Raw genomic sequence first — 57,510 nt, 5'->3', positions numbered from 1 at the left:
GTAGGCGCCACCGACCGCGGGCGCACCCCGCCCCTGGGCGAGCGCGGGACGATTGCGGGGGCGCGCCAGGACGGGGGTCAGGGGAACCGGGGGTATCCCGACGCACCCCTGCGACCGCTCGGCAACCGCCAAGGCCGCAGGTCAGGCGGACATTTTGTTCGCCGTGCACCGAATGTAGCAGATCACACCGGATTAGCGAACACTTTCCTGATGTAATTGTGTCGGAATGGTCACGGCCCGAACGTCACCGGCCTCCACGGGCATCCAGCAGTACACCCACCCGGCCACCGATGGTCGACGCACCACCCATGCCGCCCTCCCCGGCGCCTTTACGGAGTGCAACAAGCCGTCATCTGTCGACGAACCTTCAGATGTCAATAATCTGGCTTCGCCTCGGTACCCCCGGGGCCTGTCCCCCAAGCGGTCCACAAATAGAGACCGACCACCGATCGTGGCCAGGCAAATAGAAGCGTTTTCAACGTTCGGCCAAATAGCGTTTGCGATTGTAACTCCCCGAGGTGGGCTTCACGCCCACAACGGCTTTGCGGAGGTATCGGGATTCTGAAAGGCTAATTCTGGTCGGTCGCCTTGGGGAAGGAGATCGACCGGCGCGTCGGGGGGACGGGTCAGCCTTTCTCAGGGGAGTTTCTCATGCCGATCTTTTTTGTCATGCCTATGAGTACTATTTCCGTCGCGGAATCGGCACAGTCGTTTCTGCAGAGCGGAAGTCGTGTCTTACTCATGATCGCCATGGCGCTGTTCCTGGCCTATCTGCTGTTCATGCTGAGTGCGGTGACGATTTCCGGCGCCATCACCAAGGTGAATGCGTTGCGTCGTCCCCTCACCACCGAGCCCAGGGCTACTGTGACGTCCCTTCCGCTGCCTCTCGATGACGGCTGGGGAAACCGACTGGTTCCGGGCCCCGATGAGCGCGCCATGAGCGCCTGAGCTTTCCGACATGATCATGCTCTTCGGAGAGCGGATCGACTTGATCCTGGCTCTCGCCGTCCTGTTGGTCTCACTCAGCGTGCTGTACGGCATGACGCTTCTCGTACTTTCCCGTTTTGAACCCCGGCACGCGCGGGCACGCCGACGTCAGGTGTCGAACATGCGGGACGACAAGACCGTCGTGTTCGTCGTTCCGTGCCTGAACGAGGATCGCGTTCTCGGGGCCAGCCTCGACCGTCTCGCGAGTCTCGAGCATCCGCGTGTGCACATTCTGGTGATCGACGACGGCTCCGACGACGACACAGCCGCCATCGTCCAATCACATCCTGACCCGCGGGTACACCTCTTCCAGCGAACCTTGCCCGAGGCACGCCAAGGCAAGGGGGAGGCCTTGAACGCCGCGATCCAACATCTGCGGACCAGCGATCTGATCGCCGGCACACCGCACTCGGACGTGGTCGTCTGCGTCATGGACGCAGACGGGCGACTAGATTCCCATGCTCTTCGTGACGTGATGCCGCTCTTCTTGGACGACCGGCTCGGTGCGGCCCAGATCGGCGTCCGTATCAACAACCGGCACCAAAGCCTGTTGGCTCGTATGCAGGATCTGGAGTTCGTGCTCTACACACACGTCTTCCAGCGTGGGCGACGTCATCTCAAGAGCGTCGGACTCGGTGGCAACGGTCAATTCGTCCGACTCTCCGCCCTCAACGGGCTGGGAGAGTCACCGTGGTCGCGCAGCCTCACGGAAGACCTCGACCTGGGTGTGCGGCTCCTCATCGATGGATGGGAGACGGAGTTCTGTTCGACGTCGTCGGTGCACCAGCAAGGACTCGTGGACATCAAACGATGGGTGAAGCAGCGGACGCGCTGGTTCCAGGGACACCTGCAGTCCTGGGGCCTGGTCCCCTGGGTGCTCCGCGACCTCACCGGCACACGGCGGGCCGACCTGGTGTACCACCTGACCAGTCCGTTTCTCCTGCTGATCACGTCATTCCTCAGTGTGGCCTTCGCCCTGTGGGCATTCGACGTCATCCTCGGGATCGTGGTGGGCGACGCCGTCGTCTCACAGTGGTGGATCTCGGCCTATCTCGTCGCATTCGGGCCGGCCCTCCTGTTCGGTCTCGTGTACTGGTCCCAAGAACGGCACCACGGCCTGCGAGCGCCGACTGCCGTGCTCCTGATGCACGCGTACGTGCTCTACGCGACGCTGTGGTATCTCGCAGGATGGAAGGCGGCCTACAGAGCGGCGCGTGGGCACAACGGTTGGTCGAAGACTGAACGTATCGTCGAGAACAAAGCCCAGGTCGACTCGTCGGCGAAGGAGCTCACCACCGAGGTGCGCGCATGAGGAAACCCGTACGAATCGTTCTAGCACTCGGGATACTTGCTCTGGTCGCCGTGGCGGGGGTCAACAACATGTGGCGTATACAACCGTGGTCCGACGGCGAGACCCATGGCCAGTGGGCCGCTCTCTACACCGGCTACGGACGTGTTGTGGGCTCGGACAAGCAGGTGGTCCTGGAACCGAACGCCGCTGCATCACCTGACATCACCCATGGATCGTTGGTGCACACCACGCGGGCCTATGAGGACGCTGATTTCGCCATCACGATGAAGACGGAGGAACAACTCCGGCAGGGCGACCCGAATGTGTGGGAAGTGGGCTGGGTTCTCTGGAACTTCAAGGACAACGACCACTTCTATGCCGTCGCGCTCAAGCCCAACGGGTGGGAGATCTCGAAACAGGACCCGGCCTATCCCGGGAGTCAGCGATTCCTCGCAACCGGTGACGACCGGACCTTCCCTGTCGGTCAGGCGTACCGGGTCGAGGTCGAGCAGGACTGGCCGCGCATGACCGTGCGCGTCGACGGCCGAGAACTGACCACCATCGTCGATGACGAGCGGCCGTACCGCGGCGGCGCCATCGGCCTGTACACCGAGGACGCCCGCGTCCGATTCCAGGACCTGGAAGTCAACGACAGCACGAACGCGTGATATCCGCTGCATCAGCGCGGACCCATTGATGGATCAGGAGCAACCATGTCCAGTACGTCCCCCAGCAAGCCCATCACCATCATGGCGATCTATGGCACTCGTCCAGAGGGCATCAAGATGGCCCCTCTCGTCCTCGCGCTCCGCGACGATCCGCGCTTCGAAGTGCGCGTAGTCGTCACGGGACAGCACAGGGAGATGCTCGACCAGGTGAACCAGAGCTTCGGCATCGTCCCCGACAGCGACCTCGACATCCATGCGCCTGGGCAGAGCCTGACGCAGATCAGCAATCGCACGCTGGAAGGCCTCACAGAGGTTCTGAAAAAGGACCGCCCCGATGCCGTTCTCGTACAAGGAGACACTTCTACCACCTTCGTAGGCGCCTTGGCCGCCTTCTACGCGGAGATCCCCGTGGTCCACACGGAGGCAGGACTGCGGACGGGCAACAAGTACTCCCCGTTTCCCGAAGAGATCAACCGCCGGCTGACCGGGCAGATCGCCAGCCTGCACCTGGCTCCGACGGCGGCGAGCCGAGAGAACCTCCTGAAGGAGAACATCGATGCGTCGACCATCGTGGTCACCGGCAACTCTGTCATCGATGCTCTGCTCATCACCGTGGCTTCACTGCCCCGGATTGAGGACCCGGCTCTGGCGGAGCGCCTCGCAGAGGGACGACCCATGGTCCTCGTGACCGCGCATCGGCGCGAGTCGTGGGGTAAGCCTCTCGAGGCTGTCGGCAGAGCGATAGCAGCACTGGCTCGACGGCATCCCGATCACGACTTCGTCTTCCCCGCGCACCGTAATCCTCTGGTTCGCGATGCAATCCGGCCGGCCGTTCAAGATGTGAAGAACGTCCTGATGACGGAGCCTCTTCCCTACGCACAGTTCTGCGCCCTGCTCGAACGGGCGTCCATCATCCTCACCGACAGCGGAGGCGTCCAGGAGGAGGGCCCGTCCCTCGGCAAGCCGGTTCTCGTCATGAGGGAGACCACTGAGCGTCCGGAAGCCGTTGTTGCCGGGGCCGTCAAGCTCGTGGGCACCGACGAAGAGGTGATCGTGCGAGAGGTCTCGACACTCATCACGGATCAGGACGAGTACAGCCGCATGGCCAGGGCTCTCAATCCCTACGGTGACGGACGCGCTGCGGAGCGCACCGTGCGCGCCCTGGCTCGACACTTTGGGTTCGACGATCTCGTAGAGGAGTTCACCTACGAACCCCAGTTCGCTGCGTCAACCACCAGCTGATCCATATCAGATACTGCACGCCGAGCTCCCCGGGCCGTTCCACTGGGGTCCCGGGGAGCCTCGCTGAGGAGATTTCATGAGCAAGCCCTTCCAGCTGACGAGACGCGGGCGAGTCGAGTGGTTCGTCGGTCTGGCCGCCCTGCTGGCCGTGTCCGTCGGAACTGTCTTCGGTCTCACCGACGACACCCTGGTTGAGGGGGAAGGCTCTCCTCTGGCGCAGCAGTATGCAGCCGAGGCGAAGGAGGGCCCAGATGCTCGTGCTGGGGAAGCGGTATTCGATCGTCGATTCGGGCAGACCGGAAAGATGTCCACCTTGGTCCTCTACGACAACACCGGTGAGACGTCCGACGACGCTGAAATGTATGCCGTGGCAACGGCCAATCTGGCGACGCACTTCGGTGAAGCAGAGATCCAGCCGGTGGCTGACTATGCAGCGAACACGATGGAGTCATTCGACGCCGTCATCTACATCGGGACCGACTTCGCGGCCTCCCCTCCTCGAGGTTTCCTCGACGATGTCCGTGAAGGCGGGATACCGGTGATGTGGGTCGACCAGAACATCGACGACCTCGCAGGGTGGGAGGCTGGCAGTTCGGCCGCGTTCGTCGATCAGTACGGTTGGGACCCGCACAAGTCCCTCACGGTGGACAGCGGTCTGGTGAGGACAGTCGTGTACAAGGACCGTGAGGTGTCCCGCACAGCCGAGGGCGTTGCGGAACTCGCGGCCCCGGTCATCGAGGCTGACGAGGCCGTGGAGGTTCTCGCGACCTCCCAGTGCCGGAACGACGACGGAGCGACGCAGTGCAGTCCGGAGCAGCGTGTGCCGTCCAGTGAAGCCCCGTGGGCGATTCGCTCCGGAAACCTCACCTATGTCGCGGAGATTCCTCTGGACTACATCGACGTGAACGATGTCTACCTCATCTACTCCGACTTGTTCTACGACCTTCTGGCCCCGGAGACGCCTGAAGTGAAGCAGGCCGCAGTGCGGCTCGAGGATGTCGGCCCGGAGGCGGACCCGCAGGACCTCCGTGCCGTGGCCGATTATCTGCACGGGGTCGGCGTGCCTTTCCAGGTTGCAGTGATGCCGATCCACGTCGCACGAACGCCGGATGGAGACGACTGGTACGGGCTGAGCCTGCTGGATCGTCCTGAGGTGGTGGACGCCCTCAAATACATGCAGGAGCGGGGAGGGACGTTGATTCAGCACGGAACGACCCATCAGTTCGGGGCGGCCGACAACCCTTACAGCGGGCGCACCGGCGAGGACTACGAGTTCTATCGATACGGCTGCAGCACGACGGCACAAGAACCGTATGAATTCGGCAAGTGCAAGAACGACTCCTACATCCGCCAGATCGGACCCGTGGCCGAGGACAGCGTGGAGCAGCATGTCGCCCGGATTGAGCAGGGTCGTCAGGTCATGAAGGATGCTGGTCTGGGTGAACCGGTGATCTTCGAAACTCCGCACTACGCCGCCTCAGTCAACGCATACGCCGCCATATCCGAGGTCTACGATGCCCGCTACGAGCAGTCGGACTACTTCGCGGGCATACTGTCGCAGAAGCCCAGCGAGCCCGGGAAGGCCTACAGCCAGCATTTCCCCTACACCGTCCATGACATCTACGGGGCCAAGGTCTACCCCGAGAACTTGGGGAACATCACCGAGACCGAGCAGAACAACCACGCCGTCCGTGATCCGAAGTTCCTCGTCTCCCGTGCCGAAGCGAACCTGGTGGTGCGCGAGTCAACGGCCAGCTTCTTCTTCCACCCCTATCTCGATCTGGAGTACTTGAAGAAGACGGTGCAGGGCCTCAAGGACCTCGGATTCGAGTTCGTGCAGGTGTCCGAACTCAAGTGAGCCAGCTCAAGGCGTCGTTGGATCGCCGGTAGGCTGGGCGCGACCCGCCCGCCCTGTCGAAAGGCCGCCCGTGACCACCCCCCAGCTCGCCTTCTACGTCGACCACACGCTGCTCAAGCCGGAGGCGTCCCGCGAGCAGATTGCCACCCTGTGCGCGGAGGCGAGGCAGTACGGCTTCGCCTCGGTGTGCACCAACCCGCTGTGGACGCCGTTCGTGCGGGAGCAGCTCGCGGGCAGCGACGTGCTGACCTGCGCCGTGGTCGGCTTCCCGCTGGGCGCGTCCGCAACGGAGGTCAAGGCCTTCGAGACCGCGACGGCCGTGGCCGCCGGGGCCGACGAGATCGACGTGGTCATCGACATCGCCGCCGCCCGCGCCGGCGAGCGCGAACGGGTCGAGGCCGATGTGCGCGCGGTCGCCGAGGCCGCCCACCAGGGCGGGGCCCGGCTCAAGGTGATCATCGAGACGTGCCTGCTGACCGACGAGCAGAAGGTCCTCGCCTGCGAGGCCGCCGTGGCCGCCGGCGCGGACTACGTGAAGACCTCCACGGGCTTCTCGACCGCCGGGGCCACCGTGGCGGACGTCCGGCTGATGCGCGCCACCGTGGGCCCGGACATCGGGGTCAAGGCCTCCGGGGGGATTCGCACCCGCGAGGATGCCCTGGCGATGATCGAGGCCGGCGCCTCCCGGATCGGCGCCAGCAGCGGTCCCGCCCTCCTCGGCTGAGTGCACCGCCCACTGGTCGACGGAGCGCGCCCGGTCCTCCCCGGCGGAGCGCTCCAGGCGCCGCCCGGCCGCAGCGACCGGGCTTTATCGCGTCCTCATCGGGGCCCGCCGCGCCCTCCGCCGCGGGCCGCGCCCGAGCGACTAGACTGGCCCCGAACGCCCCGCGGCCGCCGTGGCCGGCCGCTCCCATCGTCAGAAGGATTGGATCCATGGCCAACCGAGCCCAGTCGTCCACCAGCACCGCGGCGGACGCGACGCCCAGCGGCCGCAGCGGCGGCGCCACCGTCCGCTCCCACTCGGGCCAGGGACGCACGGTCAACAACCTGATCTTCCTCGTCCTGTGCATGGCGATCATGATCGGCAGCTTCATCGCCTTCGCCAGCTACCCGAACAGCCCGCTGATCTGGTTCATCGGCCTGGGCCTATACGCCCTGGCGCTGCTGATCCCCGTGAGCCTCCTCCAGAACAGCACCGCGAAGAAGGCCGAGGGCGGGCGCACCATCCTCATGCACGTCCCGCCGAGCACGGAGGTCGCCGGCGAGCCGACCACCGCGGCGGCCTTCCCGGACCCGCCCCGCAACATCGGCACCCGGGACGCCGAGGTCCGCGCCGAGCACAAGAACGACGCCCTGGGCAAGGCGACCCAGTAGCCCGCCCCGCACGACGACGCACGGCCCCCTCCCGCACCCGCAGGAGGGGGCCGTTGGCATTGCGGACGAGGCGGTCGCGCGGAGCATCTGGGCGTCGGTCGGTGCGACTAGACTGGCCGGGAATGCTTCGCGGCCGCCCGTGACCGGCCGCCTCCCACCGCCAGAAGGGTTAGATCCATGGCCAACAGAGCCCAGTCCTCCACCAGCGCCTCGGCGGACGCGTCGACCGGCCGCAGCGGCGACGCCACCGTGCGCTCGCACTCCGGCCAAGGACGCACGGTCAACAACCTCGTGTTCCTCGCGCTGTGCATGGCCATCATGATCGGCAGCTTCATCGCTTTCGCCAGCTACCCCAACAGCCCGCTGATCTGGATCCTCGGCCTGGGTCTCTACGCCCTGGCCCTGCTCATCCCGGTGGGTATCCTGCAGAACAGCACCGCCAAGAAGGCCTTCGGCGGCCGCACGGTCCTCATGGACGTCCCCTCCTCGACCGAGGTCCCCGCCATGGGCCAGGGCCGCACCGCCGCCGCGTTCGACGACGGCCCCCGCGACGCCCGCGAGCGCGACGCCAGGACCGCGGCCGTCCACCACGGCGACAAGTACGGCAAGAACGTCGAGTAGGGCCGCGCCGGGTCCGACGACGACCTGACGACCGCTCGCACCGCAAAGGTCCCCTCCCACTGCGGGAGGGGACCTTTTCCGTGCCCGGTGGACCGGACGGCGGCCGCCGCGCCGACGGATCAGGCCGTGGCCGGCTCCTTCGCGAAGACCGCCTCGACCACGCCGCGGGCCCAGGCGAGCACCGCGCCGTCCACGAGGTCCTTGCCGCCGATCCGCTCGGTCTTGGGCTTGGGGATGAGCACCTGGAAGGTGTCGGTGCCGGGCACCGCCTTGACCTGCGCGCCCGGGTAGAGGCGGGTGAGCCGCATCTGCCGGGACTCGGGGAGGTCGGCCGGGGCGAAGCGGACCATGTTGCCCTGCGCCGCGACGTCGGTGAGACCGGCGGCGCGGGCGGTCACCCGGAAGCGGGCGACCTCGAGCAGGTTCTGCACGGGCTCGGGCACCTCGCCGTAGCGGTCCACGAGCTCGTCGGCGACCTCCTGGATCGCCTCCTCCGTGGCGGCATTGGCGAGGTTGCGGTAGGCCTCCAGGCGCAGCCGCTCCCCCGGGACGTAGTCGTGCGGCAGGTAGGCGTTGACCGGCAGCTCGATCTTCATCTCGGTGGGCCGCTCGTCCTCCTCGCCGCGGTACTCGGCGACGGCCTCGCCCACGAGGCGCAGGTACATGTCGAAGCCCACCCCGGCGATGTGCCCGGACTGCTCCCCGCCCAGCAGGTTGCCGGCGCCGCGGATCTCGAGGTCCTTGACGGCCAGTTGCATGCCGGCGCCGAGCTCGTTGTGGGCGGCGACGGCCTTGAGCCGCTCCAGCGCCGTCTCGGAGAGCGGCTTCTCGGCCTGGTAGAGGAAGTAGGCGTAGGCCCGTTCCCGGCCGCGGCCCACGCGCCCGCGCAGCTGGTGGAGCTGCGAGAGACCGTAGCGGTCCGCGCCGTCGACGATCAGGGTGTTGGCGTTGGCGATGTCCAGGCCGGTCTCCACGATGGTGGTGCACACCAGGACGTCGAACTTCTTCTCCCAGAAGTCCACGATGATCTGCTCGAGCCTGGACTCGGACATCTGCCCGTGCGCCACGGCGATCCGCGCCTCGGGCACGAGCTCGGCGATCTCCTTTGCCTTGCGCTCGATCGAGGACACCCGGTTGTGGATGTAGAAGACCTGGCCCTCGCGCATGAGCTCGCGGCGGACGGCGGCGGAGACCTGCTTGTCGGTGTAGGCGCCCACGTAGGTGAGCACGGGGTGACGCTCCTCCGGTGGGGTGGCCAGGGTGGAGGTCTCGCGGATGCCGGTCAGCGACATCTCCAGGGTGCGCGGGATCGGGGTCGCGGACATCGCCAGCACGTCCACGTTGGTCCGCATCGCCTTGAGCTTCTCCTTGTGCTCCACGCCGAAGCGCTGCTCCTCGTCGATGACCACGAGGCCGAGGTCCTTGAACTGCACCTCCTTGGACAGCAGCCGGTGGGTGCCGATCACCACGTCCACGGACCCGTCCTTCAGCCCGGCGAGCGTCTCCTTGGTCTCCTTGGCGGTCTGGAACCGGGAGAGCGCGGCCAGGCGCACCGGGAAGCCGGAGAAGCGCTCGGTGAACGTCTCGGCGTGCTGCTGGGCCAGCAGCGTGGTGGGCACGAGCACGGCGACCTGCTTGCCGTCCTGCACGGCCTTGAACGCCGCGCGCACCGCCACCTCGGTCTTGCCGTAGCCCACGTCCCCGGAGATCAGCCGGTCCATGGGGACCTCCCGCTCCATGTCCGCCTTGACCTCGTCGATGGTGGTCAGCTGGTCCGGCGTCTCGATGTAGGGGAACGCCTCCTCGAGCTCGCGCTGCCACGGGGTGTCCTCCGCGAAGGCGTGCCCGCGGGAGGCCATCCGCGCCGAGTACAGGCGGATCAGCTCGTTGGCGATGTCCCGGACAGCCTTCTTGGCGGCGCGCTTGGTCTTGTTCCAGTCCGTCCCGCCCATCTTGGACAGGGTGGGGGTCTCGCCGCCCACGTAGTTGGTGACCTGGTCCAGCTGGTCGGTGGGCACGAACAGGCGGTCCCGCGGGCCGTTGCGCTTGGACGGCGCGTACTCGAGCACCAGGTACTCGCGCACGGGCTTGGGCTGGCCGGGCTTGATCATCGCCCCGGCGATGGGCCGCTGGATGAGCTCCACGAACTGGCCGATGCCGTGTTGCTCGTGCACCACGAAGTCGCCCTGGCTCAGCGCCAGGGGGTCCACGGCGTTGCGCTTGCGCCGCACCGGGAGCTTGCGCATGTCCTTGGTGGTGTACGGGCTCGCCTTGCCTAGCAGGTCCGCCTCGGTGAGCAGCACGATCCGCGGCCCGTCCAGGGCGAAGCCCTTGCCGGCCACGGCGGTGGTGAGCTCCACGATCCCGGGCTGCGGCTGCTCGGCGAGGGTCTCGCGGCGGGCGGCGGGGATCCCGGCCTCGTGCAGCAGCTCCGCGATCCGGGTCAGCGGGCCGGGTCCTTCCGTGACGGCGACGACGCGCCAGCCGTCCGCCACCCGCCCCTGCAGGAACTCGAGCATCGCCTCGACGTCCCCGTGGAAGCCCAGCGGGTCCCGGGCGGCCACGGTGAGGGTGTCCGCGTCCGAGTCGATGAGGGCGATGTCCTCCGCGGCGGTGTCCGCGTCCACGTCCTGACCGGCCACCGCGTTGACGTTGAGCGCGGTGACGGCCCACCAGCCGAGACCGGTCCCCAGCGCGGTGGCCCGGGCCTCGGCGAGGGTCTGGAAGGACCCGGAGGCCAGGGTGCGGCCCTCGCCGTCGTCGTTCCGGACGACGTGCTCGGCGGAGGTGATGTCGATGGGCGCGGACTGCCCGTCCGAGGCGGAGTCCCACGCGGCGAGGAGGAACTCCTCGTTGGTGGCCACGAGGTCGTGGGCACGGGTGCGGACCTTCTCCGGCTCCATGACCACCACGAGCGAGCCGGGCGGGAGCAGGGAGAGCACGGGCACCAGGCCGTCCACCAGCAGCGGCGCGAGGGACTCCATGCCCTCCACGTAGATGCCGCCGGCGATCCGCTCCAGCATCGACTCCGCGCCGGGCAGGGAGTCCTTGAGCTTCGCGGCCCGGGACATCACGGACGGGGTGATGAGCACCTCGCGGCACGGCGGGGCCACGAGCCGCTCCGGGTGGTCACCGGTGGTCAAGGTGCGCTGGTCGGCCACGGCGAACCAGCGCAGCTCGTCGACCTCGTCCCCGAAGAACTCGATGCGCACCGGGTGGTCCTCGACCGGCGAGAACACGTCGATGATCCCGCCGCGCACGGCGAACTCACCCCGCCGGGTGACCATGTCCACCCGGGCGTAGGCGGCCTCGGCGAGCGAGGTCACGGCGGCGTCGAAGTCGAGCTCCTCGCCCCGGGCGAAGCGCACCGGGGCCATGTCCCCCAGGCCTTCGACGACGGGCTGGAGCACGGAGCGGACCGGGGCCGTGACCACGCGCAGCGGGCGCTCGGCGTCCTTGCCGGCCAGCCGGCGCAGCACGTCCAGGCGGCGGCCCACAGTGTCGGAGCGGGGCGAGAGCCGTTCGTGCGGCAGGGTCTCCCACGCCGGGAACTCCGCGACCTCCTCAACCGGCAGGTACGCACCCAGGGCTGCTGCGAGGTCCTCGGACTCGCGGCCGGTCGCGGTCACGGCCAGGAGCACCGGAGCGCGGGAGTCCGCCGGTGCGGGGGCGTCGTCGAGGGCGCCGCGCAGCTGGGCCGTGAGCACCGCGCGCATCCCGTCCGGGGCGCTGATCACGGTCTCGGCGCTGCGCTCCCCCGGCGGCAGGCCGGCCTGGATGCGGAGATTGGCGAAGGAACGCTCCGCCCCGAGGGCGGCGAGCAGTCCGGACAAGGTCATGGGTGAGCAGTCTCCTGGGACGCTGAGTGGGGTGCTGGTGGAGCACAGAGGCTGTCGGAGCCAACGTTCGCGGGTCCCAGCTTACTCCCGGCCACCGACAGGGCCCCGTCCGGACCCCACCGTCCCGCCCACAGCCCGGGCCGCGGGCGCCCGCCTACCATGGGAGCACGCAACCGCCGCTGCCGATCCGCCGCTACCGAGGAGTCCTCCATGGCCGTCACCGCCTCCACCACCGTCCCCGCTCCCCTCGACCAGGTCGTGGTGACCTTCACAGACGAGGAGTTCATCCGGCACGTGACCCACCGCGCCGGGGCCACCCTGGACTCGGTGGAGGTCGCCGGAGACGTCGAGGCACAGTTCGCCGTGACCACGGTGCGGACCATGGCCGCGGACCGGCTGCCGGAGATGGCCCGGAAGTTCGTGGGCTCCTCGGTGCAGCTCACCCAGGTGGACACCTACCACACCCCGGACGCGGACGGGATCCGGATCGTGCGCACCGAGATCTCCGTGGGCGCCCTGCCGGTCTCGGGCTCCGCCACCCAGACCCTCACCCCGCAGGGCGGGTCCACCGACGTGCACGTGCACTGCGTGGTCAAGGCCAACATCCCGTTCGTCGGCAAGATGGTCGCCGAAGCCGCCGAGCCGTTCATCGGCAAGGCCCTGTCCCTGCAGTCCCAGGAGGCCGAGGCCTGGCTCGCGAACCGCTGAGTCCAGCCGGTGGGTCGGCTGCCCGAAAAGCAGCCACATGCTTGTCGTATTCGCGGACTTGGCACCGTAGCTCGTCAGGCGAGACGTGACTTGTGACGCATTGAGCAGGAGGCTCCTGTGCCTGTCCCCCCATCGAGACCGCCTCACCCCTGTGGGATGACGGTACGGCTCACCCGGCTGAAGATAATGCTCGGGGTTGTAATCCTGGTGTGCTCCGGATGCACCATCGATCTGGGAGACAGCAGTCCTGCCCCAGAGAGCGATGTGCGCACAGGGTTCGTGCGAGCAGAAGGCCGGGGCTTGGTAGTCGATGGACAGCCCACGCGTCTCAAGGCCGTCAACTTCACCAACGAGTACGAACTGGACATCGTGCCCAACGAGCTGCTGACATCCGGCCACCATTCCGAACGTGACTACGAGCGCGTGAAGGACCTGGGGTTCGACAGCATCCGTTTCGCGTTCAAGGGTGACTGGTACATGGAGGACCCGGATTCGTTCTGGGCGTGGCTGGACCAGAACGTGGAGTGGGCCCGGCAGCACGGTGTCCGGCTGATCCTCGACCTCCACATTCCCATCGGCGGCTATTGGCTGGGGTCCAGCACCGGCGCCGCCGACTTCGACATGTGGACCGACGACGAACTCCGACAGCAGAACATCGATCTTTGGGCGAGCATCGCGAAGCGCTACCGCGAGGAGCCTGCCGTCGCGGCCTACGACCTGCTGAATGAGCCGGTGACGATTGATTCGAGCGGCGAGCAGTGGCGGAGTCTCGCACAGGACATCGCTGATGCGATCCGGTCGGTGGACCAGAACCACCTTCTGGTGGTCGGCGCCGTTTACGGTATGGACGGCGCGTTCGACCCGGAGGGAGCGAAACGTCATCTGCTCGTGGACGATGACAACGTCATGTACGACTTCCACTTCTACGACCCCTACCGGTACACGCACCAGTTCGCGTCGTGGGTGCCGACGCTCCGGGACGGCGGCCGCTATCCCGATCCCGATCACCTGGTCCCGACCACTCCGCCACGGGTGCTGAAGGGTAACCGCATCGGCACGCCATCCCTGCCGACTGGGACGACCAGCTGGACGGAGTTCGACAGCGGCAAGGTCACCCTCGACGAACGCGCCGCCACGGCAGCTTCTCCTCAGATCGTGGTGGAGGGCGGAATGAGCGGGACCGTTCACATCGACAGCATCAGAGTCACGGAGTACGACCCCTCTGGGGTCGAAATCCGCGAGGTCCTCCAAGATCAACTGACCGGGGACAGCACCACCACGTGGTTCCCATGGACGGGCCAAGACGGTGGATTATCGTCCGTGAAGCACACGAGGGAGTCCTCGGGGCATCATGACGACGCCAGCCTGTCGATCAGTGGAACGGTGACGTCCGGAGCTGGTTGGAGCAGCAGCGAGAATCTGTTCACGGTGGTGCCCGGCAATCAATATCGCATTCAGGGATACATGCGCGGTGACGAGGTGACCGGGCTCGAGGGTAGAACTCCCCGGGTGGGACTCCAGTTGGAGCTCTACGGTGAACAACCCGACGCGCCGGGAGACGGCTTCATGGCGCGCGACATCGAGTATGTCGACCAGATCATGGCGGAGAATCTCCGGTTCGGCGCCGAGCACAAGGTTCCGATGTCGGTGCTCGAGTTCGGTGCGGTCCGGCATGTCTTCGAGATCGACGGCAAAGGCGGCGATCAGTGGGTCAGCGACGTGCTGACCCTGTTGCGGAAGTACGACCTCAGCTTCGCCTATTGGGAGTACCACGGCCCGGAAATGGGCATCTACCTGGACCTGGACGGCGAAGAAGGTGAACCGAACGACGCACTACAGGAGACCCTGCGGCGCGAACTGCTCACGGACGATGACTGATGCCCGCCAAACAGCGCCTCGGACGAACACGGACGCACGATCCGAAGCAGAGGTCCGTGGCAGCCAGCGCCTCCTGTCCCGGCGTTGATCTCGGCACGACCGCGGAACGCGTCCGGCACAACGCGGACGCGCGCTACTGGGACGCCGCGCTCCAGTGCACCGTCCGGACGAGCAGGAGCGTCATGGTCAGCACCTTCACCGTGATCCGCGCCATTGCCGCGACCTCGCCCCAGGGACCGTCGAAGAGTCCGGGGCGGACGGCGCCCACCAGGACGTAGCCCACGGCGACGAGCACGAAGGGCACCACGGTGGCCAGCAGCGCCCAGGACTCGGTGCGCACGCGAGCTCCGCTCCGGCGGTGCAGGTAGACCAGCCCACCCACGAGCAGGAGTCCGGACACCGCCCAGAACAGCAGGCCGCCGAGCTCCTGGGCGGTGGTCGCGCTCAGGGAAGGCAGCAGCCGGTCCAGGGCGAGGCGGGCGCCCACCCGCTCGTGGATCCGGAAGAGGTCGTCGGCGATCAGCAGCAGGAAGATGCAGCCCCACGCGGCGAGCACCCGGTGCGCCGAGTCGCGTAGGCCCAGGCGAAGAAGGAGGACGGCGGCGGCGCCGAGCTGGAGCAGCCCGAAGAGCTCCATCAGGGAGCCGTCGATCCCGCCGTTCCAGAGGGCGCTCGAGCGGAAGAGAGAAAACGAGCCGCCATTCGGATCCAGGACGAACCCGCTGCGGTGGAGGACGTGCGCGGTCAGCAGCAGGGCGTTGACCACCATGACCGCCCCGGCGATCCGCACGGGCCGGGACGCTGCGGCCTCACGCGTCCACAGCACCCGGGCGGGAATCACCGCGCGTGGAACTTCTGCTGCGCCTCGAGGAGTCCGTTCTCGACGAGGTGCTCCACCGCGTCGGCGGCGTCGTCGAGCAGGAAGGGCAGCTCCTTGCCCTCGGTGGAGGAAAACGGCTTGAGCACGTAGGAGGCCGCGTCCATCCGGCCCGGCGGGCGGCCCACGCCCACGCGCACCCGGTAGTAGTCCTTGGTGGACAGGGCCTTGGACATGTCCCGCAGGCCGTTGTGCCCGCCCTCTCCCCCGCCGATCTTCAGTTTGAGGGCGGCGAAGGGGATGTCGATCTCGTCGTGCACGGCAATGACCCGCTCGGCGGGGATGCCGTAGAACTTGGCGAGGCCGGCCACGGGCCCGCCGGAGGTGTTCATGTAGGTCATGGGCTTGGCCAGCACCACCCGCGGGCCGCCCGGGCGCAGCCGGGACTCCAGGACCTGGGCCCGGGTCTTGTGCACCTTGAAGGTGCCGCCGAGCCGGGAGGCGAGCTCGTCGAGGACCATCTGCCCCACGTTGTGCCGGGTCCGGGCGTACTCGGGCCCGGGGTTGCCCAGTCCCACGACCAGCCATGCGTCGGACATCGGTGCCTCCATCGAAGTGGTGAAGAGTGCGGTCATGCGAAGTGCGGGGCGGCTCGCAAGCCGCCCCGCACTTCGAGGATCACGTGGATCGGGTGAGCGGTGAGGCTCAGGCCTCGTTCTCGGCGACGACGTCGCCCTCGGGGGCCTCGGTCTCGCCCTCGGTGTCGCCGAGGTCCTGGGCCTGGGGCTCGGAGACGTTGATGACCAGCAGCTCCGGGTCGGAGACCATGGCCACGCCCTCGGGCAGGCGCACGTCGGCGGCGTAGACGTGGTCGCCCACGCCGTGGCCGTCGAGGTTGATGGTGACGGAGTCGGGCACGTTCAGGGCGTCGGCCTCGACGGTGAGGGTGTTCTCCTCGACGTTGTGCACGGCGGTCGGGTCGACCTCACCGATGACGTGGACGGGGATCTCGACCTCGACCTTCTCGCCGCGGCGCACGGCGAGCAGGTCGATGTGCAGGATCTCCGGGCGAGTGGCGTGGCGCTGGATGTCCTTGACCATGACCAGCTGTGTGCTGCCCTCGACGTCGAGCTCGAGCACGGCGTTGGAGTGACGCACGGCGAGCATGGTCTCGTGGCCGGGGATGATCACGTGCTGCGGCTCGGCGCCGTGGCCGTAGACGACCGCGGGGATCTGGTCGTTGTTGCGGATGCGGCGGGCGTAGCCCTTGCCGAAGTCGCTGCGCGTGGTGGCCGGGATGCGGATGGTGTCAGCCATGGGAACTCCTCGAAGTCGGGTCTGTCGTCTGAATGGCCAGGCGATACCGGCCGCAGACCCTCCCCCGTCGTCTGGACTCCGGGCGACGCGCCTCGCGGGGCGCCGCACCGGTGGGGGCGGGAACGTTCAACCAGCCGTCGTCGATCACGGGACCCGTAGGGATCCCCTCGCCTTGGCAACCGCACAAGGCTAGCACGACCCACGAAACCCGACGGGCCCGGACGGATGTCCCGGGCCCTCGCGACGGGTCGGCTCAGGCGACCGCACCCCGCCGGACCGCCTTGGCCGCCAGGAGGTAGGCCAGGATCCACGGCTCGACGACGTACCGGTGGCCCAGCCGCTTTGGCTGCGTCACGAGCCGGTACGCCCACTCCAGCCCGATCGGCCCGAGCCAGCGCGGCGGCGGCTTCTGGATGCCGGCGTACTCGTCGATCCCGCCGCCGACGGCCGCGTAGATCGCCGTGGGCAGCTCCTCCCAGCGCCGGCTCAGGAACTCCTCCTGCAGCGGCATGCCCAGGCCCACGATCACGAAATCCGGCCGGAACTCCTGGAGGGACCGGACGATGTGGTCCTCGAGCACGGGGTTCCATCCCTCCCCCGGCCAGCCCTCGATCCGCCCGGCGGACGCGTCCCGCCGGAGCAGGTCCACCGTGCGGGCGTTGCCGGCGGAGGTCGCGCCGACGACGGCGACACGCCGCACCGGGGTGCGACCCATCAGGCCGGGCAGCCAGTCCAGGGTGCCGAGGCGGTGCCGCTTGGCGCTGAGGTCGCGCCCGGACCGCCACTTGGCCAGCTTCAGGACGGGAAAGCCGTCCGTCAGCACCACGTCCGCCTTCTCGTAGAAGGCCCGGAACGTCGGATTGACCTCCCATGTGTAGAGACTGTGCAGATTGTGGGCCAGGACGGCGGCCTTGCGCCGCTCCTGCCACGTGGCCGAGATCCACCGGTGCAGCTCCTCGGCGTCCATCGGCGTCACGCGGACACCGCTGACCGGGATCTCGATCGGGTCCGTGCTGCGGTCACGGGACTGGTGCTTCAACATGCGAACTCCCCCTGTGCTGCGCCTCTGCGGCGCCTGGCTCCCCCGCCGGGACCCGGGAACCGGGCCGGCCTCTCGAACAGGAAGTGCCGTCCGTGGTGCGGCGGGATCCCCCCGGATACCGCCGGCGGACCGGCACCCCTGCAGCGCACGTCTCGCGACCACCAGCCCTGGGGACCGGCGAACATGCGCTTGCATTTACGCTAGCAAAGAGAGCGGAGCATCAGCCCCTCAGGACTGTCCCCTGTTAAGCACCTGTTTACATCGATGTGCACTTGTAAAGTCATCGATGGGGGCCGGAACCACGCCGGGGGGCGTAGGAGGAGTGTTCCGGCCCCCGCACACTCGGGGGGAGTGACCAACGTGCTCAAGAAGAACATGTCCGTGCGACCTGCCGCCTGGCGGGAGACCCACATCAGGAGTCTGCGCCAGGTGGACGCGGCGGCACTGGCCGCCACGCTCGTGCTGACGCAGCTGCTGCGGTTCGGCCTCGACCAGGAGGCCCTGGAGCTCGGCCGGCTCACCGTGCCCTACTGGCTGGTGGGCGCCGTGCTCGGCGCCGCCTGGTGGGGCTGGCTGGAACTGCGGGGCGCCCGCGACGTGCGCCTGATCGGCTACGCCGTGGAGGAGAACCGCCAGGTGGTCTCCGCCACGCTGGTGCTCTTCGGCGCCCTGGCGATCCTGTCCTACGTGCTGAACGTGCCGATGGCCCGCAGCTACGTGGTGATCGCCCTGCCGCTGGGCACGCTCCTGCTGCTGGCGGGTCGCGGCCTGGTGCGGCGGGGGCTGACCCGCCGCCGGCTGGCCGGCGAGGCGATGTCCCGGACCCTGGTGGTCGGGCGCGTGCCGGGGGTCGTGGAGATGCTCAAGTCCCTGCAGCAGAACCCCGCCGCGGGCTTCGATCCGGTGGCGGTCTACGCGCCGTCGTCGTCCCGGGTCCTGCCGCACCACCTGGCCCGGGTGCCGATGCCTCAGAACATGCTGCCGGCCGGGGAGGCGCCCAGCGTGGAGGGGATCGTGGCCGCGTGCCGCGCCCACCGGATCGAGACCTTGGTGATGGCCGCGTCCGCGCCGCTGAGCTCGGAGGAGGTCCGGCACCTGTCCTGGTACCTGGCCGACGAGCGCATCCGCCTGGTCCTGGACACCGGGCTCACCGACATCGCCGGCCCGCGCATCCACACCCAGCAGATGGCCGGCCTGCCACTGATCCACGTCTCCACCCCGCGGCTGAGCCGGTCCCGGCGGATGCTCAAGCGCTCGGTCGACGTCATCGGGGCGCTCACCGCGCTGGTGGCCCTGTCCCCCGTGATGCTCGTGCTCGCCGCGATCGTCAAGGCCCACGACGGCGGGCCCGTGCTCTTCGCCCAGGAGCGCACCGGCCTGGACGGGACGACCTTCAGGATGCTGAAGTTCCGCTCCATGTACTCCGACGCCGAGGAGCGCAAGGCCGAGCTCATGGCCGCCAACGACGCCAAGGGCGGAGTGCTGTTCTTCATGGCCAACGACCCCCGGGTCACCACCCCGGGGCGGTGGATGCGCAAGTACAGCCTCGACGAGCTCCCGCAGTTCCTCAACGTCCTCAAGGGCGAGATGTCGCTGGTGGGCCCGCGCCCGCCGCTGCCCTCGGAGGTCGCCCAGTACGAGGAGCACGTCCACCGCCGGCTGCGGGTCAAGCCCGGCATCACCGGGCTGTGGCAGGTCTCGGGCCGGGACGACCTGGACTGGGAGCAGGCCGTGCGCCTGGACCTCTACTACGTGGAGAACTGGTCCCCGGTCCAGGACTTCGTGATCCTGCTGCGCACCGTCAAGGCCGTGGTCGCCAAGGAAGGCGCCCACTGACGCGCTTTCCTCCGCCGGGCCGTCTCATCGGCCGGCTCGTCCGGTCGGCACCGCGCGATCACGCCGGGGAGAGCAGGTGCTGCAGTCCGTACATCACGGCGACCAGCGCGAGGAGCCCAGGCAAATAGGTGTCGTCCGCCCACGGAGCCTGCACCCCGGCCATCGTCGCCCCGGAGCTCATCACCGCCGCACCGGCCAACAGCCCAGCCACGGCGGGCAGGACCACCGTGCGCAGCGCGATGCGCCAGCCGCGCCGCACGCCGGTGGCCACGCTGAAGACGGCGTAGAGCACCGCGAAGAGTCCCAGCACCGCCGGTGCCGTCGGCACGCCGAGGCCCTCGAGCACGAATAGCGCGAGCACCAGTCCTACCGGCACGGCAACCACCGCCCACCACGGCGGGCCGCCGAAGAAGGCGCGAGAACCGGTGGCGGGACGGGACATAGAACACCTCGGGGAGTTCGACGACGGAACAGCGGCTACTCCACCGTAGCCACACCGGAGGCCCCTGCCCCACCGACGAAAGTCTGAGTTCGGGCACTGCCGGCGACCGGGACGGCCCCGCGCGCTGAGGTCATCGGCAGCGCCAGGGTGAACACGGTGCCCTCGCCCAGGGTGCTGTGGCAGGTCAGAGTGCCGCGGTGCTGCTCGATGATGGCCCTGCTTAAGGCGAGCCCGATGCCCAGGCCCGGGGTGGTGCTCATCCGGGCCGTGGCGCCGCGGTAGAACTTCTCGAACACCCGGCGGACGTCCTCCGGGGACATGCCGTGGCCGTGGTCGATCACCTGCACCTGGGCGGTGTCGCTCAGCTGGGTGCCCAGCACGAACACCGTTCTGTTCGCGGGCGAGTACTTGATGGCGTTGGAGATGAGGTTGTCCAGGACCTGGCGCATGCGCACGGGGTCGCAGTCGACCACCAGGGTGTCCGGCGCCCAGGCCTTCACGACGATCCCGGCCCGATCGGCGTGTGGCTGGGCGGCCTCGGTGGACTGCTCGAGCAGCGCCACGAGATCCGCGGGGACGATATGCAGATCGGCGGCGTCCCGGTGGGAGTTCAGGAGGTCGTCGACCAGGCTCAGCAGCTGGTCGGCGTTGCGCTCGATCACCTCCAGACCGGTCTGCGCGGAGCCGGGCAGCCGGTCGTCCATGGCCAGCAGCTCCGTGTAGCCGCGGATGGACGTCAGCGGAGTGCGCAGCTCGTGGGAGATGCCGGCCACGAACTCGTCCTTGGCCTGCAGGGCGTCCACGAGTTCGGTGACGTCGCTGAAGGACAGCACGGATCCCTCCGCCTGCCCGTGCTCGTCGCGCATGACGCGGGCGGTCACGGACAGCACCTGCTGAGCGGGGGGCTCCCCCACCCGCACCAGGTCCGCGGAGAAGGACTCCCCCGCCACCGCGCGGGCGATCGGCCGGGCCGTGGAGGACAAGGGGGCGCCTGCCCCGTCGTACAGCACCGGGATCGCCGAGGACGACGACGTGCGCACCAGGCGCTGCTGGGCGTGGGCGTGCAGGTGCCCGTTGTTGGTGAGCAGCGGCCGGCCGGCCTCGTCCAGAGCCAGGACCCCAACGTCCACCGAGTCCAGCACGGTGCTGAGCAGGCGCTCCCGGCGGGCGCCGGCAGCCAGCAGGTGGCGCAGCTGCGCATCCTTGGCCTCGGTGCTGTTGGTCAGGATCTGGGCCATGGTGCCGATGGCCAGCATCATCAACGGGATCAGCAAGGGACTGCCCAGGGCCGTGAGGGTGACCGGCCCGGGGCGCAGCAGCAGCGGCACCCACAGCATCGCCACGGTCAGCAGCGCCCCCAGCGGGGCGGCCGCCCGGGGCAGCTGCGCGGAGGCGACCAGCCAGAGCACCGGTAGCGCCGCCAGGAACGGCACGCCGAGCACCTGCGGGAACAGGCCCTCGAACAGGAGGCCGATCGGCACGAAGTCCAGCACCGGGATCACGAGGTAGGACCGGTAGGGCAGTCGGTCCCAGGGGATCAGGGCGCAGGCCAGCGTCAGGACGAGGGTCAGTCCGCCGGCCCACCGCACCAGGGGGTCGGCCAGCAGGGGTGCCTGGACGACCGCGAGGACCAGGATGAGCAGGAACGTGGTGACGGCCTGGGGCAGCTGGCTCACCACCACCCGCCCGCGCAGGGACAGCTCGTGGAACTGCCACGGGACCGGTGAGGGGTGGGCTGCGAGGGGGTCCACGGCGAGGCTCTTCCGACGGCGAGGGGCGCCACCCCGGGGGTAGGTGACCATCGCAAATGCTAGCGCGTCGGACCTGCCATGGGACCGCTCAGGCGGCCGGGATCAGCGCGCCGTCGGCCGCACCAGGGCTCTCGGGTTCGAGGAGCACCGCTCGGCCCACCTCGTGGTCGGCCACCACGGACACGAGATCCACCCCGTGGAAACCGATGATCCGTCCGTGGCTGATGTCCGCCTCGTGCTCGGTGTCCAGCAGGCAGGAGGGGACCAGCTCGACCAGGACCCGGTAGTCCGCCCACACGTAGGTGTGCCCGGGGACACGCCGGCCTTCGGTCATGGACTCCAGCACGGCCTCGAGACCGGGGTCGTGGCCGGAGGGCAGCTGGTAGGAGTACAGACGGGCCCACTCCACCGCCCCGGCGGGAGTGGTGGCGGTGAGGATGCTGAGGGTCACGGTCATCGTGGGATTCCTTCCGGGACGCTGCGTGGACCGGCGGAAGCACCTGCCCTCCCCCAGCCTCCGTGAGCTGAGTAACAGAGGCGTGTCCCGCACCTGCCAGCTTCCCGTGCCTTCGGCGCCCTGCGCGGGCGGTCGGACTGGAAACCCATGGATCAGTACTGGTGGGAAGGCGGGTGAACCCAGTGGAGCCGTCACAAAGAGCGCCGAACCGTCATAGTACTGATGGTCGCCGGGGTCCTCAGTGGGACGCGTGGAGTCCACCTGTCACACCACCGGGGGCATTCGGTTGCAGTGGTCAGCGGATGTTCGGGTATCCCACAAACCATCGATGACGTGCAGGAATGCGGGTGACTTACCGGTCACTAACCAGCGAGTGCCTTGAGGTGCGGGCCGTCCTGTGGACCCGCCCAGGTCACCCCGTTGAGGGAGAAAGAGGGCCCGGCAGAACATTGCCATATTGCCGTTTGCCCTAGTCGGACTCTTGATCCCCGCGCAAATCCCCTTCTACGGTGGTGTCACCCGGTTCTAAGGGAAGGCCTATCTCACAGGCCTGGACACATTCTCTTTCGCGCGCATGGCGGCTTCTTCGTCATGCCCTTTATAGGGGACACCATGAACGATCTGCACAAGACTCTCGCCGGTGCGGCCATCGCGGCCGCCCTCCTCGGAGGCTCACTGGGTACGCCTGCGTTCGCAGGCGGGGACTATGACCGCGAGTCTAAGGGTGATCACGAAGACAAATCCAGTAATGACCACGAGAAGGATGAGAAGGACGACGACGAGAAGGGCGACGACGAGTACGACGTCAAGAACTGGTTCCACGACGAGAACGAGAACGGCGACAAGGACGACGACGAGAAGTACCACCACGAGCACGTCTGGCAGTACGACGGCAAGCACTGGTTCCACGATGAGAACGAGAACGGCGACAAGGACGACGACGAGAAGTACCACCACGAGTACACCTGGGAGTACGACGACAAGGCCGACGACGACGAGGAAGAGGACGACGAGAAGACGGACGACAAGGCTGACGAGGACGAAGACGAGAAGACGGACGACAAGGCTGACGAGGACGAAGACGAGGACAAGGACAAGAAGGACCACCACGCTCACGCCTGGAAGCACTGAGACCAGGACGACGGGGGCAGCCAGGGCGTTCCCCTCATGAGACGCAGGAGCGCCCCACCCGTTGCGCGGGTGGGGCGCTCCTCCGTCACCGAGCTGGCGGATGCGGCCCTGGAGCCGGAGCCGGGTACTGCTCGGGCGGAGGCTCTGCTCCACCCCGTGCACGGCCTCATCGCGGTCGCCCAGTGCCTACTGTGGGAGGTGAGGACGAGGGAAAGGGATGACGGATGAGCGACTACCCGCACTTGCAGACCACCGTGCTGGACGCGACGGACGTCCGGGGGCTGGCGGAGTTCTATCGGAAATTGCTGGGCTTGCAGTACCGGCCCGGGGACGAGCCGCCGGCGGACGGTTCCGCAAACGACCACGACTGGCTGGTCCTCACGAACGCGGACGGTGCACGGCAGCTGGCGTTCCAGGCCGTCCCCGCCCTGCCCCGGGTGACGTGGCCCGACGCCTCGGGCGTCGCGCAGCAGCTGCACCTGGACCTGACCGTTCAGGACTCGGAAGCGCTTGAGCTCCAGCGGGAACGGGCCCTCGAGTTGGGCGCCGAGCAGCTGCTCGATCGCGCCGACGACCCGGACGAACCGCTGTACGTGTTCGCCGATCCCGCCGGGCACCCGTTCTGCATCTTCGTCGCGTAGGCGCGGACAGAACTCCACCGCAGAGCCGGGCCGGGCCGCTGCCGCTCTGACTGGCAGGCTGTGCCGTCAGAGGCCGGGACGAGGAGCGTTCCTGGCGAGAGTGATCGCGGCGGCGGCCGCGTGGACCTCGTCGCGGTCCACGAACGGCACCCGGCTCCCTCGCGGGCCGATCTCCATCCACTGCTCGTGCCCCCTGCCGTTGAGCACCACCGTGCCGTCCGGTCCGGCCGTCTCGAGGGCGAAGCGGATGGCCTCCCGCCGGGTCGGCAGCTCGTAAACCTCGGGCACGGGCAGACCCGCGGACCGCCGCGCCTCCACCGCGAGGCGGACGCCCCGCATCACCGCGGCGCGGATGGCGGCCGGGTCCTCGGTCCGGGGGTTGTCGTCCGTCACCAGGACCACGTCGGCGCCGGACTCCACGGCCGCGACTCCGGCGGGTTACCGCTTCGTGGGGTCGCGGTCCCCGCCGGAGCTCGCGGTGACCACGAGCCGCCCGCGCGTGCGCGCCCGCAGTGCGGCCGCGGAGGACGCGAGCGCGTCCGGGGTGTGGGCGAAGTCGACGACGACCGTCGGCCACCCCGGGCCGAGGTCCACGTGTTCCATCCGGCCGGGAACGCTCACCGGCCCGTCGAGAGCGGCAGTCACCTCGGAGGGCGAGACTCCGAGCTCGAGCAGCATCAGTGCGGCCACCGCGGTGTCGGTCCGGTTGTGCTCGCCGGGCAGCGGCGTCCGTAGCGCGAGACTGCCGGCCGGGCCCTGGAGGAGGAACGCGTCCTCGCCCCGCTCCCCCGCGATGTGCCACTGCGCGTCCACCCCGGGATCGTTGGCCAGGCTCACCACGGGCACCCCGCGGCAGCCGGCCAGGTCGCGGAGACGGCGGCCGGCGTCGTCGTCGACGACCACCACCGCGCGGGACGTGAACTCGGGGCTGAAGAGACGTGCTTTGGCGGCGAAGTAGGACGCCATGTCCCCGTGGTAGTCGAGGTGCTCGTGGGTGAGGTTGGTGAAGGCGACCACGCTGTAGTGGATGCCGTCCACCCGGTGCTGGTCCAGGGCGTGGCTGCTGACCTCCATGACGCAGGCGTCGTTGCCCGCGTCCCGCATCTGCGCCAGCAGCTCCTGCAGCAGCGGGGCGGCGGGAGTGGTGACCGTGCTGGGCCGGCGCCGGTCGCACACCACGGTCTCCGGGGAGCTCAGCAGCCCGGGTCGGCGGCCCAGGCGGGTCAGGGCCGTCTCGAGGAGATAGGCGGTGGTGGTCTTCCCATTGGTGCCGGTGATCCCCAGCATCGTCAGGCCCGCGGCCGGGTGGCCCTGCAACCGGGCCGCCACCGGGCCCAGCAGGGCGCGCGGATCGTCGACGACGACCACCGGCACCTTCCGCGACCGCCCCAGAAGCTGCATCCCCCGGCGGTCGGTGAGCACCGCGACCGCACCGGCCTCGATCGCCGCCGCGGCGTGCCGGACGCCGTGCCCGCGGCCGCCCTGCCGCGCCACGAAGAGGTCGCCCGGGCCTGCCTCGCGGTGGTCCTCCACCACCCGGCGCACCACCGGGTCGTCGAGCACGTCACCTGTGGCGATCGTCCCCCCGATGTCCTGCACCAGGTCGGCAAGGAGCAGTGCTACGGACGACGACGGCCCGCCCCGCGCCCGCTCAGGAGAATTCACCGTTCCAGCGTATCCGCGCCCGGGAAGTCATCAGTACACGTATGAATTCACGCAGTCCTACTCCGGCCGGCAGGGCGGTGCGTGTGGCCCTTGACACACTCCGGAAACACCGCCTGGACAATGGTCTACACCGAATCACTCTCCGCATAGGAACAAGGGGCTGGCAATAGACTTTTGTCCGGTCCGATGGGGACCATGTGGGGACAAGAAACGGCCCCCACTAGGGCCGTTGCCCCGATACGCTCGGAGGACCCGAAGATCCGTACCCCTCGACGGACAAGAGAGAATCCGATGCGCACCTCCCCCCTTGCCACTGACGTCCAGCACTACCTCGAGTCCTGCTCCCCCGCTGGACTCACCCTCCTGGAGCTCGACATCGTCGAGGACGTCGCCGAGCTCACCCTGGCCTTCACCCCCGAGGCCCTCGACCGCGTGCTGCGCACCCAGCTGCGCGCCGCCGGCACCCCGAGCGACTGGGACTGCCCGAAGGCATCCATGGAGGTCGGCACCCCCACCTGGGCCTACGCCCTGGAACTGGCCGACCTCTTCAACGACCACTACTTCGGCCACGTGGTCCTCGAGCGGCACGAGGCCGCCCTGGGCGAGATCCTCGCCGCCCACGGCCACGAGGGCACGCCCGTGGTGATCCGCCCGGCCTACGCCCCCAGCTGCCTGGCCCTGAACCTCCGCCGCCTCAAGGCCGAACACCTTCGCACCGCCGGCCACACCGCACTGGAGGCCCGTGCCGCCTGAGCGGTCGGCACCACAACGCCATCGTCCCCCGAGTGGGGGACAGAAATTGGCACCGTCACTGTCGGGTCGACTTCCCCGCCCGACGACGTGATCCCCGTCACCACTAGGCACGACATCGTCCCGCGAGTTCTCGGCACAGGCGAGTGCAGACGCAAACATCCTTCGTCATAGAGCCGGTTTCATCGATTTGCGCCACTAAACTGGCGACAAGTGCAATGCAGCGCGCGGTCCACCGTCTCCCCCACGGGCTGGGAGGAGACACCCCAGGTGGCCGCGTGCTTTTTCGGGGAGGGAGCACCACCATGCTCAAGGTCAACGAGATCAGCCGAGCGGACGACCACCGGCGTCCGCAGCTCAACAGCACCCGCACCGCCGCACGAGACGCCGCATCCCGCTCCGGCTGGCGGTCCGCCTACCTCACCCGCATGCGCTGGGCCGACGGCCTGGCCCTGCTCGTCACCCTCATGGGCGCCCACCTGCTCCGCTTCCAGCTGGAGAACGCCGGTCTCGACCTTGGCCCCCTGTCAGTTCCCTACTGGATCGTGGGCATCGCCCTGGCCCTGACCTGGTGGATGCACCTGGGCGCCCGCGGCGCCCGCGACGTCCGCCTCATCGGCCACGGACTCGAGGAGACCCGGCAGGTGGTGCACTCGAGCCTCATCCTGTTCGGCGCCATCGCGATCATCTCCTTCGGCTTCGACCTCCCCACGGCCCGCAGCTATGTCCTGCTGGCCCTCCCCCTCGGCCTGGGCTTCCTGATCCTCGGCCGCTTTCTCGTGCGAGATCGGCTGGTCAAGGCCCGGTACAAGGGTGAGGCGCTGTCCAGGACCATGGTGGTGGGCCGGCTGGCCGGCACGTGCGACCTCATCAAGTCCCTGCGCCAGCACCCGACCTCCGGGCTCGAGGCGGCCGCCATCTACGTCCCCGAGACCCGCAAGCCGGTCCCCGCGGAGCTGCAGCGCATGAGCCTTCCGCCCAACGCGCTGGCCCCGGGTGCGCGCCCCACCGTGGAGGGCATCGTCGACGCCTGCCACGAGCGCGACATCGAGACCGTCGTCCTGTCATCCAACGTCCCCCTGGGCACCACGGAGATCCGCCACCTCAGCTGGCAGCTCGCCGACGCCCACATCCGCCTGGTCATGGACACCGGCCTCACCGACATCGCCGGCCCCCGCATCCACATGCAGCAGGTGGCTGGTCTTCCCCTCATCCACGTGGCCACCCCCAAGCTGAGCCGCAGCCGCGCGATGACCAAGCGCCTCATGGACATCCTCGGCTCCGGGGCCGCCCTGCTCGCCCTATCCCCCGTTCTGCTCGCCCTGACGTTGATCGTCAAGGCGCACGACAAGGGCCCCGCCTTCTTCGCCCAGGAGCGCATCGGCCAGGACGGCTCCCGCTTCAGAATGCTGAAGTTCCGGAGCATGCGCACCGACGCCGAGCAAGTCCTGCAGCGCCTCAAGGAGCAGAACGAGGGCGCCGGCCTGCTGTTCAAGATGAAGGACGACCCCCGCGTCACAGCCCCCGGCAAGTGGATGCGCCGCTACAGCCTGGACGAGCTCCCCCAGTTCCTCAACGTTCTCAAGGGCGAGATGTCCCTGGTCGGCCCCCGCCCCCCGCTCCCCGCAGAGGTGGAGCAGTACGAGGACTATGTTCACCGCCGGCTGCGCGTGAAGCCCGGCATCACCGGCCTGTGGCAGGTCTCAGGCCGTTCAAATCTCGACTGGGAGCAGTCGGTGCGCCTGGACCTCTACTACGTGGAGAACTGGTCGCCAGTGCAGGACTTGCTAATCCTAGTCCGCACTCTCAAGGCAGTGATGGCCAAGGAAGGCGCCTACTGATACTGAAAACGACACGTACTCGAGTTCGGAGAGACAGCGACACATTGGGTATTCTTATTTTGCCCGAAGCCTGGCGGCACAACTTCAGCGTCTCGGCTATGCGTGCATCCAGATGGTATATAGAAAACCTGTTGCGTGGAGAAGAACGACCATTACATTATTGAGGTTTGCTTACACATGCACCGGATACCATAATTAATTATGTGCAAATGATGCAATACCGGGAACAGAATCGAGACACATTGACTCCACTGAAAAGATGCTTCGTCTGACCCAAGGGGCTCATTACATAATAAACCTGTACACGAACAATTAACAAGAAAAGATAACGCTTATGGTGAATATTGGCATACTAATTGCATCTTACAACCGGAAAGATGCAACGCTTGAGTGCCTTTCGATACTGAAACAATGCGAATTAGTCGCCGCGGTAAACTCCACCACAGTGCTCTTCGATGACGGCTCCACCGACGGCACTTCTGTAGCTATCGAAAAATACTTCCCAGATGTTCATATTGTGCACGGAAACGGCGATGCATTTTGGGCGCACTCTATGGCGCAGGCCGAAAAATATTTAATGTCAATTTCCGACGACATCGATTATATATTATGGCTGAATGACGATGTGAAACTCGATCCAAACTCCATCGAAAGGTTGATTACCTGCTCGGAAAGGAATCGAAACTCGATTATCGTGGGGGCGGTCCGCGAACCAGGAACTCACCGTGCTTCGTACGGCGGCTTTCGGCAGCATCCTACTAAGCCATTAAAGTTCCTATCCGTAAATCCTGGGCCCCATGACCTAGTTGTTGACACGTTCAACGGTAACGTTGTTCTAGTTCCAATATCTGCCGCGAGAACTATAGGTGGAATAGACGGTAGTTATGCGCATGCTCTGGCAGACATCGACTACGGCATGCGAGGACGCGCACTCGGCATCTCTAGCATCTTAGCACCTCTGACTTTTGGTGATTGCCCTCGAAATCCTACACCGCCCTGGCGCGGCATTCGGTCAGAGTTTCGAGCCTTTACAAACAAAAAAGGCGGCGGTCACCCTAGCTCTTTGATGCGAATTCTCCGCAAAATTCGCCCCACCACATGGCCCGCTCACTTCGCTAGTATCTATATGTCTTGGGTCTACAAAGCATCAAAACGGCAAATCAAATTATACATAGCCCAATATCAAAAGTGAAGTGAATCAACCGACGTGGATCCCTTTATTGCAGCTATTGCACTCGCATGCTTCTTCTGCGCCAGTCTCGCAATTATTCTATATCCTCAAGTGGGATTATTACTTTTGGCCACAACTGTTGCAATTGATTGGCATTTTCCTGCCTCTCCTAATTTCTTCTCGCTAGCTGGCATCCAGATTAAGCTTTCGGATGTTGTCGTGGTCTTGCTTACTCCCGGCCTCGCGTGGGGACTGTTTTCCAAGAAAGGGCGGTTACGTTTCACCGCTAGCGTGGGTGGAGTTTTAGCCCTCATGGGCGTTCTTCTTATGTCTTTAGTGAGTGGTATAAGGTTTTACGGTTTGGGCACTGCAGTAAACGAGGCTAGATCTTGGATCTACATTATAATCGTGGCTTTATGGTGTGGGTACGCCCAAAGAGGCCGCAAATGGCGAACAAGTGTCGAAAATTTTGTTGTGTGGACTGGCGTCGCCGTTTCATTTATTTGGGGTTTGAACACACTGCAGTATGGTTTCGGCGGCGCTTCCGGGTACGTGGGGGCCAGAGAGTTGTTCGGTCAGCAAATCGAAGTAGGCCGCGCCACTTCATCAGGTCAAACGATATTTCTTGCAGCCTCAGCCGTGATCGCTCTCCATAAATTTAGAGATTCCCAATCGCTTAGGCATTTAGCTTTGTCGGGAATATTTATATCGATAGTCCTACTGGCCCAGCACCGTTCGGTATGGATTGCGGCTGGCATCATGTTATTTGTGTACACCGTTAGAACCTATAGACATAAAATCGGAGTAATACTTTTTGCAGCGATTGGTGCCACGCTTGCATATACACTTCTGCGTGCAGGCTTTGCGGAAACCGTCGGCGAGAACTTAACCGGCTCCGCAACAGATACGCGAACCTTTGAGGGCCGTGTATACGATTGGGTCTATTCGTTGCGCGAACTTGCTGCGAACGGATTCTATAGAATCTTCTTCGGATGGGATTTTGGCCGAGGCTACGAGCGAATCCGCGAAGATGGCTTACTCATCGAATATATACCTCACAGTTGGTACGTTGGCACTCTTCTGCGAAGTGGAGTTGTGGGCCTACTCGGCGGATTAATATGGGTTGCGAGCATTCTGCGAAATGAATACTTTAATCGACAAGCCGCCATTGCTTTGCCCATATTGGTGGGCCTTCTGGCCTACTCCGTAAGTTATAATTTGCAGTGGTATTTGGCGCCGCTTCTAGTGTTGACCTCAATATACAATCTGGACAGCGATTCGAAAGCCAACGCAGTTTCCGCGCGTCAGCGTGCAGAAGGGGATTTTCAACATGACCGAGCTCATGCATAGAATTCGCACGGCGCGAACTAGGAATATAGACACTTTAGGCCAGAACACGTTCGTGGTCGCCAAACACATAGTCCGGAACATTCGCAGCGCAAGTGCGAGCCACCAGATCAGCAGGACCGGCGCCCATGTCGGCTCTGGTGTGCTGACATACGGGCGGCCTATTATCACTATGTCCCCCAATTCGCATATCGAGTTGGGGAACGGAGTCGTACTATGTAGTGACTCAAAGCGTACAGCACTTGGCGTGTCTAGACCCGTCATACTGCGAACTCTCACGCCATCGGCTTTGATATCAATTGGTGACGAAGTTGGTCTGAGCGGAACGGTCGTGTGTTCTGCGTATTCAGTACATATCGGAGATCGCTGTTTAATAGGTGCTGACGTTATTATATGTGACACTGACTTTCACCCTGTCGATTGTGTGCCTCGTCGCCATGAACCCATACCCGAACCAATTTCAGATGACGCCATTCATATCGGCAATGACGTTTTCATTGGCGCTAGAAGCACAATCTTGAAAGGGACAACTATCGGCGACGGTGCCGTTGTGGGCGCTGGCAGCCTTGTATCCGGGGATGTTCCGGCCTGGACCGTGTACGCCGGCATTCCGGCACGGCTCATTCGTTATGTGGATGCAAAGGGGATCTAACATGAAGATAGCTGTACTGGGTCCATGTGATCTTTTGCCTTTCATGGGAATATTGGAGGATCGAGAAAGCATACCGCCCACCTATTCGTTCCCCTATATTGCGCAACTGGTGCATGCCTACCTCGAACGAGGACACGAAGTCGAAATAGTTACTTCGTCTGAGCATATTGACACACCAAAACGTTGGCAAAGTAATATCGGACTCAACGTTTCTGTAGTCCCCAAACGGTCACGGGCGAGGGACCGAGCATTTGATTTATTTGAACGTGAATCCTCCTGGATTAGCGAAGCCACACGTGACGCGCAACCCGACGTGATCCATGCTCACTGGTTGTATGAATTCGCCTCAGGAGGTCTTGACGTCCAGTCTGATGCTCTTATAACGGCGCATGACGCCCCTATATCGGTGATTAGACATTACGGTCGCCACCCGTATTGGTGGTTTCGGGAATATGCTGGCGTCCGTAATTTGCGTCGAGTAATTAATCTGACAGCGGTAGCTCCAACTTTGTCGCTCGAGCTTCAGCCCTTTGTTCGTCGGAATACGTCCATCGACGTTATCCCTAATGGACTCAATCTTGGCGCGGGCGGCCATGATTCGCCACGATACAAAGTCAACAATTGCAGTCGCCCTTCATTTGCAGTTGTGGCTAATGGTTTCGATCGCCGCAAGAATTCGGGTGCCGCCCTTCACGCTTTCCGCAAAGTGCGGGAGAAATTACCTTCCAGTGTTTTGCATATGTTCGGTCAAGGGCACGAGCCTGGCGGCAAGGCATTCGCTTGGGCAGCGAAGCGTGGCCTGATTGAGAACGTACAATTTCACGGAGTTCACTCTCATGCGAGCCTTCAAAGCTTTATTAATTCTGAAGTCGATATAATGGTCCATCCGAGTCGGTGGGAGGCTTGCAGTTTAGCTATTCTGGAATCGCGATCTCTGGGCGTCCCCGTTATCGGTGCAAAGCATGCCGGGGGTGTCGGATTCACCCTCGACGCTGGACTTAGCGGTGACCTTGTTGCCCAACGCCCTGGGGCATATGCCAATGCCATGCTGAATCTTGTTACCGATTCGGGCGCTTACATGCGTAAGGCGAAGCAGGCGAGGGAAGGCCTTACACCCACTTTTGATATGGCAATTGTTACGCAACTATACATTGATCGACTACAGAAGATTTTAGAAGTTAGATAAATTGCGCATAGACGGGCGATACTCGTCGCCCACTATTATGCGCGTTATTCTGTCGGACGTACTTATTCGACTGTAGGTCAGAATGACTGAGTCACCCAGTACCTTTTTTTGCTGTTTAGTGGAGCCTCGGTGGTTCCGCTTCGGCGTTCGCCGAGGCGGTGTGGTGACGGTAGTAGGTGTCCTCAAACTCGGCCGGAAGTGCAAGTCCGATCTCCGTGCAGGCGACGGTGATGGAACCACTCGACGTACTTGGCGTTCGCGATCCCTAGGTCGTCGGTCGACTTCCAGTGACTCTGTTGCGGAGTGACTCGGCCTTAAGCATCGAGCTGAGCGCCGCAGCGGCGGAGTTGATGCTCCTATAGTCCTTAACTCATGATCTGCACGGGCTCCGGTGAGGTAACTAAACCGCGCGGATTACATAACGTATCAGCCACCGGATAATTTCACGCTTAGTGTCTCGTGAGAGGCCTGTTGGAGGCTTTTATTCCACGGAAGGGTGAGAGTCATGGGAGCTCCGAGAAAGTACCCGGACGAGTTGCATGAGCGCACGACCCGGATGGCGGTGGAGGCCCGTCCGAACCCGGCCACGAAGACCGGGGCGCTGGCGCGGATCGGGCAGCAACTGGGGATCCATCCCGAGACGCTGCGGAACTGGGTCAGACAGGCCGAGGTCAATGAGGGATACCGGCCGGGGACGACCACTGATGATGCCCAGCGGCTGACCGAGCTGGAGAGAGAAGTCCGGGAACTGCGCAGGGCTAACGCCATCCTGCGATCGGCCTCGGCCTTCTTCGCGGGGTGAGCTCGTTCTACCCTCACCGCAGGTAGGGATCTACATCGACGCCCACAAGGGCGGGTACGGGATCGAGCCGATCTGCCGGGTACTCCGGGACGCCGGCGTGTAGATCGCCCCGAGCACCTACTACGCCGCCAAGACCCGGTCGCCCTCTGCGCGATCGGTCAGCGACGCGGCCACGACCGCGGTCTTCGCCAAGGTGCACGTGGAGAACTACGGGGTGTACGGGGTCACCAAGGTGCACGCCGAGCTGCACTGCAACGGCCCGCGGGTGGCCCGGTGCACGGTGCACCGGCTCATGAGGGCGGCGGGGGCGTCGCGGTGCGCTACACCCAGCGGTTGGCCGAGGCCGGCGCGGTGGCCTCGGCCGAATCCACCGGCGATTCCTATGACAACGCCCTCGCCGAGGCGTTCAACTCGCTGTTTAAGGCCGAACTGACCCGCAATAAGGGTCTCTGGAAGTCGATCAACGACCTGGGGATCGCTTATGCCAAGTACGTCGACTGGTTCAATCACCGCCACCTGCACGGAGAGATCGGGCTCGTACCCCCGGCAGAGCACGAGGATGCCTACTATCCTCAGCACACCGTTGCGGTGACCGCCGAAGCGGTACTACCGAGCCTCCACTGAAGCCGTCACGGGACAGCTGCGGGAATGACCGTGATCGAGGTCATGCGCACCAACGGTCAGCACCGGCGCCTCAAGGGCAAGTCCGATCCGCTGGATGCCGAGCAGGCCGCCCTGACCGTGGCCGCCGGCCGGGCCCCGGTGGCGCCGAAGCAGCGCACTGGGCGCGCTGAATCCTTGCGGATCCTGCTAACTGAGCGCACCGATGCGACCATGGCCCGCACCGCTGTGCTCAACCAGGTCCACGCCCTGCTCATCACCGCCCCCGGTGCCGTGCGCGCCCACTACCGCCGCTACCACGGGAGCCAGCTAGTTGTTGTGGGGCATGAGGTTCTTGCCGCTGGTGTGCCGATGAGATGAGGAACGGGCTCCTCGCCACAGGATGGAAGTTCCTACACCGTCCGTCCACAGCAAGAGAGCCCGTTCATGCCCCACATTAATGCACCCCTGACCCCGACCGGCCGGCTGCGCATGGTCCTGCGCCACCTCGACGACGGGATCCCGAAGGCCCACGTGGCCGCCGAGTTCCGCGTCAGCCGGCCCACGGTGGTGACCTGGGTGGCCCGCTACCTCGAGTCCGGCGAAGCCGGGTTGGCTGACCGCCCCTCGACTCCCCGGCGCAGCCCTCAGCGCACCTCGGCGGCGGTCGTGGAGTTGATCGAGGCCTTGCGCCGGGAACGGAAGTGGTCGGCCAGGCGCATCCACCGCCACCTGTTGGTTCTCGGGCATGAGCTGCACCTGCGTACCGTGGGCCGGTGGCTGACCCGCTTGGGGATCTCCCGCCTGCGCGACCTCACCCCGGCCGGGGACGACCTGAGACGCCCACCTCGGCGGATCCGTGCTGCCTGGCCCGGGCACATGGTGCACCTGGATGTGAAGAAGGTCGGCAAGATCCCCGACGGCGGCGGCTGGCGTGCCCATGGCCGCGGCACGGCAGCCGCGAAGGCGGCCAAGCGCGGGCCCGGGGCGAAAGTCGGCTACACCTACCTGCACTCGGCCGTGGACGGCTTCTCAAGGCTGGCCTATACCGAGGCCCTCGCCGACGAGAAGGCGGTGACGACGATCGGGTTCTTCTGCCGAGCCCGGGCGTTCTTCGCCGCCCATGGGATCGAAAGGATCCACCGAGTCGTCACGGACAACGGGGCCAACTACAAGGCCCGCGACTTCACCCGGTGCGTGGAAGCCCTCGCCGGCCGGCACCAGCGCATCCGTCCCTACACGCCCCGGCACAACGGGAAGGTCGAGCGGTTCAACCGGCTGCTGGCCGACGAGGTGCTCTACGTCCGCCCCTACGCCAGTGAGCAGGCCCGTCGGGACGCCATCGGGATCTGGGTGAACCACTTCAACTACCATCGGCCCCATACCGCCTGCGGCGATCAGCCCACGGCCTCACGCCTCCCGGCCCGAGTCAATAACGTCATGCCCTCTTACAGCTAGTGGCCGTCCTAGCCCGCACCCGACCCGGCGCAGGCCACGACCCCGAACAGAGCGCCCGCGCGTCCTTGAAACGCTTGGCGCTCCGCCACCGGAATTTGGCCGAGGAGATCACCGTGGTGGACCACCAGCTCGAGCAGATCGTGGCTGGGCTCAATCCCGCTCTGCCGGCCACTTACGGGGTCGGGCCCGTGGTCGCGGCAACTCTGCTGGCCACCGTCGCGGACAACCCGGACCGGATCCGCACCCCAGCGGCCTTCGCCGCCCTGTGCGGGGTCGCCCCCGTGCCGGCCTCCCCCAGGCGAACCCACCGGCACCGGCTTTCTCGGGGCGGAGACCGTCAGGCCAACCATGCCTGCACCGGATCGTGCTGCGGCGCATGCGCACCGGCGAGCCGCGCACCATGGCGTACTTCCTCCACCGCCGGGCCGAAGGACTGGCTGACCGAGACATCATCCGGTGCCTGAAACGCCACGTCGCCAACTAGGTCTTCGCCGTGCTCATCCATCCGCCCACCGAGCCGCTGCCGGGGCCACTGCTGCGCCGACAACGTCAAGCCCTGGGCATCCGCCTCACCGAAGCCGCCCGCACCTTGGAGGTGCCCCACCAGCAACTACGGCGCCTGGAGCCGGGCACCCGCACCGATCCCAACCTCGTCCACCGCCGCCAGCACTGGCTCGACGAGATGGACCAACAACGCCTCGCAACCGTATGACGCCAGTAGGAGCATCCGTTTCTGCGACCGGCCCGGCCCACTCGGGAGAAATCGGGGTTTGGGTTGGTCGCTCCCGTTTCCATCGCACCAATGCATCCCCCATGAGTTTGGCCCGAAGCCACAAGCGTCCGTGCCCTTGTTAATAACGCCATGCCGTCTAACGTGTCGGCGGCCGAAGGTTCTACATAGATGGTTAACGAAAACCACAATTACTTTACCACAAATAGTAATAAAAGATTGTTCTGCCTATACTCGGGTTGATGCATCGAAACCTTTATAAAAACTCAATATCTCAAATCCGAGGCTCAATCCCTGTCACGAGCCTCGCACAGCAAGTTAGAACCTCAAGACTTTGAAGTAGCGATCGCGATTAGAACTGCATGACATCCAAAACAGTATCTGCCCAAAGGCGCTGCCCCGCCTCGGTGGGATGGGTTCCGTCCTCATGTACTAGTCTTTCAAGATTATCAGCTTTGTCGAAAGCAGCAAAAACATCGAGAACTGTGACGTCTTCACGATCAGTCCAATCTTCCCGCAAATGGCGAATGACGTTGGCATGCTTATTTTCTTGTCCCCCAGTTCTGGGATTCTGCAGTGTGATAGCGAGTGCCGGCGGATCTTCTGATGCATTGCGCACGCGACCAGCCAGTGTCGCAATCTGACTGGATGCCTCGGCGCTAGTCGCGTGGTTGTGCCCATGATTTATGACCACTAAGTTGGGCGACCCTGGTGATAACGTACTGCGATGCTCCAAGGTGTACGCGGCGCTTTCACCGGAGGCAGATCCGTTCCATACGATAATAGGCTCTCCGTCACCTTCCATTCGATTAGAGCCCTCGTAGGAATGGGACTCGGACGACCAATTATGTATGACGGCTGGCCGACCGGTGGCTGCTGCTAGCTCCTCTGTGACGAGGTATACCCATTCGTCAGGCTCGTTACCCGTGGAGTCACCCAGAACCGTCATGGACCAAGGACGAGAGTTATCCTTGACATCCTGCATTGCGTCACTGAACGAAGCGAAGGATGTAGCCTGCCCAATCGGCTTCAGGACAGTTGCCGGGGCATAACTTGAAGCGGCGTCGGCATTGCGTTTTTGTGCCTGTGTTCCGAGTACTGTAGCCGCGCAAACGCCCAGCACAAGGAGCGCCGCTGCAACTGTGATCGCGGCATTGACCACCTTTGTTTTCTTGGAAGTGGGCTTCGACCTTCGCGCTGTATCGGATCGGGGGGTACGTCGCATGCGTCAAAGCTTACCGGGAGCAGACCATGAAGCCTTCGTCATGACACGTTCGTCAGCCACGCGCGACTGAAGTTGGGCGCCGCATTAGCGACAATATTGTCAGGCTTCCTCTTCGCGCTCGGGGACTTATGCATCGCGGGGTTGTCCATTATCAGATGCAACTGCCCTTCCGGGCAGTCCCGTGCCACTTGCTTCAGGAGAGCCGGGAACTCCTGGCGTCGGTGCCTCGGCTTGTAGACGGCGGCGACTTGACCGGTAGCGACCTCCAGCGCCGCGAACAGGGTGAGGTTCCGTGCCGGATGTAACCGAAGGTACGCGCCGCCGCCTCTACCGGTTGCAGCAGCTGGCTCAGTGCCGCGAGCTCGAGGGCTTGCGTCTGAAACTTCTCATCCACGCACAGCACGAGCACGTTCTATGGTGAGGCGTGATAGAGACTGCTGACGTCAAACACCTAGGCCACCTGCTCAGGCTCGGTGGAGAACTTGTAGGAGCCCTCCCGCCAGGGGACGACCCCGTCCTACCGCCAGGCCTCGGCCGCGGTGGTGTGGTCGATGCCCTCGCGCCGCAAACAACGGCAGAGACCCGTGCGTGACCCCCAGCTTCTTCGTCGAGGGCTCTTGCGTGGCGGCCACGACAGCCCCCGACCTTCTCGGTGATTTCGGTGTTCGACACCCCGTCAGTGGCCCGGAGCACGAACATTGCCCACGGCGCCAGACCTGCACGCAGCGAGGCCGAGCGGACCAACCTCTGCAGCCTCTGCAGGTCGTCACGGCGCAACAGCAGTCGGGACCCACTATGGTTTGCTACAGCCCTTGGTTCCACCCGGCCGGCTTCCATTTAGTTCAACTACGGCGTACCAGGTCGGCGTGCACTCAACCGATGAAGCACTATCCGCGCTTCTCGCAAAACGTAAAACCGAACCAAATCGCGCCGGATCGCTCGCCAAATCGTTAATCGAGGGTGGACCCTAAAGACATCAAGACGCCCTCCAGAAAATTTTCAGCCATTTGTTCCACGTTATAATTCCTCGAAGCTGCTTGGCAACCCTTGCTAAGTGTTTCCAAGGTTTCGGAGTCTTGAAACACCTGAATTATGGCGGAGGCGTACTCGTCAACCAAGTCAGCCGTGATAATAGCATTAACGCCGTTTTCAAGATATTCATATTCGGGAGCGTGGTATTCCCAATTGGTTGTGACAATTGGCGTGCCAGCCGCAAAACTATCCACAGCTACTAGTCCAACTCGCCCGGGCATGCACAACACATCAGCCGAGCGAAAAGCAATCGCCTTGTCGAGACCTTGCGCTGGACCAACATATTTTAGCCAGGGTACTTGATTTTCCAAGTCTTCGACGAGGTCCCGTTGGTTACCGTCTCCAGACACAATAAGGCGAAACGTCGGAATCGATTTGGCAACAATACTTCCAGCCTCGAATAAAAAATCGAGTCGCTTGGAAGAATCGAGACCACCTATAAAAATTGCCGCCGGCCCCCCGATATCATATTTCTGTTTAAATTCATTAAGTTGTCCACTTGTAACAGATTGGATGGCGGACTCAAGCGAACGCGTGTCAATAGAATTCTGGACGACAGTGACTTTTTCCTTTGGGAATCCAGATTCCTGCACCGCGCAGGCACCACCTTGTGTGTATGCAAAATACCACTGGGACCACTTAAGTAATTGCTTTTTCCAGTGCTCAAGTAGTAGATTAGTAGGCTGAGTATACGTTCGACCATGACCCCAGAAGGATACTTTTCGCCTGTGCATAGCCATGATGCGGTAAGTTTCCAGGCTCCTTACAGCATGCTCCAGAATATAAGCGTCAAACGGCGCTAACTCACGAAATGGGGCTAAACTTTTCCATACAAGCGACTTCCGTCCCAGGCTAATAAATTTAGTTGGCAACTCCGTCGCCCAGTCCACCTTTACAGCATCCCCCCGGGCTCTCCACTCGGGCGGGGCCTCCCCGTGAAAGACATGAATGTCGACGCCTTGATCTTTTGCCTTATGAATCAACAACTCGAAAAATTCCAGCCTGTATTGAGGCAACCAAGGATGAATTATGGCAACCCTCTTCATTAGAGACCTCCATGCAGTGGTCTAGTTATTCCTCGAGCTTCCAATGCAACCCAGTGCTTCTCCCATGCGTCCTCGCTAAAGCGGGGTCCGATAACTCGTGCAGGTTGACCTATAGCTATGCAATTCTCTGGAATGTCATGTGTGACCACAGCTCCGGCTCCAATTATGCTGCTCGAACCAATAGAAATTCCCGACAAAACAATAGCTCCATACCCAATCCATACATCAGAGCCAATCATGACCGGCAAGCTCAAATCCGAATTGACACCGACCCAAGAAGCTCTCCTTATTGGGATTCCTACTTCGCTAATATCGTGGTCTCGACGCCCGACGATTCCCACGTTATTCGCTATGAGAACTTGATCGCCGATAACACCGTCAACTTCGATCGTTACGTGCTTTCCAACATAAACGTCATTGCCTAATGTCAAACCTGCGGGAGCCCAAATGGTGCTTCCAGGCCCCACATGAAAACGCTCACCCACCCGTACGTTTTGGCGTACTGCCAGTGCTTTTAGCGCCCAATTTTTGAAAATCACGCCGGCTATCCCCGTCGAAAGGTAAGTATAATGAACTTGATATTGCCTAGCAGATACCTTCTCCATAAGCGTCGAGGCTCTGATAAAAGTCGGAAAAGCCACTCGAAGCCGGCTTTTTGCATCCAAACGGGAGCTTCCTTCGTATTTCCAGCCAGGAAGTCAAATGCCGCACCGACGGCAACCGTAGTGATCATGGTTTCCTCGGTCAGTCTTTGCGCTTCCAGATCTTGTTTTGGCGTTCCCAGACCCACCCAGACAAGATTTGCGTCCGACGCATTAATGGCCTCGTTTCGACGATTCCACTCGAACCGATCCGCCGCCGAATAGGGAGGGCTATCCAGGCCGACGATGTTTATCTGTGGATTAAGCCTTTTTACGGCCCTTTCAAGTTCGGACAAAACTTCAGGCGTAGCACCTAGGAAAAAATGACGGATTTCCGGAGTTGAGCGAAAAATTACTTCCTGAAAAAGTCCTGGGCCACGCACTTGGGAGAAATTTCGATCCCGACGCATAAAGCGTCCTATCCAATACAGAGGCTTCCCGTCCGGGTAATTCGTGGCCGCGCCTCGCAAGGAAGCTGCCACGTTAGGATCCTCAGCAGCACAGACTGTGGAGTACGCATTGACCAAGTGGAAGTGGCGCGCAGGACCAGCAAGAGCGCTGTGAATCACGTCACGAGCAGCTGTAGTTGGGGTGGCGCTTCTTACCAGCAGTCCACCGATGTTGTGACTTTGGGGTGAGCAGGATTCCTCGCGGGTCATGAGGTGGTGTGGTCCCATCTTGGATGTGGTGTCGCCCTCGACTCAGGGACGTACTGTCGGGGCGACCGTAGCAGGCTGACTGCCATGCGACTACGCGATAGCGGCGTGTCGCCAGGTCGGCGGTGCTGCGGATGCATCAGACTCGCAGTGCCCCCCTTCTCCGCGGTGGAACTGCAAGGCCAACCGCGACTTCCGCATGAGGAGTTTCAAGTGGAAAATATTGCACTCTTGGATACGTCGTTCAGGTCAGAAAATGACGGCGATAGAATTATCGTAGAGGCCATTCATGACCAGTTTCCTGCAATTGGCGGAGCCCCGAGCATTCCGACGCACGTGCCCATGCGCTGGCATTCTCGCCGGCTGGCTCACCGATCCAAGTTATTGGCGGTTACTGGCACAAATATTTTATCAAGGGATATTTTCAGTATGCGTCAATGGCCCCTTCGGCCGAGGGATATATCCGCAATGGAGGGCAAGGTAGTATTCTGCGGCGTCGGGTGGTGGCAATATCAAGACGACATTCTTGAACATACCGCAGATGCGTTAAAGTCAATGTTGCTGCCGGATGTGCCAATCTCCGCCAGGGATCAATACACAGCGGATAAGTTAACCGGCGTGGGAATACACTCCGTAAACACTGGCTGTCCTACCATGTGGGGCCTTCCTTTGACATTGCCCGGCGTGGGACACAGGGACGAAGTTGTTTTCACCCTGACCAATTATAATCCAGCGGTGAAACAGGATTCGCTTCTCGTTGATTGGCTTCTAACTCGTTACCAACGAGTCCACGTGTGGCCACAAAGTGCAAAGGACGAGCGTCTTCTTCGTAGATCTAAGAAACGCGACAGAGTAAACATTCTGGATCGAGGTTTATCGGCGTTGGAATCTGCCCTTGCGGGTAGCGATTATGTCGGCACGCGACTTCACGCCGGCATCCGTGCTGCTCAACTAGGGAGCCCGATGGTCATTCTTGCTGTGGACAATCGAGCTATCGAGATCGCAAGAGACACTGGGCTTCCGGTATTAAGACGAGATGATCCTCTCGAAGTTCTCGACTCCGGGATGGTAAAACTGAGTCAGCCACAATCGATGAAACTGCCGCACCGTGAGATTGAGGAATGGAAATCGAAGTTTACCGGGGCATTGAGTGCCCATCTGTAGCCGATGCTTGCTCATTGGCTGTAATCATAGGGGTAACCACGTAAAGGCAAAATACTGTGAAAACGGGCAGTAAACTTGTCGGCGGAGCGGCTTGGATTTATGGTGCGCAACTTAGCACGGTCGTCATTCAATTCCTATATGCGGCCGTGACCACGCGCATGGTCGATGAAAGCGGCTTCGGGGCGTATACAGTTGCCTTATCTGCTGGCGCACTTGCGACTCTTCTTGCTACTGGAGGAGTAGGACAGTCTATTGGGCGGATGCTTACGCTCGAACGTAGCGTAGTATCTGCACTCTGGATATTTGGACTGGTGCTCGGAATCCTATCAGCGACCTTATTGTGGTTAGTCGCGCCTATGTGGTCGACTATATGGGCATCGCCAAGCTCGATTGCTCCCACGCGACTCATTGCAGTTGGGGCGGTTGTTGCACCGGGTATAGGCATCGCAGCGGCCCTATTGCGGCGACAGGGCAGATTTCGCTTCTTGTCCTTAACTACGCTTGCATGCAATGTAGCCGGTATGGCAATAGGTTCATGGGTTGTCTACAGCAATAGATCGGCTGCCAGCCTTGTTGTGTCGGTCGTGGTCAGTCAGTGGCTAGTTTGCGTGATCACCATGTTCGCCAACAGGCCGTTTGTACTCGCGCATCCTCGTTTCCGTGATGCTTTGAGCGAAATGGGTTTTAGTGGAAAGTTAACTTTGGTCAGGCTCTACACCTATTTCAATATTAACTTAGGCCCTTGGTCAGTGTCCGCATTTCTAGGCCCAGCATTACTGGGTCAGTGGAACCGTGCGGATGTGGTTTCGACAATTCCCATGCAACAAGCCCAAACAATTATCACCCAAGTTTTATATCCCGAATTCAGGCATGACCGCCATTCGAGTCAACGATCACGTAAAATGTGGCCTGATCTTTTCGCTTTTGTCGCATGGATAGCTGCAGTTTTATCAGTTTCCATTGTTTTTGTAGTCCCACAGTTGATGTTTTTTCTTTTTGGGGCAGGGTGGGACGTGGCTGAAGGTTTTGTGCCTTACTTAGCATTTGCTGCTGGTTTCACCATGATTGCGGCTATTATCAGCGCGGCCGTCGAATCACTGGGTCATTTTCGTTGGATCTGGGGTGCCCAGTTAGTTCATACGATTTGCGTTATTCCTGGTGTGTGGTTAGGAGTAATCATGGAGAGCGTTATTCCAATTCTAGCCGCAGCAATAATAGTCGCTGTTTCGAAAATTCTTTGGTACTTAGTGCTTTTGAGTCGCGCAGGTGTAATCGACGCAAAATATGTCAAATATCATGCGGTCCGTTTGCTAGCTGGAGCATCATTTCTTTGGCTGACTGTCGCCAGCTTTGAGAAAGTTATCTCCGTTTGGCTCGATGGAGGCGTGTGGGCTGGTTGGCTGCTCGCAGCGATGAGTGTCACGGCTTTGTTTGTCGTTGCAATCACTTGGCGTTCATGGGAGCCCGTGGCTATCGCAAAGCGATACGGGCTCATGGCATAACAACGGATATAATTCGGTTAGGACTTTTAAAGGGACGCACTTTAGCGACCCTTAGCCCGTTCACTGTGGATTACGGCCCACGACGATGTTTCTAGTCGATGGCGGCCGTCAGTTGTTGTGTCGAGTCGTGTGTGCTTCTTGCGAGAAGCTGAGCGATTGGGCGCAACTCGGTCAGAGTCTTTGGTGTAACACGCGCCTAGCAGCGCTACACCTTAGGTTGTGTTCACTATCATGAGTGGGGATGTCCCCGCATCCCTACTCCTGCGTCTCCTATCCCCCGAAGGACGATCATGCACGCCACCCCCAAGACGGCTTTCATCACCGGGATCACCGGTCAGGACGGCTCCTACCTGGCGGAGCTGCTGCTCGCCAAGGGCTACGAGGTGCACGGGCTGATCCGCCGCGCCTCCACGTTCAACACCCACCGCATCGACCACCTCTACTCGGACCCGCACGAGACCGACGCCAAGCTGTTCCTGCACTACGGCGACCTCTCCGACGGCTCCCGACTGGTCACCCTGATGGCGCAGATCCAGCCCGACGAGGTTTACAACCTCGCCGCACAGTCCCACGTGAAGGTCTCCTTCGAGGAGCCCGAGCACACCGGGGACACCACCGGGCTGGGCACCGTGCGCCTGCTCGAGGCCATGCGCCTGGCCAACGTCGACGCCCGGTATTACCAGGCCTCCACCTCCGAGCTGTACGGGGCCACCCCGCCCCCGCAGCACGAGGACACCCCGTTCTACCCCCGTTCCCCGTATGGGGCGGCGAAGATCTACTCGTACTGGATCACCAAGAACTACCGCGAGGCCTACGACATGTACGCCGTCAACGGGATCCTCTTCAACCACGAGTCCCCCCGCCGCGGCGAGACCTTCGTGACGAGGAAGATCACCCGGGCCGTGGCCGCGATCAAGGCCGGCACCCAGGAGAAGCTCTACATGGGCAACCTCCAGGCCATCCGCGACTGGGGCTATGCCGCCGAGTACGTCGAGGGCATGTGGCGGATGCTTCAGGCCGACGAGCCCGAGGACTTCGTCCTGGCCACCGGGCACCCGACCACGGTCCGGGAGTTCCTGGAGATCTCCTTCGACCACGTCGGCCTCGACTGGCGCGAGCACGTCGAGTTCGACGAGCGCTACCTGCGCCCCACCGAGGTCGACGCCCTCATCGGCGACCCCGCCAAGGCCAAGGACAAGCTCGGCTGGGAAGCCACCGTCAAAGCCCCCGAACTCGCCAAGCTCATGGTCGACGCCGACATCGCCCTGCTCGCCAACGACGCCTGGATCGACACCGTCGACCTCGCCTCCTGGACCAAATGACCCGGGAAGCGACAGGAAAAGCCCCCATGACACAGACACCCACCACCACGGCCCCCGCCGATACCACCACCGGATTCGTCCCGGGCCCGCTGGATCGCACCGCCCCGTTCTACGTGGCCGGCCACCGAGGCCTGGTCGGCTCCGCCATCTGGCGCAGGCTCCAGGCCGAGGGCTTCATCGACCTCATCGGCCGCACCTCCGCCGAGCTGGACCTGAAGGACCGTGACGCGGTGTTCGCGTTCTTCGCCAAAACGAAGCCCCGCTACGTGGTGCTGGCCGCGGCGAAGGTCGGCGGGATCCTGGCCAACAACACCTACCCGGTCGACTTCCTCTCGGAGAACCTGCGGATCCAGGTCAACGTCCTCGACGCCGCCCTCGAGCACGGGGTGGAGCGGGTCCTGTTCCTGGGGTCCTCCTGCATCTATCCGAAGCTGGCCAACCAGCCGCTGAAGGAGGAATACCTGCTCACCGGGCACCTGGAGCCCACCAACGACGCCTACGCAATCGCCAAGATCGCCGGGATCCTGCAGATCCAGGCCGTCCGGCGCCAGTACGGGCTGCCCTGGATCTCCGCGATGCCCACCAACCTCTACGGACCCGGGGACAACTTCTCCCCCACCGGCTCCCACGTCCTTCCCGCCATGATCCGCCGCTACGAAGAAGCACGCCTGGCCGGAGCCGAGTCGGTGACCAACTGGGGCACCGGGTCCCCGCTGCGGGAGTTCCTGCACGTCGACGACATGGCAGAGGCCTGCCTGCACCTGCTCGAGCACTACGACGGGACCGAGCACGTCAACGTGGGCACCGGCACCGACCTCACCATCAAGGAACTCGCCGGACTCGTCGCCGAGGCCGTGGGCTACGAGGGTCGGATCGAGTGGGACACCACCAAGCCCGACGGCACCCCCCGCAAGCTCATGGACGTCTCCAAACTGGCCGCAGCAGGCTGGACCGCCCGCATTCCCCTGCAGGAGGGTCTCCGGTCCACCGTCGACTGGTACCGCGAGCACCAGGACGGCATCCGCGAGTGACTTCCACCCATCCCCCCACCCCCGAGCCGATCCCGAGGAGAACCATGGAGCACCTTGACGCAGAGCGGGAAGCCCCCGCTCTCGATGCACAGGACCTCCTCCGGCTCGTGCGCACGCACTGGCGTGCGATCACGCTGATCACGTTGCTGTGCACCCTGCTGGCGCTCGGCTGGACCCTCATCCAGCCGAAGATCTACTCGGCCACCGCGTCCGGCCTGGTCGTCGCCACCGGTGAGCAGGACCTGGCCAGCGCGCTGGCCGGCAACAACCTGGCGCAGTCCAAGGCCGTCTCCTACGAGTCCTTGGCCACGTCCCGGCCGGTCGCAGAGTCGGTGATCGACGAGCTCGATCTCGACGCCACGCCGGAGGAGGTGCTGCCGCGCATCACCACGGACGTCCCCGTGGACACCCCGGAGCTGCGCATCACCGCCGACGCCGAGGACCCGACGGAGGCGGCCGACCTGGCCAACGCCTGGGTCGTGGCGCTGGCCGGTCAGGTGCAGGAGCTCGAGAGCCAGGGCGACGATGACGCGATCAACCGCGTGGCCGTCCAGCCGCTCAGCAACGCCTCTCTGCCCTTGGCGCCCTCCTCGCCGAACCTCAAGCTCAACCTGGCGCTCGGCTTCGTGGGCGGTCTCGGCCTGGGTCTGCTCTACGCCTTCGCCCGGTACAAGATGGACCGCCGCATCAAGTCGGTCGAGGAGATCCGCGACGGCTTCGGCGTCTCCGTCCTCGGTGTCATCCCCACCGACGACCGGCTGTCCGACCACCGCGCGATCGTCGAGACCGGCATCTCCGCCGGGCGCGGGCACCACGAGTTCGCCGAGGCCCTGCGCGAGCTGCGCACCAACCTCAGCTTCGTCTCCGTGGACAACCCGCCGAAGATGATCGTGGTGACCTCGTCCCTGCCGGGTGAGGGCAAGTCCTCGATCACGGCCAACCTGGCGGTGGCCATCGCCTCGACGGGGCGCAACGTCGTCGTCGTGGACGGCGACCTCCGCCGCCCGGTGATCACCGATCTCTTTGGGCTCGTGGCCGGCGTGGGCGTCACCGATGTGCTGACCGGGCAGGTGCAGGTGGAGGAGGTCCTCCAGACCTACGACACGTTCCCGAACCTGCAGGTGCTCGGCGCCGGGAAGACCGCGCCGAACCCCACGGAGCTGCTGTCCTCGAAAGCCATGCACACCATGCTCGAGACCCTCGCCGAGGACGCCCTGGTCCTGGTGGACGCTCCCCCGCTGCTGCCGGTCACCGACGCCGCGCTCCTCACGGCCTCCGCCGACGGCGCGCTGATCGTGGCCACCGCGCAGCGGACCACCACGGACGAGCTGGGCAAGGCCCTGGAGAACCTGCACCAGGTCCGCGGCAACGTGCTGGGCGTGGTGCTCAACCGCGTGCCCACCACCGGTGCGGACGCCGGCTATTACGGATACTATGGCAAATCCTATTACGCGAACTCGGACGAGAAGGCGGCGCCGGGAACCGGCGCCCAGCCGGTTCCCGCTCCGGTCGGCAAGCACCAGCCGTGGGGCACCGAGCTGCGACCGGAGCCCGCCGGGGCCCAGCCGCCCGCCACGGCGCCGCGGGCGCAGCAGGAGCCCACGGCGCCGTCGGCGGAGGATGCGGCACCCGCGCCGACGAACGCCGATCAGCCGGATGTCCCGGGCTCTGCCGAGCACGAAACCTTCGGGCTCGAGGCCTGGGGCCGGTCCGGTTCGTCCACCGGGTCCACGTCGACGGGGCACTGACCCGGGCCGAACGCCGGCTCGAACGACGAAGGGACGCCTCCTGCGTGAGGCGCCCCTTCGTCGTTTTGCGGACTGCGCCGCACCTACTGTTCGGCCGCCGCCGGGTCGTTCAGGTGGGCGATCTGGATCAGGTTGCCGCAGGTGTCGTCGAGCACCGCGGTGGTGACCGGGTCCGTCTCGGTCGGCTCCTGCACGAAGCGCACGCCCACGGCGGTTCGACGCTCGCGCCAAGCCTGTATGTCCTCCACGCCGAAACAGTTGAACTGGGTGCTGTCGTCCATCAGTGCTCCTGTGAACGGGGGAGCGCCCGGGTAGTCCGAAAGCCTGAGCAGTAGCGGCGCCCCTCCTCAGTTCGCGGTGAGATGACGGGCGGTCATCGGGACGGTGGGTCATCGGTAGGGCACGCTCAGCCCGTCGGCAGCTTCAGGCGTCCTCCGGGCTATCGATACAGCATTAAAGATGTCTGAGGCCCTGCCTATGGTTTGAGTGTGTTCAAGCGTTACAGATACCGCGCTTATCCCACTGGGGACCAGGTCAAACGCCTTGCCCGGGTATTCGGTTGCACCCGAGTCGTCTACAACGACGTGATTGCGGCCCGTAAGACCGCCTGGCGCAACGGTGAACAATTTCCCACCGCTGGAGAGCTTTCAAGGCGGCTGCTTACGGAGGCGAAACGCACTCCGCAACGAGCGTGGCTGGCGGAGGTGTCCAGCGTTGCGCTCCAGCAGTCTCTCCGGGATGCAGACAAGGCCTATCGGAATTACTTCGCCGCGCTCGCCAAGAAGCAGAAAAACAAAAAGGTCGGGGCTCCAAGGTTCAAGACCAGGCGTGGCAAACAATCTGCCCGCTTCACTGGGAACGCTCTCTTGAAACTGCAGCAATCGTCCGACGGAGTCGGTCACATCAACTTGCAGAAGGTCGGGCGAGTTCGGTTCGCTTCTTCTCGCCCTTTGCCCTCAGCCCCATCATCGGTGACGGTCATCCTGGAGGCCGATGGCCGGTACTTCCTTTCATTCGTGGTGCAAACGCCACGTTCCGCACCTCTGACCCCAAACGAAAGAGTTGCAGGAGTCGACGTCGGTCTCACTGACCTCGCCGCCATCACCTGCTCGGACGGCTCGCGGGAAAAGGTCGGGAACCCGAAGTGGCTCCGGTTAAAGGAACGGCGACTCGCTCAGGCCCAACGCGCCCTATGCCGCAAACAGAAAGGATCCCACAATCGAGAAAAAGCCCGCCATCGAGTTGCCGTGCTGCACCGGAAGGTGCGCGAGACAAGACTGGATCACCACCACAAGCTCGCTCTCCGACTCGTCCGTGAGAACCAAACGGTCGCCCTGGAGACATTGAGCATTGTCGCTCTGGTTCGGACACGGATGGGCAAGTCTATTCACGACGCCGGATGGGGCACACTCCAGCGGCTTGTTGAAGAAAAAGCCATCGCGCACGGGCGCACCGTGGTACGAGTCGATCGATGGGAGCCCACCAGCCAGGTATGTTCCGTGTGTGGAGTAAAGGACGGCATCAAGCCTTTACACATTCGGATTTGGACGTGTGAAGCGTGCGGCGCGCGACTGGATCGAGACTACAACGCTGCCGTGAATATCATGGTCGCCGCCGGGCTGGCGGAGACCCTAAACGCCTGTGGAGGGGATGTCAGACGTACGCTCGCGTGCGCAAACCCCGGCGAAGCAGGAACCCACCGAACGGACCGCACACTAGCGGCCGCGTAGGAATCCGCACCCGCCAGGGTGGGGAGGAAGTCAATACGGCTATTACGGTACTGCTGCTACTCGATTGCAGACGAACCGCCGATACCGACACCCGACAGGCCACCAGCCGTCGCCGCATTTCGGGCGAAGTGATTTAACTATTGGCAACCAAGGGTCGGCCACCCATGTGCGTTGTGAATATCAGCCAACGGTCCACTCACTACACGGCATGCGCCTCCGGGTCGTTCAGGTGCGCGATCTGGATCAGGTTGCCGCAGGTGTCGTCGAGCACCGCGGTGGTGACCGGGCCCATCGCGGTCGGTTGCTGCACGAAGCGCACCCCCAGGGCGGTGAGCCGCTCGTACTCGGCCCGCACGTCCTCCACCCCGAAGCTGTTGAACGGGATGCCGTCGGCCACCAGGGCGTCCTTGAACGGGTGGACGGCCGGGTGCTCGGAGGGCTCGAGCAGCAGCTGAACGCCGTCCGGGGCCTGCGGCGAGACGACGGTCAGCCACCGGTAGGGGCCGGTCGGCACGTCGACCTTGAGCTGGAAGCCGAGCTTGTCGGTATAGAACTCCAGGGCCTTCTGCTGGTCGTCCACGAAGACGGAGGCGTAGGTGATGATCACGGCGTGTCCTTCGGCGGGGGCGGCAGGGAGTCCATCCACTGCCGCGCGTCGGTGAGCGGGGAGGTGTCCAGGCGGTGCACCGTGGTGCGCCCCTGCACGGTGGACGTCACCAGGCCGGCCTCGCGCAGCACGGCCAGGTGCTTGGTCACGGCCTGCCGGGTCATGGCCAGGCCGTGGTCGTTGATGAGCCGCACGGTGAGCTCGAAAAGGCTCTGGTCGTCCCGCGCGGCGAGCTCCTCGAGGAGGATCCGCCGCGCGGGATGGGCCAGGGCCTGAAACACGATGTCCACGCCACCAGATTAGGCAACCTATTGGTTGCCGGTCAAGGTCACGGCCGGGTGCCGACCGCCACCAGGTACTCCATCTCGAAGCGCGCCCGTTCGGGCGTGCCCCGGTTCCACTCGTCACAGAGCTGGTCGAGCGCCTCGTCGAACTCCGCGGCCCGGCCCTCGCGCTCCGCGTTCTTCCGCACGGCGATGGTGGGGCCGTAGTTGGCCTTGAAGTGCTCGCCGAAGTCGCGGGCCCGCTCGAACGCGGTGACCTCGAGGACGTCCCGGAGGACGCGGTGGAACTGCACCCGTCCGCCGAAGAGCCCGCGCAGGTGCTCCTCGCTCCCCCACAGCGGCGGGGGCTGCACGCCCGGCGGCGGGGTCGGGGCGAAGGGCTTCATCGTGCGGAAGAGCTCGCCCACCAGTCCAGCGGGCGTCCAGCTCAGCAGCGCGAGGGTCCCGCCGGGGCGGGTCACGCGTACCAGCTCGTCGGCCGTCTGCTGGTGGTGGGGGGCGAACATGGCGCCGATCGAGGACATCACCACGTCGTAGGAGGCGTCCTCGAACGGGAGGTGCTCGGCGTCGGCCTCGACCCACTCGAGGTCGAGTCCGGCGACCGCGGCGCGCCGCCTGCCGTCGTCGAGCAGCTCGGGGGTGAGGTCGCCGGCGGTGACGCGGGCGCCCGTGGCGGCCGCGGGGAGAGAGGCGTTGCCGTTGCCGGCGCCGACGTCGAGGACGCGCTGGCCGGCGGTGACGCCGGCCGCCCCGACCAGGCGCGGGCCCAGCGGGAGCAGGAACGTCTCCACCATGGTCGGGTAGTCGCCCGAGGCCCAGATGGCGCGGTGCTTGGCCTTGAGCTCGTGGTCCGCGGCCGGGGGCTGATGGTCTGGCTCATGACGGGGTCTCCTGGTCGAGGGAACGGGCGCCTCGGGTCGAGGTCTACTGCCGGAGTGGACTCCAGCGGTGCCGTGCGTCCCAGGATCCGCCGATCGACCGGGCGGAACATCGGGAGAATGCCCCCTTCGTTCCCTATCCCTTGCCTACGCTTTTCCCCGTCCTGTTCCTCTGCCCGCCGCGTGCGCGGCCGCCTCCGCGCGGTTGTGCACCCCGAGCTTCATGAGGATCCGGCTCACGTGGTGCCCGGCGGTCTTCTCGCTGATGCTCAGGGCTCTCGCGATCCGCGCGTTGGACATCCCCAGGGCGACCAAGTCCAGCACCTCGTGCTCGCGAGAGGTCAGCTCTCCCCCGTTCCGCGGCCGGGGACCCGTACCGCCCCCGAGCTCACGCAGGAGCCGGGCCGCGGCGTCCAACTCCCGGGACGCCCCCAGGTCACGGAAGACACCCTGGGCGGCCAGCACCTCCTCCCGCGCCAGGTCGGGCGATCCGCCCATGACCGCCCGGGCGAGGTCGAGCCGGGCCAGTGCCGCATCCAGCGGCATGGCCATGGCGCCGAAGGCGCGCAGCGCCCGCCGGGCGTGCTCGGCGGCCGCGTCCCGGTCACCGGTGGCCAGGGCGAGCCGGGCCGCGGCGAGATCGGCGCGGGCCGAGCCGAGCCGCATCTCGGACTCCCCGGCGATCCGGTGCAGGCTCTCGGTGGCAGCCTCAGCGGCCGCGAGATCCCCGGCCGCCAGGGTGGCGTCGACGAGGGCGGCCAGCAGCTGCGTGGTACGCACCGCGTGCCCCTCCGTCCCGGACAGCCCGCGCTCGAGCAGGGAGACCGCCACGTGCGGTCGCCCCTCGGCGACGTGGAGCAGGGCCAGCGCGCGCAACGACGACGGGTGCTCCTGCCGCCCGGACAGCAGCTGCTTCGCCTCGCGCAGCCGGCCCTGGTGGATCCGCAGCTCCGCCAGGGAGGCGAGGGCCGGGACGCTGAGCTCCGGGATGGCCCGGGCGTGGGTGGCTAGGGCGGACTCGAGGGCCTCCTCGGCCTCGGACCAGTTGCCCGTGGCGATCAGCACGTCGGCGTGCACGGTCCGGCAGACCCCCAGCAGCGGCGCCGCCTGATGGGACCGGGCGAAGTCGTCGACGCGCTCGCACCACTCCACGGCCCGCTCCCACTCCTCCGCCTCGGCGCAGGCCGTGACCAGGGCGCAGTAGGTGTCGCCCAGGGTGTGGACGTTGCGGACCCGCCCGGCCGTAGCGGCGACCATGGCCTCCTCGAGCAGACGCAGACCCGGCTCCCGGTGGCCCGCGGCCAGCTCCGCCTGACCGAGCAGGCTCAGGGCGAAGACCTCCAGGTCCTCCGCGCCGGACTCCCGGCCGATGCGCATCGCCCGTTCCGCCTGCGCGGCCTGTTCCTCGACGGACTCTGCCTGCTGGGCCCGTCCGACCGCCACCCAGCCGTGCCCGGTGCCCGTAGGGATGCCCTCGACCGCCCGCTCGGCCCGGGCGAGCCAGCCCCGTGCCGCAGACGGGCGGCCGGCGATGAGGTGCTGGTCGGACACCCAGACCGCCACCCGGGCGGCGTCGTCGAAGCGGTGCTGCGCCACGAGCCCCGCGACGGCACGTTCGCGCCACGCGATCCCCTCGGCGATCCGGCCCTCGAACCACAGGGCGAGGCCCAGGCCCTCCGCGGCCACCGACTCACCGGCAGAACCGCCGCCGTCCAGGACGTGCTCGAAGGCCAGGCGCGCGCCGGCCCAGTCGGCCCGCTCGAGCGCCTCGGTGCCCTCGTGGAGCTGGTCGCCCACCTGCGGCGAATCCATGCGGCCAGTATCCCACCGTGCCCGCGGCGTGGACAGGGCACCGTGCTCCGCTCACAGCAGACGACCCGCCCGTCGGCGCCCGCACGGACCTAGCATGGGCTCATGAAGGACGTGATCCGCTCCACATCAGCTTCATCGCCGGCCTACCTCCCGTCACCCGCGCCGAGGGAGCGTGCCGCGCCGCGAGCGCCCGTGGACCCGCTGTGGCGGTCCGTGCTGGGGATGTTCCTGCGTCGCCACCGCCTGGCGCAGGGTCTGACGCTGGCGCAGGTGGCCCGCGTCTCCGGGGTCTCCACGCAGTACCTCTCCGAGATCGAGCGCGGGGTGAAGGACCCCTCCTCAGAAATCATCGCCGCGGTGGTCGGCGCCCTGGGACTGAACCTGGTCGATCTCACCGAGGGGACCACCGGGGTGCTGCTCGACAGCGCCCCGGCCGCCCGTGCCGTCCCGGGCGAGCCGGTCTGCCTGGCCGGGCCCGTGGTCCTGGCCGTCTGAGCGCTCTCCCCCGGTCCCGCCCGTCTCACCGGGCCCGGACCTCCCGCGGGACCACGACCCGGTCGGCCACCCCGTAGGCCACCGCCTCCTCGGCGGTGAGCACGAGGTCCCGGTCGGTGTCCTCGCGGATCTGCTGCGGGCTGCGCCCGGTGTGCCGGGCGAGGACCTGCTCCAGCTGCTCCCGGGTGCGGGCGATCTCCTCGGCCTCGAGGATGAGGTCCGGGATGGTGCCCTGGCCCTGGGCGGCCGGCTGGTGCAGCACCACCCGGGCGTGGGGCAGCACCGAGCGTCGCCCTGGGGCGCCGGCCGCCAGGAGCACCGCCGCGGCCGAGGCCGCCTGGCCCACGCAGGTGGTCTCCACGGGCGCGCCCACGTGCTGCATGGCGTCGTAGACGGCGAGCATCGCCGTGGTGGACCCGCCCGGGGAGTTGATGTAGAAGCCGATCGGCTGGTCGGAGCCGTAGGAGTCCAGGTAGAGCAGCTGGGCGATCAGGACGTTGGCGACCCCGTCGTCGATCTCGGTGCCGAGGTAGACGATGCGCTCCACCAGCAGCCGGCTGAAGACGTCCATGCTGCGCTCGCCGTTGGGCGTGCGTTCGACGACGTAGGGCACGGCGTAGCTGCTCACGACTCCACCCCCGCGGCGGCCGTGGTGGCGGAGCGGGGCCGGACGTCGTCGAGCCCGGCGATGACCCGGTCCACGAAGCCGTAGGCGAGGGCCTCCTCGGCGGTGAACCAGCGGTCCCGCTGGGAGTCGGCCGTGATCCGCTCGAGCGGCTGGCCGGTGTGCTCGGCGATGAGCCCGAGCACGGTGTCCCGGGTGTGGCGCAGGTCGTCGGCCTGGATGGCGATGTCCACGGCGGTGCCGCCGATCCCGGCCGAGCCCTGGTGCAGCAGGATCCGGGCGTGCGGCAGGGCGCTGCGCTTGCCCGGGGTGCCGGCCGAGAGCAGGAACTGCCCGGCGCTGCAGGCCAGGCCCATGGCCAGGGTGGACACGTCGTTGGGGATGATCCGCATGACGTCCATGATCGCGAGCATGGCCGGGACGGAGCCGCCCGGGGAGTTGATCCAGAGGGAGATGTCCCGCCGCGGGTCCTGGGCGGAGAGCAGCAGCAGCTGCGTGCACAGCCGGTTGCCGGTGGCCTGGTCCAGCTCGGCGCCCAGCACGATGATGCGCTGCTCCAGCAGCCGGGAGGCGAGCTCGTCGTCGATCGGGGTCCGGGGTGGTGCGGTGGCGGTGTTCATGGGCCCAGCGTGGACCCGGTCCCCCTTAGGCGGAACCCGTTTCTGCTGTGCGCGGCTCCGCCCTGAGCGGCTCTGCTCTCGGCGGCGCCGAATCCTCGAGCGGCGGGCGGGCCGCACGTAAGCTCGGAGGCGGTCGGATCGAACCGGGCCGCGTCGTCGGGAATCCCGGCGCAGGCGCCCCCAGGGACGGAGACACGATGAGCACACCCCCGAGCCAGAACCCGCACTCCTCCACGCACTCCCCCGCGCCGCACGTGGCCGACAGCCACGACCTGATCCGCGTCCAGGGTGCGCGCGAGAACAACCTCCGGGACATCAGCGTGGAGCTCCCCAAGCGCCGGCTCACCGTGTTCACCGGCATCTCCGGCTCCGGCAAGAGCTCCCTGGTGTTCGGCACGATCGCCGCGGAGTCGCAGCGGCTGATCAACGAGACCTACAGCACCTTCGTGCAGGGCTTCATGCCCACCCAGGCCCGGCCCGACGTCGACGTCCTCGACGGGCTCACCACCGCGATCATCGTGGACCAGGAGCGGATGGGCGCCAACGTCCGCTCCACCGTGGGCACCGCCACCGATGCGGACGCGATGCTGCGGATCCTCTTCAGCCGGCTCGGCGAGCCCCACATCGGCACGGCGAAGGCGTTCTCCTTCAACGTCGCCTCGATCAGCGGCGCGGGCGCGGTGACCATGGAGCGCGGCGGGAAGACCGTCAAGGAGCGGCGCAGCTTCTCCATCACCGGCGGCATGTGCCCGCGCTGCGAAGGCATGGGTCAGGTCAACGACTTCGACCTGACCCAGCTCTACGACGCCTCCAAGTCCCTCAACGAGGGGGCGCTCACGATCCCCGGCTACAGCGCGGACGGCTGGTACGGCCGGATCTACGGCGGCTCCGGGTTCCTGGACCCGGACAAGCCGATCCGCGACTACACCGAGACCGAGCTCCACGACCTGCTCCACAAGGAGCCGACCAAGATCAAGGTCGACAACATCAACCTGACCTACGAGGGCCTGATCCCCCGGATGCAGAAGTCCTTCCTGTCCAAGGACGTGGCCGCGCTGCAGCCGCACATCCGCGCCTTCGTGGAGCGGGCCGTGACCTTCACCGCGTGCCCCGAGTGCGGCGGCACCCGGCTCAGCGCCGCCGCCCGTTCCTCCAAGATCCGGGGCATCAGCATCGCCGACGCCTGCGCGATGCAGATCAGCGACCTCGCCGCGTGGGTGCGGGCCCTGGACGAGCCGTCCGTGGCGCCGCTGCTCACCGCACTCGGCGAGACCCTCGACTCGTTCGTGGAGATCGGGCTCGGCTACCTCTCGCTCAGCCGCTCCTCGGGCACGCTCTCCGGCGGCGAGTCCCAGCGCACCAAGATGATCCGCCACCTCGGCTCCTCGCTCACCGACGTCACCTACGTCTTCGACGAGCCGACCATCGGACTGCACCCCCACGACATCCAGCGGATGAACCAGCTCCTGCTGCGGCTGCGGGACAAGGGCAACACGGTGCTGGTCGTGGAGCACAAGCCGGAGACCATCGCGATCGCCGACCACGTGGTCGACCTCGGCCCCGGCGCCGGCACCGCCGGCGGCACCGTCTGCTACGAAGGCACCGTGGCCGGACTGCGCGCCGGCGACACCCTCACCGGGCGGCACCTGGACGACCGCGCCGCCCTGAAGACCACCGTGCGCACCCCCACCGGGGCCCTTGAGGTGCGCGGCGCCGACACCCACAACCTGCGGTCCGTCGACGTCGACATCCCGCTCGGCGTGCTGACCGTGCTGACCGGGGTGGCCGGCTCCGGCAAGAGCTCACTGATCACCGGGTCGGTGCTCGGCCGGGAGGACGTGGTCTCGATCGACCAGGGCGCCATCCGCGGCTCCCGCCGCAGCAACCCGGCCACCTACACGGGCCTGCTGGACCCGATCCGCAAGGCCTTCGCCAAGGCCAACGGGGTGAAGCCCGCGCTGTTCAGCGCCAACTCGGAGGGCGCCTGCCCGGCCTGCAACGGCGCCGGCGTGATCTACACCGACCTGGTGATGATGGCCGGGGTGCCCACCACGTGCGAGGAGTGCGAGGGCCGGCGGTTCCAGGCCGCGGTCCTCGAGTACACCCTTGGCGGGCGCAACATCGCCGACGTGCTCGCCATGCCGGTCGAGGAGGCCGAGGAGTTCTTCGGCGCCGGCGACGCCCGCACCCCGGCCGCCCACGCCATCCTGCACCGGTTGGCGGATGTGGGACTGGGCTACCTCAGCCTCGGCCAGCCGCTCACCACGCTGTCCGGCGGCGAGCGCCAGCGGCTCAAGCTGGCCACCCACCTGGGCAAGAAGGGCGGCGTCTACGTCCTCGACGAGCCGACCACGGGTCTGCACCTCGCCGACGTGCAGCAGCTGCTCGGCCTGCTCGACCGGCTGGTGGACTCCGGCAAGTCGGTGATCGTGATCGAGCACCACCAGGCGGTCATGGCCCACGCGGACCGGATCATCGACCTCGGCCCCGGCGCCGGCCACGACGGCGGCCGGATCGTCTTCGAGGGCACCCCCGCCGAGCTCGTCGCCGCCCGCTCGACCCTCACGGGCGAGCACCTCGCGGCCTACGTGGGCGCCTGAGCGGGACGCACTACCGTGGGCACGGCCGCCGGCTGTGCCCACGGCAGGAGCTCGATGCGCAAGGCGAGCCCCGGTCTTGCATGCACCGCCCGAACGGTGGAACAGCTATACGACCGCGCCCGCGGGGACAAGGTGCTGCGCGCCGACCGGCAGGGTCCGGGTGTACTCCCTGAGCCACTCGCACAGCTCGGGCCCGAGGTCCTCGCGCTCCGAGGCCAGGATGATGTTGGCCTTGAGGTAGCTGAGCTTGTCGCCGGTGTCGTAGCGACGGCCCTTGAAGACCACCCCGTACACCCCGCCGCCCTCGCCCTCGCGCTGGGCGAGGGTCTGCAGCGCGTCGGTGAGCTGGATCTCGTTGCCGCGCCCGGGGGCGGTGTTCTCCAGCACCTC

At 65.3% G+C, this 57,510-nt stretch carries 54 protein-coding genes and 3 pseudogenes (1 of these 57 only partly in view); 33 read left to right on the top strand and 24 right to left on the bottom strand.

The features are described 5' to 3' along the window. The 9 genes from CK505_RS13875 to CK505_RS13835 form a co-directional block, all read left to right on the top strand. Positions 1-4, top strand: the 3' end of a protein-coding gene (locus CK505_RS13875; protein ID WP_095651451.1) for a uroporphyrinogen-III synthase. 848 nt of this gene lie to the left of the window's left edge; only the last 4 of its 852 coding nucleotides appear in the window; its start codon lies off the left edge, out of view; its stop codon occupies positions 2-4. A 647-nt stretch (positions 5-651) separates the two neighbouring features. After that, positions 652-948: a hypothetical protein gene (locus CK505_RS13870; RefSeq protein ID WP_095651450.1), complete on the top strand. Its 297-nt coding sequence runs from the start codon at positions 652-654 to the stop codon at positions 946-948. Between the two features lie 10 nt (positions 949-958). Further along, complete coding sequence (locus CK505_RS13865; RefSeq protein ID WP_217987557.1) at positions 959-2,299, top strand: glycosyltransferase; 1,341 nt, start codon at positions 959-961, stop codon at positions 2,297-2,299. After that, entirely contained in the window at positions 2,296-2,946 is a 651-nt protein-coding gene (locus tag CK505_RS13860; protein WP_141246830.1) for a family 16 glycoside hydrolase, read from the top strand. The genes CK505_RS13865 and CK505_RS13860 overlap by 4 nt, the downstream gene beginning before the upstream one ends. A gap of 45 nt (positions 2,947-2,991) precedes the next feature. Further along, on the top strand, positions 2,992-4,188 hold the full coding sequence (gene wecB, locus CK505_RS13855) for a non-hydrolyzing UDP-N-acetylglucosamine 2-epimerase (protein ID WP_217987556.1): 1,197 nt from the start codon (positions 2,992-2,994) through the stop codon (positions 4,186-4,188). Positions 4,189-4,264: 76 nt separating this feature from the next. Beyond that, on the top strand, positions 4,265-6,046 hold the full coding sequence (locus CK505_RS13850; RefSeq protein WP_095651449.1) for a DUF2334 domain-containing protein: 1,782 nt from the start codon (positions 4,265-4,267) through the stop codon (positions 6,044-6,046). Positions 6,047-6,116: 70 nt separating this feature from the next. Then, complete coding sequence (gene deoC, locus CK505_RS13845; RefSeq protein WP_095651448.1) at positions 6,117-6,770, top strand: deoxyribose-phosphate aldolase; 654 nt, start codon at positions 6,117-6,119, stop codon at positions 6,768-6,770. Positions 6,771-6,979: 209 nt separating this feature from the next. Next, the gene (locus CK505_RS13840) at positions 6,980-7,420 is read left to right on the top strand and encodes a hypothetical protein (protein WP_095651447.1); all 441 of its coding nucleotides are present in this window, start codon (positions 6,980-6,982) and stop codon (positions 7,418-7,420) included. A 177-nt stretch (positions 7,421-7,597) separates the two neighbouring features. Continuing rightward, positions 7,598-8,041, top strand: coding sequence for a hypothetical protein (locus CK505_RS13835; RefSeq protein ID WP_095651446.1), 444 nt, complete (start codon positions 7,598-7,600; stop codon positions 8,039-8,041). A gap of 119 nt (positions 8,042-8,160) precedes the next feature. Here CK505_RS13835 and mfd read toward each other — a convergent pair whose 3' ends face one another. Then, positions 8,161-11,880 carry a transcription-repair coupling factor gene (gene mfd / locus CK505_RS13830; protein ID WP_095651445.1) on the bottom strand — a complete coding sequence of 1,240 codons (3,720 nt, stop codon included), beginning with the start codon at positions 11,878-11,880 and terminating at the stop codon, positions 8,161-8,163. Positions 11,881-12,090: 210 nt separating this feature from the next. On the opposite strand from mfd, the gene CK505_RS13825 reads away from it, so the two are divergent. Both CK505_RS13825 and CK505_RS13820 read left to right on the top strand, forming a co-directional pair. Next, on the top strand, positions 12,091-12,588 hold the full coding sequence (locus CK505_RS13825; protein WP_095651444.1) for a DUF2505 domain-containing protein: 498 nt from the start codon (positions 12,091-12,093) through the stop codon (positions 12,586-12,588). Between the two features lie 156 nt (positions 12,589-12,744). After that, positions 12,745-14,466, top strand: coding sequence for a glycoside hydrolase family 5 protein (locus tag CK505_RS13820; protein ID WP_095651443.1), 1,722 nt, complete (start codon positions 12,745-12,747; stop codon positions 14,464-14,466). 133 nt (positions 14,467-14,599) lie between these two features. Here the strand turns inward: CK505_RS13820 and CK505_RS13815 are convergent, their stop codons facing one another. The 4 genes from CK505_RS13815 to CK505_RS13800 all read right to left on the bottom strand — a co-directional run bounded on the left by CK505_RS13815 (position 14,600) and on the right by CK505_RS13800 (position 17,642). Further along, entirely contained in the window at positions 14,600-15,307 is a 708-nt protein-coding gene (locus CK505_RS13815; RefSeq protein ID WP_095651442.1) for a hypothetical protein, read from the bottom strand. Continuing rightward, positions 15,304-15,882, bottom strand: a complete 579-nt coding sequence (gene pth / locus CK505_RS13810) for an aminoacyl-tRNA hydrolase (RefSeq protein ID WP_095651441.1) — start codon at positions 15,880-15,882, stop codon at positions 15,304-15,306. The genes CK505_RS13815 and pth overlap by 4 nt, the downstream gene beginning before the upstream one ends. Before the next feature lie 106 nt (positions 15,883-15,988). Beyond that, complete coding sequence (locus tag CK505_RS13805) at positions 15,989-16,600, bottom strand: 50S ribosomal protein L25/general stress protein Ctc (protein WP_095651440.1); 612 nt, start codon at positions 16,598-16,600, stop codon at positions 15,989-15,991. 253 nt (positions 16,601-16,853) lie between these two features. Further along, positions 16,854-17,642 carry a WecB/TagA/CpsF family glycosyltransferase gene (locus CK505_RS13800; RefSeq protein WP_176475362.1) on the bottom strand — a complete coding sequence of 263 codons (789 nt, stop codon included), beginning with the start codon at positions 17,640-17,642 and terminating at the stop codon, positions 16,854-16,856. A gap of 351 nt (positions 17,643-17,993) precedes the next feature. Between CK505_RS13800 and CK505_RS13795 the strand changes: the two genes are divergently transcribed. After that, positions 17,994-19,478 carry a sugar transferase gene (locus CK505_RS13795; protein ID WP_095651438.1) on the top strand — a complete coding sequence of 495 codons (1,485 nt, stop codon included), beginning with the start codon at positions 17,994-17,996 and terminating at the stop codon, positions 19,476-19,478. 58 nt (positions 19,479-19,536) lie between these two features. On the opposite strand, the gene CK505_RS13790 is transcribed toward CK505_RS13795, so the two are convergent. The 3 genes from CK505_RS13790 to CK505_RS13780 all read right to left on the bottom strand — a co-directional run bounded on the left by CK505_RS13790 (position 19,537) and on the right by CK505_RS13780 (position 22,128). Then, positions 19,537-19,920, bottom strand: coding sequence for a hypothetical protein (locus CK505_RS13790; protein WP_141246828.1), 384 nt, complete (start codon positions 19,918-19,920; stop codon positions 19,537-19,539). A gap of 35 nt (positions 19,921-19,955) precedes the next feature. Beyond that, complete coding sequence (locus tag CK505_RS13785) at positions 19,956-21,671, bottom strand: cell wall metabolism sensor histidine kinase WalK (RefSeq protein ID WP_176475361.1); 1,716 nt, start codon at positions 21,669-21,671, stop codon at positions 19,956-19,958. An 88-nt stretch (positions 21,672-21,759) separates the two neighbouring features. After that, positions 21,760-22,128, bottom strand: coding sequence for a hypothetical protein (locus CK505_RS13780; RefSeq protein ID WP_095651435.1), 369 nt, complete (start codon positions 22,126-22,128; stop codon positions 21,760-21,762). Positions 22,129-22,740: 612 nt separating this feature from the next. Here CK505_RS13780 and CK505_RS18530 point away from each other — a divergent pair. Both CK505_RS18530 and CK505_RS13770 read left to right on the top strand, forming a co-directional pair. Then, entirely contained in the window at positions 22,741-23,259 is a 519-nt protein-coding gene (locus CK505_RS18530) for a hypothetical protein (RefSeq protein WP_176475360.1), read from the top strand. 224 nt (positions 23,260-23,483) lie between these two features. After that, positions 23,484-23,900, top strand: a complete 417-nt coding sequence (locus CK505_RS13770) for a VOC family protein (protein ID WP_095651434.1) — start codon at positions 23,484-23,486, stop codon at positions 23,898-23,900. Between the two features lie 66 nt (positions 23,901-23,966). On the opposite strand, the gene CK505_RS13765 is transcribed toward CK505_RS13770, so the two are convergent. Continuing rightward, on the bottom strand, positions 23,967-24,320 hold the full coding sequence (locus CK505_RS13765) for a hypothetical protein (RefSeq protein ID WP_095651433.1): 354 nt from the start codon (positions 24,318-24,320) through the stop codon (positions 23,967-23,969). 18 nt (positions 24,321-24,338) lie between these two features. Then, on the bottom strand, positions 24,339-25,565 hold the full coding sequence (locus CK505_RS13760) for a Mur ligase family protein (protein ID WP_095651432.1): 1,227 nt from the start codon (positions 25,563-25,565) through the stop codon (positions 24,339-24,341). 291 nt (positions 25,566-25,856) lie between these two features. Between CK505_RS13760 and CK505_RS13755 the strand changes: the two genes are divergently transcribed. The 10 genes and pseudogenes from CK505_RS13755 to CK505_RS19085 all read left to right on the top strand — a co-directional run. Next, positions 25,857-26,318: a hypothetical protein gene (locus CK505_RS13755; RefSeq protein ID WP_095651431.1), complete on the top strand. Its 462-nt coding sequence runs from the start codon at positions 25,857-25,859 to the stop codon at positions 26,316-26,318. Between the two features lie 302 nt (positions 26,319-26,620). Next, positions 26,621-28,156, top strand: a complete 1,536-nt coding sequence (locus tag CK505_RS13750; RefSeq protein WP_176475359.1) for a sugar transferase — start codon at positions 26,621-26,623, stop codon at positions 28,154-28,156. A gap of 334 nt (positions 28,157-28,490) precedes the next feature. Further along, the gene (locus CK505_RS13745) at positions 28,491-29,348 is read left to right on the top strand and encodes a glycosyltransferase family 2 protein (RefSeq protein ID WP_095651430.1); all 858 of its coding nucleotides are present in this window, start codon (positions 28,491-28,493) and stop codon (positions 29,346-29,348) included. A gap of 15 nt (positions 29,349-29,363) precedes the next feature. Continuing rightward, a complete protein-coding gene (locus tag CK505_RS18220) occupies positions 29,364-30,677 on the top strand; it encodes an O-antigen ligase (protein ID WP_141246827.1) in 1,314 nt (437 codons plus the stop codon). Beyond that, positions 30,658-31,326 carry a DapH/DapD/GlmU-related protein gene (locus tag CK505_RS19030; protein ID WP_095651429.1) on the top strand — a complete coding sequence of 223 codons (669 nt, stop codon included), beginning with the start codon at positions 30,658-30,660 and terminating at the stop codon, positions 31,324-31,326. Before CK505_RS18220 ends, CK505_RS19030 begins: the two co-directional genes overlap by 20 nt. A gap of 1 nt (position 31,327) precedes the next feature. Beyond that, positions 31,328-32,512 carry a glycosyltransferase family 4 protein gene (locus CK505_RS18215; RefSeq protein WP_176475357.1) on the top strand — a complete coding sequence of 395 codons (1,185 nt, stop codon included), beginning with the start codon at positions 31,328-31,330 and terminating at the stop codon, positions 32,510-32,512. A gap of 505 nt (positions 32,513-33,017) precedes the next feature. Beyond that, positions 33,018-33,938 (top strand): annotated as a pseudogene (locus CK505_RS13730) (transposase). Between the two features lie 24 nt (positions 33,939-33,962). After that, complete coding sequence (locus tag CK505_RS13725; RefSeq protein WP_095651428.1) at positions 33,963-34,295, top strand: hypothetical protein; 333 nt, start codon at positions 33,963-33,965, stop codon at positions 34,293-34,295. A gap of 66 nt (positions 34,296-34,361) precedes the next feature. Next, positions 34,362-35,372 (top strand): IS481 family transposase, encoded by a 1,011-nt coding sequence (locus CK505_RS13720; protein ID WP_095651427.1) that lies wholly within the window; start codon positions 34,362-34,364, stop codon positions 35,370-35,372. After that, a pseudogene (locus CK505_RS19085) lies at positions 35,372-35,665 on the top strand (transposase); the annotation flags it as partial. The gene CK505_RS13720 and the pseudogene CK505_RS19085, both read left to right, overlap by 1 nt. 44 nt (positions 35,666-35,709) lie before the next feature. Here the strand turns inward: CK505_RS19085 and CK505_RS18930 are convergent. Beyond that, positions 35,710-35,877 (bottom strand): hypothetical protein, encoded by a 168-nt coding sequence (locus CK505_RS18930; protein WP_255250964.1) that lies wholly within the window; start codon positions 35,875-35,877, stop codon positions 35,710-35,712. On the opposite strand from CK505_RS18930, the gene CK505_RS18210 reads away from it, so the two are divergent. Beyond that, complete coding sequence (locus tag CK505_RS18210; RefSeq protein WP_141246825.1) at positions 35,866-36,084, top strand: helix-turn-helix transcriptional regulator; 219 nt, start codon at positions 35,866-35,868, stop codon at positions 36,082-36,084. The two genes, CK505_RS18930 and CK505_RS18210, sit on opposite strands and share 12 nt — an antisense overlap. Positions 36,085-36,454: 370 nt before the next feature. Here CK505_RS18210 and CK505_RS13710 read toward each other — a convergent pair whose 3' ends face one another. The 5 genes from CK505_RS13710 to CK505_RS13690 form a co-directional block, all read right to left on the bottom strand. Next, the gene (locus CK505_RS13710) at positions 36,455-37,264 is read right to left on the bottom strand and encodes an SGNH/GDSL hydrolase family protein (protein WP_176475355.1); all 810 of its coding nucleotides are present in this window, start codon (positions 37,262-37,264) and stop codon (positions 36,455-36,457) included. 101 nt (positions 37,265-37,365) lie between these two features. Continuing rightward, positions 37,366-37,596, bottom strand: a complete 231-nt coding sequence (locus CK505_RS19080) for a hypothetical protein (protein WP_369680091.1) — start codon at positions 37,594-37,596, stop codon at positions 37,366-37,368. 681 nt (positions 37,597-38,277) lie between these two features. After that, positions 38,278-39,405, bottom strand: a complete 1,128-nt coding sequence (locus CK505_RS13700) for a glycosyltransferase family 4 protein (protein WP_095651423.1) — start codon at positions 39,403-39,405, stop codon at positions 38,278-38,280. Further along, positions 39,405-39,644, bottom strand: coding sequence for a hypothetical protein (locus CK505_RS19025; protein ID WP_303621205.1), 240 nt, complete (start codon positions 39,642-39,644; stop codon positions 39,405-39,407). The genes CK505_RS13700 and CK505_RS19025 overlap by 1 nt, the downstream gene beginning before the upstream one ends. Before the next feature lie 305 nt (positions 39,645-39,949). Then, the gene (locus CK505_RS13690; RefSeq protein ID WP_176475354.1) at positions 39,950-40,528 is read right to left on the bottom strand and encodes a WecB/TagA/CpsF family glycosyltransferase; all 579 of its coding nucleotides are present in this window, start codon (positions 40,526-40,528) and stop codon (positions 39,950-39,952) included. A gap of 387 nt (positions 40,529-40,915) precedes the next feature. Between CK505_RS13690 and CK505_RS13685 the strand changes: the two genes are divergently transcribed. From CK505_RS13685 to CK505_RS13665, 5 genes are all read left to right on the top strand, one after another. Continuing rightward, positions 40,916-41,866: a polysaccharide pyruvyl transferase family protein gene (locus CK505_RS13685; protein WP_176475353.1), complete on the top strand. Its 951-nt coding sequence runs from the start codon at positions 40,916-40,918 to the stop codon at positions 41,864-41,866. Positions 41,867-41,922: 56 nt separating this feature from the next. Then, complete coding sequence (locus CK505_RS13680) at positions 41,923-43,368, top strand: oligosaccharide flippase family protein (protein ID WP_095651421.1); 1,446 nt, start codon at positions 41,923-41,925, stop codon at positions 43,366-43,368. Between the two features lie 290 nt (positions 43,369-43,658). After that, positions 43,659-44,690, top strand: a complete 1,032-nt coding sequence (gene gmd, locus CK505_RS13675) for a GDP-mannose 4,6-dehydratase (protein ID WP_095651420.1) — start codon at positions 43,659-43,661, stop codon at positions 44,688-44,690. 26 nt (positions 44,691-44,716) lie between these two features. Next, positions 44,717-45,721: a GDP-L-fucose synthase gene (locus CK505_RS13670; protein ID WP_095651419.1), complete on the top strand. Its 1,005-nt coding sequence runs from the start codon at positions 44,717-44,719 to the stop codon at positions 45,719-45,721. A 44-nt stretch (positions 45,722-45,765) separates the two neighbouring features. Further along, the gene (locus CK505_RS13665) at positions 45,766-47,469 is read left to right on the top strand and encodes a polysaccharide biosynthesis tyrosine autokinase (RefSeq protein ID WP_095651418.1); all 1,704 of its coding nucleotides are present in this window, start codon (positions 45,766-45,768) and stop codon (positions 47,467-47,469) included. Positions 47,470-47,552: 83 nt separating this feature from the next. Here the strand turns inward: CK505_RS13665 and CK505_RS19020 are convergent, their stop codons facing one another. Continuing rightward, a complete protein-coding gene (locus tag CK505_RS19020; RefSeq protein WP_336650593.1) occupies positions 47,553-47,801 on the bottom strand; it encodes a VOC family protein in 249 nt (82 codons plus the stop codon). A 156-nt stretch (positions 47,802-47,957) separates the two neighbouring features. Between CK505_RS19020 and CK505_RS13655 the strand changes: the two genes are divergently transcribed. Then, positions 47,958-49,199, top strand: coding sequence for an RNA-guided endonuclease TnpB family protein (locus tag CK505_RS13655; RefSeq protein ID WP_095651417.1), 1,242 nt, complete (start codon positions 47,958-47,960; stop codon positions 49,197-49,199). Positions 49,200-49,398: 199 nt separating this feature from the next. Here CK505_RS13655 and CK505_RS13650 read toward each other — a convergent pair whose 3' ends face one another. The 4 genes from CK505_RS13650 to CK505_RS13635 form a co-directional block, all read right to left on the bottom strand. Next, positions 49,399-49,806, bottom strand: coding sequence for a VOC family protein (locus CK505_RS13650; RefSeq protein ID WP_095651416.1), 408 nt, complete (start codon positions 49,804-49,806; stop codon positions 49,399-49,401). Next, positions 49,803-50,096 carry a helix-turn-helix transcriptional regulator gene (locus tag CK505_RS13645; RefSeq protein ID WP_095651415.1) on the bottom strand — a complete coding sequence of 98 codons (294 nt, stop codon included), beginning with the start codon at positions 50,094-50,096 and terminating at the stop codon, positions 49,803-49,805. The genes CK505_RS13650 and CK505_RS13645 overlap by 4 nt, the downstream gene beginning before the upstream one ends. A 38-nt stretch (positions 50,097-50,134) precedes the next feature. Continuing rightward, positions 50,135-50,884, bottom strand: a complete 750-nt coding sequence (locus tag CK505_RS13640) for a class I SAM-dependent methyltransferase (RefSeq protein ID WP_095651414.1) — start codon at positions 50,882-50,884, stop codon at positions 50,135-50,137. A gap of 231 nt (positions 50,885-51,115) precedes the next feature. After that, the gene (locus tag CK505_RS13635; RefSeq protein ID WP_255250963.1) at positions 51,116-52,780 is read right to left on the bottom strand and encodes a LuxR C-terminal-related transcriptional regulator; all 1,665 of its coding nucleotides are present in this window, start codon (positions 52,778-52,780) and stop codon (positions 51,116-51,118) included. A 102-nt stretch (positions 52,781-52,882) separates the two neighbouring features. On the opposite strand from CK505_RS13635, the gene CK505_RS13630 reads away from it, so the two are divergent. Then, positions 52,883-53,275, top strand: coding sequence for a helix-turn-helix transcriptional regulator (locus CK505_RS13630; RefSeq protein ID WP_255250962.1), 393 nt, complete (start codon positions 52,883-52,885; stop codon positions 53,273-53,275). 25 nt (positions 53,276-53,300) lie between these two features. On the opposite strand, the gene CK505_RS13625 is transcribed toward CK505_RS13630, so the two are convergent. Together CK505_RS13625 and CK505_RS13620 are read right to left on the bottom strand one after the other, a co-directional pair. Then, entirely contained in the window at positions 53,301-53,903 is a 603-nt protein-coding gene (locus CK505_RS13625) for a ClpP family protease (protein ID WP_095651412.1), read from the bottom strand. Then, entirely contained in the window at positions 53,900-54,520 is a 621-nt protein-coding gene (locus CK505_RS13620; protein ID WP_095651411.1) for a ClpP family protease, read from the bottom strand. Before CK505_RS13620 ends, CK505_RS13625 begins: the two co-directional genes overlap by 4 nt. 197 nt (positions 54,521-54,717) lie before the next feature. Here CK505_RS13620 and CK505_RS13615 point away from each other — a divergent pair, with 197 nt between their 5' ends. After that, positions 54,718-57,120, top strand: a complete 2,403-nt coding sequence (locus CK505_RS13615) for an excinuclease ABC subunit UvrA (RefSeq protein ID WP_095651410.1) — start codon at positions 54,718-54,720, stop codon at positions 57,118-57,120. A 105-nt stretch (positions 57,121-57,225) separates the two neighbouring features. On the opposite strand, the pseudogene CK505_RS13610 reads toward CK505_RS13615, so the two are convergent. Continuing rightward, positions 57,226-57,510 (bottom strand): annotated as a pseudogene (locus tag CK505_RS13610) (hypothetical protein); the annotation flags it as partial.

This window comes from Kocuria sp. WN036, assembly GCF_002287015.1.
GTDB lineage: Bacteria > Actinomycetota > Actinomycetes > Actinomycetales > Micrococcaceae > Kocuria > Kocuria rosea.
This window is presented reverse-complemented; position numbering and strand designations above follow the sequence as displayed.

Excerpts from the sequence above, each read along its gene's own strand:
- CK505_RS13870 (WP_095651450.1), top strand. The coding sequence starts at position 652 with ATGCCGATCTTTTTTGTCATGCCTATGAGTACTATTTCCGTCGCGGAA.
- CK505_RS13865 (WP_217987557.1), top strand. The coding sequence starts at position 959 with ATGATCATGCTCTTCGGAGAGCGGATCGACTTGATCCTGGCTCTCGCC.
- CK505_RS13860 (WP_141246830.1), top strand. The coding sequence starts at position 2,296 with ATGAGGAAACCCGTACGAATCGTTCTAGCACTCGGGATACTTGCTCTG.
- wecB (WP_217987556.1), top strand. The coding sequence starts at position 2,992 with ATGTCCAGTACGTCCCCCAGCAAGCCCATCACCATCATGGCGATCTAT.
- CK505_RS13850 (WP_095651449.1), top strand. The coding sequence starts at position 4,265 with ATGAGCAAGCCCTTCCAGCTGACGAGACGCGGGCGAGTCGAGTGGTTC.
- CK505_RS13840 (WP_095651447.1), top strand. The coding sequence starts at position 6,980 with ATGGCCAACCGAGCCCAGTCGTCCACCAGCACCGCGGCGGACGCGACG.
- CK505_RS13835 (WP_095651446.1), top strand. The coding sequence starts at position 7,598 with ATGGCCAACAGAGCCCAGTCCTCCACCAGCGCCTCGGCGGACGCGTCG.
- mfd (WP_095651445.1), bottom strand. The coding sequence starts at position 11,880 with ATGACCTTGTCCGGACTGCTCGCCGCCCTCGGGGCGGAGCGTTCCTTC.
- CK505_RS13825 (WP_095651444.1), top strand. The coding sequence starts at position 12,091 with ATGGCCGTCACCGCCTCCACCACCGTCCCCGCTCCCCTCGACCAGGTC.
- CK505_RS13820 (WP_095651443.1), top strand. The coding sequence starts at position 12,745 with ATGACGGTACGGCTCACCCGGCTGAAGATAATGCTCGGGGTTGTAATC.
- pth (WP_095651441.1), bottom strand. The coding sequence starts at position 15,882 with ATGTCCGACGCATGGCTGGTCGTGGGACTGGGCAACCCCGGGCCCGAG.
- CK505_RS13805 (WP_095651440.1), bottom strand. The coding sequence starts at position 16,600 with ATGGCTGACACCATCCGCATCCCGGCCACCACGCGCAGCGACTTCGGC.
- CK505_RS13800 (WP_176475362.1), bottom strand. The coding sequence starts at position 17,642 with ATGTTGAAGCACCAGTCCCGTGACCGCAGCACGGACCCGATCGAGATC.
- CK505_RS13790 (WP_141246828.1), bottom strand. The coding sequence starts at position 19,920 with ATGTCCCGTCCCGCCACCGGTTCTCGCGCCTTCTTCGGCGGCCCGCCG.
- CK505_RS13780 (WP_095651435.1), bottom strand. The coding sequence starts at position 22,128 with ATGACCGTGACCCTCAGCATCCTCACCGCCACCACTCCCGCCGGGGCG.
- CK505_RS18530 (WP_176475360.1), top strand. The coding sequence starts at position 22,741 with ATGAACGATCTGCACAAGACTCTCGCCGGTGCGGCCATCGCGGCCGCC.
- CK505_RS13770 (WP_095651434.1), top strand. The coding sequence starts at position 23,484 with ATGAGCGACTACCCGCACTTGCAGACCACCGTGCTGGACGCGACGGAC.
- CK505_RS13755 (WP_095651431.1), top strand. The coding sequence starts at position 25,857 with ATGCGCACCTCCCCCCTTGCCACTGACGTCCAGCACTACCTCGAGTCC.
- CK505_RS13750 (WP_176475359.1), top strand. The coding sequence starts at position 26,621 with ATGCTCAAGGTCAACGAGATCAGCCGAGCGGACGACCACCGGCGTCCG.
- CK505_RS13745 (WP_095651430.1), top strand. The coding sequence starts at position 28,491 with ATGGTGAATATTGGCATACTAATTGCATCTTACAACCGGAAAGATGCA.
- CK505_RS19030 (WP_095651429.1), top strand. The coding sequence starts at position 30,658 with ATGACCGAGCTCATGCATAGAATTCGCACGGCGCGAACTAGGAATATA.
- CK505_RS18215 (WP_176475357.1), top strand. The coding sequence starts at position 31,328 with ATGAAGATAGCTGTACTGGGTCCATGTGATCTTTTGCCTTTCATGGGA.
- CK505_RS13725 (WP_095651428.1), top strand. The coding sequence starts at position 33,963 with ATGACCGTGATCGAGGTCATGCGCACCAACGGTCAGCACCGGCGCCTC.
- CK505_RS13720 (WP_095651427.1), top strand. The coding sequence starts at position 34,362 with ATGCCCCACATTAATGCACCCCTGACCCCGACCGGCCGGCTGCGCATG.
- CK505_RS18930 (WP_255250964.1), bottom strand. The coding sequence starts at position 35,877 with ATGGATGAGCACGGCGAAGACCTAGTTGGCGACGTGGCGTTTCAGGCA.
- CK505_RS13700 (WP_095651423.1), bottom strand. The coding sequence starts at position 39,405 with ATGAAGAGGGTTGCCATAATTCATCCTTGGTTGCCTCAATACAGGCTG.
- CK505_RS19025 (WP_303621205.1), bottom strand. The coding sequence starts at position 39,644 with ATGATTGGCTCTGATGTATGGATTGGGTATGGAGCTATTGTTTTGTCG.
- gmd (WP_095651420.1), top strand. The coding sequence starts at position 43,659 with ATGCACGCCACCCCCAAGACGGCTTTCATCACCGGGATCACCGGTCAG.
- CK505_RS13670 (WP_095651419.1), top strand. The coding sequence starts at position 44,717 with ATGACACAGACACCCACCACCACGGCCCCCGCCGATACCACCACCGGA.
- CK505_RS13665 (WP_095651418.1), top strand. The coding sequence starts at position 45,766 with ATGGAGCACCTTGACGCAGAGCGGGAAGCCCCCGCTCTCGATGCACAG.
- CK505_RS13640 (WP_095651414.1), bottom strand. The coding sequence starts at position 50,884 with ATGGTGGAGACGTTCCTGCTCCCGCTGGGCCCGCGCCTGGTCGGGGCG.
- CK505_RS13635 (WP_255250963.1), bottom strand. The coding sequence starts at position 52,780 with ATGGATTCGCCGCAGGTGGGCGACCAGCTCCACGAGGGCACCGAGGCG.
- CK505_RS13630 (WP_255250962.1), top strand. The coding sequence starts at position 52,883 with ATGAAGGACGTGATCCGCTCCACATCAGCTTCATCGCCGGCCTACCTC.
- CK505_RS13620 (WP_095651411.1), bottom strand. The coding sequence starts at position 54,520 with ATGAACACCGCCACCGCACCACCCCGGACCCCGATCGACGACGAGCTC.
- CK505_RS13615 (WP_095651410.1), top strand. The coding sequence starts at position 54,718 with ATGAGCACACCCCCGAGCCAGAACCCGCACTCCTCCACGCACTCCCCC.